This is a genomic window from Mucilaginibacter flavidus (genome assembly GCF_024055575.1).
GTDB lineage: Bacteria > Bacteroidota > Bacteroidia > Sphingobacteriales > Sphingobacteriaceae > Mucilaginibacter > Mucilaginibacter flavidus.
Genome location: NZ_JAMXOE010000026.1, coordinates 1 through 57,671 on the forward strand (window position 1 = coordinate 1; position 57,671 = coordinate 57,671).

At 43.3% G+C, this 57,671-nt stretch carries 48 protein-coding genes, 1 other RNA gene and 1 pseudogene (1 of these 50 running past the window's edge); 28 read left to right on the top strand and 22 right to left on the bottom strand.

The genetic code is table 11. The annotated features are described in order from the left end of the window. Positions 1 to 949 (bottom strand): group II intron reverse transcriptase/maturase (ltrA, locus tag NAF19_RS25655; RefSeq protein WP_252793224.1); only part of this gene is annotated, 949 nt, incomplete at its 3' end. Positions 950 to 1,685: 736 nt separating this feature from the next. Continuing rightward, positions 1,686 to 2,126 carry an Hsp20/alpha crystallin family protein gene (locus tag NAF19_RS25660; RefSeq protein WP_252793225.1) on the bottom strand — a complete coding sequence of 147 codons (441 nt, stop codon included), beginning with the start codon at positions 2,124 to 2,126 and terminating at the stop codon, positions 1,686 to 1,688. A gap of 134 nt (positions 2,127 to 2,260) precedes the next feature. Between NAF19_RS25660 and NAF19_RS25665 the strand changes: the two genes are divergently transcribed. Then, on the top strand, positions 2,261 to 2,707 hold the full coding sequence (locus NAF19_RS25665) for an acyl-CoA thioesterase (protein ID WP_252793226.1): 447 nt from the start codon (positions 2,261 to 2,263) through the stop codon (positions 2,705 to 2,707). A gap of 173 nt (positions 2,708 to 2,880) precedes the next feature. On the opposite strand, the gene NAF19_RS25670 is transcribed toward NAF19_RS25665, so the two are convergent. The 4 genes from NAF19_RS25670 to folB form a co-directional block, all read right to left on the bottom strand. Continuing rightward, a complete protein-coding gene (locus NAF19_RS25670; RefSeq protein ID WP_252793227.1) occupies positions 2,881 to 4,893 on the bottom strand; it encodes an FAD-dependent oxidoreductase in 2,013 nt (670 codons plus the stop codon). A 34-nt stretch (positions 4,894 to 4,927) separates the two neighbouring features. Continuing rightward, positions 4,928 to 5,560, bottom strand: coding sequence for an MgtC/SapB family protein (locus NAF19_RS25675; RefSeq protein WP_252793228.1), 633 nt, complete (start codon positions 5,558 to 5,560; stop codon positions 4,928 to 4,930). A gap of 125 nt (positions 5,561 to 5,685) precedes the next feature. Then, on the bottom strand, positions 5,686 to 7,092 hold the full coding sequence (locus NAF19_RS25680; RefSeq protein ID WP_252793229.1) for an FAD-binding oxidoreductase: 1,407 nt from the start codon (positions 7,090 to 7,092) through the stop codon (positions 5,686 to 5,688). Next, positions 7,089 to 7,439 (bottom strand): dihydroneopterin aldolase, encoded by a 351-nt coding sequence (gene folB, locus NAF19_RS25685; RefSeq protein ID WP_252793230.1) that lies wholly within the window; start codon positions 7,437 to 7,439, stop codon positions 7,089 to 7,091. Before folB ends, NAF19_RS25680 begins: the two co-directional genes overlap by 4 nt. 353 nt (positions 7,440 to 7,792) lie before the next feature. On the opposite strand from folB, the gene NAF19_RS25690 reads away from it, so the two are divergent. Together NAF19_RS25690 and NAF19_RS25695 are read left to right on the top strand one after the other, a co-directional pair. Further along, positions 7,793 to 8,974, top strand: coding sequence for an acyl-CoA dehydrogenase family protein (locus NAF19_RS25690; protein WP_252793231.1), 1,182 nt, complete (start codon positions 7,793 to 7,795; stop codon positions 8,972 to 8,974). Between the two features lie 93 nt (positions 8,975 to 9,067). Beyond that, positions 9,068 to 11,206, top strand: a complete 2,139-nt coding sequence (locus NAF19_RS25695) for a tetratricopeptide repeat-containing sensor histidine kinase (RefSeq protein WP_252793232.1) — start codon at positions 9,068 to 9,070, stop codon at positions 11,204 to 11,206. A gap of 15 nt (positions 11,207 to 11,221) precedes the next feature. Here NAF19_RS25695 and NAF19_RS25700 read toward each other — a convergent pair whose 3' ends face one another. Next, the gene (locus NAF19_RS25700) at positions 11,222 to 12,580 is read right to left on the bottom strand and encodes a GH1 family beta-glucosidase (protein ID WP_252793233.1); all 1,359 of its coding nucleotides are present in this window, start codon (positions 12,578 to 12,580) and stop codon (positions 11,222 to 11,224) included. Between the two features lie 293 nt (positions 12,581 to 12,873). On the opposite strand from NAF19_RS25700, the gene NAF19_RS25705 reads away from it, so the two are divergent. The 9 genes from NAF19_RS25705 to NAF19_RS25745 all read left to right on the top strand — a co-directional run bounded on the left by NAF19_RS25705 (position 12,874) and on the right by NAF19_RS25745 (position 21,647). Beyond that, complete coding sequence (locus NAF19_RS25705) at positions 12,874 to 13,344, top strand: DinB family protein (protein ID WP_252793234.1); 471 nt, start codon at positions 12,874 to 12,876, stop codon at positions 13,342 to 13,344. Positions 13,345 to 13,389: 45 nt separating this feature from the next. Further along, a complete protein-coding gene (locus NAF19_RS25710) occupies positions 13,390 to 13,797 on the top strand; it encodes a hypothetical protein (protein WP_252793235.1) in 408 nt (135 codons plus the stop codon). After that, complete coding sequence (locus tag NAF19_RS25715; RefSeq protein WP_252793236.1) at positions 13,794 to 14,447, top strand: SCO family protein; 654 nt, start codon at positions 13,794 to 13,796, stop codon at positions 14,445 to 14,447. The genes NAF19_RS25710 and NAF19_RS25715 overlap by 4 nt, the downstream gene beginning before the upstream one ends. Beyond that, positions 14,444 to 14,860, top strand: coding sequence for a c-type cytochrome (locus NAF19_RS25720; protein ID WP_252793237.1), 417 nt, complete (start codon positions 14,444 to 14,446; stop codon positions 14,858 to 14,860). Before NAF19_RS25715 ends, NAF19_RS25720 begins: the two co-directional genes overlap by 4 nt. 32 nt (positions 14,861 to 14,892) lie before the next feature. After that, positions 14,893 to 15,351 (top strand): hypothetical protein, encoded by a 459-nt coding sequence (locus tag NAF19_RS25725; protein WP_252793238.1) that lies wholly within the window; start codon positions 14,893 to 14,895, stop codon positions 15,349 to 15,351. A 20-nt stretch (positions 15,352 to 15,371) separates the two neighbouring features. Beyond that, positions 15,372 to 15,767, top strand: an RNA gene (gene rnpB / locus NAF19_RS25730) — RNase P RNA component class A. 316 nt (positions 15,768 to 16,083) lie between these two features. Then, complete coding sequence (locus NAF19_RS25735) at positions 16,084 to 17,460, top strand: sigma-54-dependent transcriptional regulator (RefSeq protein ID WP_252793239.1); 1,377 nt, start codon at positions 16,084 to 16,086, stop codon at positions 17,458 to 17,460. 209 nt (positions 17,461 to 17,669) lie between these two features. Further along, positions 17,670 to 18,839: an acyltransferase family protein gene (locus tag NAF19_RS25740; RefSeq protein ID WP_252793240.1), complete on the top strand. Its 1,170-nt coding sequence runs from the start codon at positions 17,670 to 17,672 to the stop codon at positions 18,837 to 18,839. Positions 18,840 to 19,118: 279 nt separating this feature from the next. Continuing rightward, positions 19,119 to 21,647, top strand: a complete 2,529-nt coding sequence (locus NAF19_RS25745; protein ID WP_252793241.1) for a glycosyl hydrolase — start codon at positions 19,119 to 19,121, stop codon at positions 21,645 to 21,647. Positions 21,648 to 21,904: 257 nt separating this feature from the next. On the opposite strand, the gene NAF19_RS25750 is transcribed toward NAF19_RS25745, so the two are convergent. From NAF19_RS25750 to NAF19_RS25765, 4 genes are all read right to left on the bottom strand, one after another. Then, positions 21,905 to 23,128: a dicarboxylate/amino acid:cation symporter gene (locus NAF19_RS25750; RefSeq protein ID WP_252793242.1), complete on the bottom strand. Its 1,224-nt coding sequence runs from the start codon at positions 23,126 to 23,128 to the stop codon at positions 21,905 to 21,907. Positions 23,129 to 23,192: 64 nt separating this feature from the next. Beyond that, on the bottom strand, positions 23,193 to 24,152 hold the full coding sequence (locus tag NAF19_RS25755) for an MBOAT family protein (RefSeq protein ID WP_252793243.1): 960 nt from the start codon (positions 24,150 to 24,152) through the stop codon (positions 23,193 to 23,195). A gap of 1 nt (position 24,153) precedes the next feature. Beyond that, positions 24,154 to 24,588, bottom strand: a complete 435-nt coding sequence (locus NAF19_RS25760; protein ID WP_252793244.1) for a hypothetical protein — start codon at positions 24,586 to 24,588, stop codon at positions 24,154 to 24,156. Between the two features lie 391 nt (positions 24,589 to 24,979). Beyond that, positions 24,980 to 26,113 carry a family 20 glycosylhydrolase gene (locus tag NAF19_RS25765; RefSeq protein ID WP_252793245.1) on the bottom strand — a complete coding sequence of 378 codons (1,134 nt, stop codon included), beginning with the start codon at positions 26,111 to 26,113 and terminating at the stop codon, positions 24,980 to 24,982. A gap of 144 nt (positions 26,114 to 26,257) precedes the next feature. Here NAF19_RS25765 and NAF19_RS25770 point away from each other — a divergent pair, with 144 nt between their 5' ends. The 3 genes from NAF19_RS25770 to NAF19_RS25780 all read left to right on the top strand — a co-directional run bounded on the left by NAF19_RS25770 (position 26,258) and on the right by NAF19_RS25780 (position 28,789). Then, the gene (locus NAF19_RS25770; protein ID WP_252793246.1) at positions 26,258 to 27,820 is read left to right on the top strand and encodes a M20/M25/M40 family metallo-hydrolase; all 1,563 of its coding nucleotides are present in this window, start codon (positions 26,258 to 26,260) and stop codon (positions 27,818 to 27,820) included. A gap of 177 nt (positions 27,821 to 27,997) precedes the next feature. After that, positions 27,998 to 28,198, top strand: a complete 201-nt coding sequence (locus NAF19_RS25775) for a hypothetical protein (protein WP_252793247.1) — start codon at positions 27,998 to 28,000, stop codon at positions 28,196 to 28,198. A 213-nt stretch (positions 28,199 to 28,411) separates the two neighbouring features. Then, complete coding sequence (locus NAF19_RS25780) at positions 28,412 to 28,789, top strand: LiaF domain-containing protein (RefSeq protein WP_252793248.1); 378 nt, start codon at positions 28,412 to 28,414, stop codon at positions 28,787 to 28,789. Here NAF19_RS25780 and NAF19_RS25785 read toward each other — a convergent pair whose 3' ends face one another. Further along, entirely contained in the window at positions 28,790 to 31,216 is a 2,427-nt protein-coding gene (locus tag NAF19_RS25785; protein ID WP_252793249.1) for a TonB dependent receptor, read from the bottom strand. 177 nt (positions 31,217 to 31,393) lie between these two features. Continuing rightward, positions 31,394 to 32,928 (bottom strand): annotated as a pseudogene (locus NAF19_RS30860) (MFS transporter). Positions 32,929 to 33,189: 261 nt separating this feature from the next. Here NAF19_RS30860 and NAF19_RS25800 point away from each other — a divergent pair. The 3 genes from NAF19_RS25800 (at position 33,190) to NAF19_RS25810 (ending at position 35,236) form a co-directional block, all read left to right on the top strand. Next, complete coding sequence (locus NAF19_RS25800) at positions 33,190 to 33,900, top strand: DUF92 domain-containing protein (protein WP_252793252.1); 711 nt, start codon at positions 33,190 to 33,192, stop codon at positions 33,898 to 33,900. Between the two features lie 128 nt (positions 33,901 to 34,028). Next, positions 34,029 to 34,220 (top strand): cold-shock protein, encoded by a 192-nt coding sequence (locus NAF19_RS25805; RefSeq protein WP_252793253.1) that lies wholly within the window; start codon positions 34,029 to 34,031, stop codon positions 34,218 to 34,220. 158 nt (positions 34,221 to 34,378) lie between these two features. After that, entirely contained in the window at positions 34,379 to 35,236 is an 858-nt protein-coding gene (locus NAF19_RS25810; protein WP_252793254.1) for a sigma-70 family RNA polymerase sigma factor, read from the top strand. A gap of 87 nt (positions 35,237 to 35,323) precedes the next feature. Here NAF19_RS25810 and NAF19_RS25815 read toward each other — a convergent pair whose 3' ends face one another. Next, positions 35,324 to 35,485: a hypothetical protein gene (locus NAF19_RS25815; protein ID WP_252793255.1), complete on the bottom strand. Its 162-nt coding sequence runs from the start codon at positions 35,483 to 35,485 to the stop codon at positions 35,324 to 35,326. A 589-nt stretch (positions 35,486 to 36,074) separates the two neighbouring features. Here NAF19_RS25815 and NAF19_RS25820 point away from each other — a divergent pair. The 4 genes from NAF19_RS25820 to NAF19_RS25835 all read left to right on the top strand — a co-directional run bounded on the left by NAF19_RS25820 (position 36,075) and on the right by NAF19_RS25835 (position 40,240). Beyond that, on the top strand, positions 36,075 to 36,272 hold the full coding sequence (locus tag NAF19_RS25820; RefSeq protein ID WP_252793256.1) for a hypothetical protein: 198 nt from the start codon (positions 36,075 to 36,077) through the stop codon (positions 36,270 to 36,272). Positions 36,273 to 36,425: 153 nt separating this feature from the next. After that, positions 36,426 to 37,034, top strand: a complete 609-nt coding sequence (locus tag NAF19_RS25825; RefSeq protein ID WP_252793257.1) for a DUF2238 domain-containing protein — start codon at positions 36,426 to 36,428, stop codon at positions 37,032 to 37,034. A gap of 40 nt (positions 37,035 to 37,074) precedes the next feature. Next, positions 37,075 to 38,577 (top strand): cryptochrome/photolyase family protein, encoded by a 1,503-nt coding sequence (locus NAF19_RS25830; RefSeq protein ID WP_252793258.1) that lies wholly within the window; start codon positions 37,075 to 37,077, stop codon positions 38,575 to 38,577. Between the two features lie 103 nt (positions 38,578 to 38,680). Beyond that, complete coding sequence (locus NAF19_RS25835; protein ID WP_252793259.1) at positions 38,681 to 40,240, top strand: M20/M25/M40 family metallo-hydrolase; 1,560 nt, start codon at positions 38,681 to 38,683, stop codon at positions 40,238 to 40,240. 76 nt (positions 40,241 to 40,316) lie between these two features. On the opposite strand, the gene NAF19_RS25840 is transcribed toward NAF19_RS25835, so the two are convergent. Next, positions 40,317 to 40,862: a YciE/YciF ferroxidase family protein gene (locus NAF19_RS25840; RefSeq protein ID WP_252793260.1), complete on the bottom strand. Its 546-nt coding sequence runs from the start codon at positions 40,860 to 40,862 to the stop codon at positions 40,317 to 40,319. A gap of 248 nt (positions 40,863 to 41,110) precedes the next feature. On the opposite strand from NAF19_RS25840, the gene NAF19_RS25845 reads away from it, so the two are divergent. Next, complete coding sequence (locus NAF19_RS25845) at positions 41,111 to 41,830, top strand: DUF4397 domain-containing protein (RefSeq protein ID WP_252793261.1); 720 nt, start codon at positions 41,111 to 41,113, stop codon at positions 41,828 to 41,830. A gap of 64 nt (positions 41,831 to 41,894) precedes the next feature. Here NAF19_RS25845 and NAF19_RS25850 read toward each other — a convergent pair whose 3' ends face one another. Beyond that, the gene (locus NAF19_RS25850) at positions 41,895 to 42,929 is read right to left on the bottom strand and encodes an acyltransferase (protein ID WP_252793262.1); all 1,035 of its coding nucleotides are present in this window, start codon (positions 42,927 to 42,929) and stop codon (positions 41,895 to 41,897) included. A 162-nt stretch (positions 42,930 to 43,091) separates the two neighbouring features. On the opposite strand from NAF19_RS25850, the gene NAF19_RS25855 reads away from it, so the two are divergent. Then, positions 43,092 to 45,902: a S9 family peptidase gene (locus NAF19_RS25855; RefSeq protein ID WP_252793263.1), complete on the top strand. Its 2,811-nt coding sequence runs from the start codon at positions 43,092 to 43,094 to the stop codon at positions 45,900 to 45,902. Positions 45,903 to 46,098: 196 nt separating this feature from the next. Here NAF19_RS25855 and NAF19_RS25860 read toward each other — a convergent pair whose 3' ends face one another. Further along, the gene (locus NAF19_RS25860) at positions 46,099 to 46,671 is read right to left on the bottom strand and encodes an NADPH-dependent FMN reductase (protein ID WP_252793264.1); all 573 of its coding nucleotides are present in this window, start codon (positions 46,669 to 46,671) and stop codon (positions 46,099 to 46,101) included. A gap of 193 nt (positions 46,672 to 46,864) precedes the next feature. On the opposite strand from NAF19_RS25860, the gene NAF19_RS25865 reads away from it, so the two are divergent. Further along, complete coding sequence (locus tag NAF19_RS25865) at positions 46,865 to 47,512, top strand: flavodoxin family protein (RefSeq protein WP_252793265.1); 648 nt, start codon at positions 46,865 to 46,867, stop codon at positions 47,510 to 47,512. Between the two features lie 157 nt (positions 47,513 to 47,669). Here the strand turns inward: NAF19_RS25865 and NAF19_RS25870 are convergent, their stop codons facing one another. After that, a complete protein-coding gene (locus NAF19_RS25870; RefSeq protein WP_252793266.1) occupies positions 47,670 to 47,930 on the bottom strand; it encodes a GNAT family N-acetyltransferase in 261 nt (86 codons plus the stop codon). Between the two features lie 148 nt (positions 47,931 to 48,078). Further along, positions 48,079 to 48,246, bottom strand: coding sequence for a hypothetical protein (locus NAF19_RS25875; protein WP_252793267.1), 168 nt, complete (start codon positions 48,244 to 48,246; stop codon positions 48,079 to 48,081). Between the two features lie 192 nt (positions 48,247 to 48,438). Between NAF19_RS25875 and NAF19_RS25880 the strand changes: the two genes are divergently transcribed. Then, positions 48,439 to 48,951, top strand: a complete 513-nt coding sequence (locus NAF19_RS25880; protein WP_252793268.1) for an SHOCT domain-containing protein — start codon at positions 48,439 to 48,441, stop codon at positions 48,949 to 48,951. A 46-nt stretch (positions 48,952 to 48,997) separates the two neighbouring features. Here the strand turns inward: NAF19_RS25880 and NAF19_RS25885 are convergent, their stop codons facing one another. Next, positions 48,998 to 49,357: a nuclear transport factor 2 family protein gene (locus NAF19_RS25885; protein ID WP_252793269.1), complete on the bottom strand. Its 360-nt coding sequence runs from the start codon at positions 49,355 to 49,357 to the stop codon at positions 48,998 to 49,000. A 130-nt stretch (positions 49,358 to 49,487) separates the two neighbouring features. After that, on the bottom strand, positions 49,488 to 52,340 hold the full coding sequence (locus NAF19_RS25890) for a T9SS type B sorting domain-containing protein (RefSeq protein WP_252793270.1): 2,853 nt from the start codon (positions 52,338 to 52,340) through the stop codon (positions 49,488 to 49,490). A 415-nt stretch (positions 52,341 to 52,755) separates the two neighbouring features. Between NAF19_RS25890 and NAF19_RS25895 the strand changes: the two genes are divergently transcribed. Together NAF19_RS25895 and NAF19_RS25900 are read left to right on the top strand one after the other, a co-directional pair. Further along, positions 52,756 to 56,823 carry a cadherin-like beta sandwich domain-containing protein gene (locus NAF19_RS25895; RefSeq protein WP_252793271.1) on the top strand — a complete coding sequence of 1,356 codons (4,068 nt, stop codon included), beginning with the start codon at positions 52,756 to 52,758 and terminating at the stop codon, positions 56,821 to 56,823. 207 nt (positions 56,824 to 57,030) lie between these two features. Next, positions 57,031 to 57,399, top strand: a complete 369-nt coding sequence (locus tag NAF19_RS25900) for a hypothetical protein (protein ID WP_252793272.1) — start codon at positions 57,031 to 57,033, stop codon at positions 57,397 to 57,399. 143 nt (positions 57,400 to 57,542) lie between these two features. Here NAF19_RS25900 and NAF19_RS25905 read toward each other — a convergent pair whose 3' ends face one another. Continuing rightward, positions 57,543 to 57,671, bottom strand: partial view of a hypothetical protein gene (locus NAF19_RS25905; RefSeq protein ID WP_252793273.1) — the end only. 663 nt of this gene lie beyond the right edge of the window; the window shows 129 of its 792 coding nt (coding positions 664–792); its start codon lies beyond the right edge, outside the window; it ends in the stop codon at positions 57,543 to 57,545.

The window sequence follows — 57,671 nt, forward strand, 5'->3', positions numbered from 1 at the left end:
GCATCATCCGGTCTTCCATTGCATAGGGTTTGCTCCGGCAGGTTATCTGCCGGATTTTGTTCTTGTAAGCCGCAATGCTTTTACGGTGTACCGAAATCCCCTTTTCACCCCTCTTGTGGTAGAAAGTAAAGCCTAACAACTTACTCAGCCACGGACGTGTTACCGAACTCTTCTCCATATTAACCTTCAACTTTAGTTCCTTTTCTATAAAAGTCCGGATACTTTCCATCACACGTTCGCCTGCTCGTTTGCTTTTGACGTAGATACTAACATCATCGGTATAGCGAACAAACCGGTGACCTCTTTGCTCCAGTTCCTTGTCCAGCTTATCAAGAATAATATTGGATAGTAGTGGGCTTAGCGGACCTCCCTGGGGTACCCCCTGTTTACTGGGACTTAGAATACCTTCTTCCTGAATCTCTGCGCGCAGGATCTTATGGATGAGTTTTAGTACACGCTTATCCTGTATCTTCCGACTCAATTCATTCATCAGGTAATCATGGTTAACACGATCGAAGAACTGGGCCAGATCAAGGTCGACTACATGGCTGTAGCCTGCATTAATGTACTCCTTTGCCTTTTGCAGGGCTTGATGTGCATTCTTTTCTGAACGGAAACCATAGCTGTTTTCCGAAAAGGCGGCATCATACATCTTGTTTAGCTCCTGAGATATGGCCTGTTGGATCAACCTGTCCATATATGTAGGAATACCTAATTTTCGTTCGCCACCGTTGGCCTTGGGGATCTTTACACGTTTTACAGCCTGCGGCTGATACGTCCCGGTTTCTAGCTTAGTCCTGACCAATTCCCATTCGGCTTTAAGCTGGCCGGGAAAATTTGCCGCTTCTATGCCATCTACTCCGCCTGCACCCTTGTTTCCCACAACCTGTTTGTAGGCTGACCGCATGTTTGATTGGCTGATGATCGATTCCAGTAGCTTCTTCTGCACTTTTTTTTTCTTCTGTTTCCTCGTTTCCTTCCTTCTTTCAAGTCATCGTTCAGCGCTCCCTGTTACCTTTCTGCTTCCAGCATATCCATATACAGGCGAGTTCTCCATCCGGAGACTTCTGCTTTCTTTACGATGATCCCATTGCCAGAGCTACTCCTCGGACATTTAATGTTCAGCCCTTCCCCGTTTTTTTTAGGTACTATGGCTTCTGCTGACTTCTGCTAAACAAACTTTGCATCACTGCAGGCTCTTGCTCCTTCGGGACGCGCTTCTCCCTCCGTCCACCATTTAGCAGATCTCCCCGGGTAAGAACGCAAACTTTCTCTCCATATACCTGTCAGATATACAGCACCATGTTTCGGATAGTTTTGGGCTTTGTCTTGTTATGCAGACTCACCCACATGGAACTGCCTCAATCTGCTTCCTGTTCGTCAGGCCAGAGATTTACCGCCGGCTTCCTTCAGATTCGCAGTCACCCACGACACCCTTGCCTTGAGTTAACGCTTCCCACTATCAAGGCGCGTTCGGGACTCGCACCCTATAGCTTGCGCCCGTGCCGGGCGCACATGAAAAAAGACCGTCCCCTTTCGGAAACGGCCTTTATCAAACTAAACCAACTATTATGAAAACACTCTTTTTATTTTAGAATCCAGCTTGGGGAAGTCTTACTTCGACTTTGCATCCAGTATTCTAATCCTTGTCACCAGTCTTTTCAGACTCCCCTTCTTCCGGATAATTATTTTACAGCTATTTCGCGTGACTGAATTTTAGCTTCTTCTTTTTTGGCTACGTTCAGCTTTAATATACCGTCAACATATTCTGCTTCAATTTTTGCAGCATCAGCAGTTTCTGGTAAAGTGAATGAGCGGGTGAAAGAATTGTAGCTGTATTCGCGTTTGCTGAATTTTTTACCTTCTTCAACGTTTTCAACCTTTTTATCGGCCGATACGCTTAATACGTTTTTGTCAAGGCTGATTTTAAAATCTTCTTTCTTCAAGCCTGGGGCAGCCAATTCAATTTGGAATTCGTTTTCGGTTTCTGCAATGTTAACAGCAGGAACGCGGCTTGACAATTTGTCGCTTAAAAACGAGTCGTTTAAAATTGAATCAAATACGTCGCTAAAAAATGGGTTAACGCCGTGGTTCTTTTGTCCGTTTGCAAATTTTACTAATGTCATGATTATATTCTCCTAAGTTTTTCTTTTAATATATTTGCTGAAGGTTAATCAACTGTTGTACCAACGCAAAAAAACGAGCACAAGCAGACATTATGTCAGCTAAGTTGCAAAACCTACAGACAAAATGACATTTTATGAGTGAAAAAATATCCGATTATAAGTTTAGAACACCTATAGCCCTTCGTTTTTCAGATATCGATGCGGTGGGTCACGTAAACAATGCTATATACCTTACCTATTTTGAAGCAGCCCGTTTTGCCTACTGGAAGGAAATTACCGATTGGAATTTACGAAAAGATGGCGTTATTGTCGGCCGATCGGAGGTTAATTACCTGAAGCCAATTACGCTTGAAGATGAAATTTACTGTTACGTTCGCACTACCCGTATTGGCAACAGCAGTTTTGATATGATGTATTTGCTGGTACGGATAACGCCAAATGGAGAGGAAATTTGCACAACTGGTAAAACGGTTTGTATAAGTTACGATTACACCCGGAATAAATCCGTCCCGATTCCCGATAGAGAAAGAGAAAAGATGATTGCCCATGATGAGCCGCGTTTAATCACAAACACCAACTAATGTTATAATTAACTTATGCGCCGGCTTTTTAGTTTCCTTACAGTTACGGCGTTACTTTTAGCAGCATGTAACCATCACAAGAGAATAAAGCCATCCACATCAAATTAATTTTAATCACATACAGCTACAGAGCAGCAATCCGCGTAGGGTAAAACTAGTTGGCGGGTTACAAATCAGTGCCGAACCGGGACAAATAACGCTGCATCAGCAAGTACTTTTCCCGTAGCATTTTTTCCAGTTGCAATCAACGAGCCTTCTGTCCCTGGCGAAAAGTGATACACGCCTAATTTAACCCACTCTCCAGCTGTTTGCCCTTTAATGTTTATTTTATTTGTATCGATATTAACCTCGGCATCCCAGGCGACATTTTTTATTTGGATGTTGATATTTGACGAGCCGCCCGCTTGTTTTGAAACATAGAAATACACCACATAGTCGCCTTCTCTTTTTATACCAGGAGAAAACTTGACAAAATCAGTGGGCTTAGCTAAGCTGTCGCTTCGATAAGCAGATAGGCCGTAATTTCCCCCGGAGTCGTAAATTCTTTTCCAATTCCCGCTAGTTGTTACATGGATGGTGTCGCTGTCATCAACCAAGACTTCGGGTGTACTTCCGTCGGCCAAGGGATTTTCTTTTAAAACAGATTGTATTTTCTGCACCGTTACTTGCTGGATGCCTGTGTTATTATCAATAGCAATGCACGCAGCAACTGACGCTGATTGTGCCAGCATCATAAAAACAGGCTCCATCCGGATAGAGCCATAGGCAATGTGGCTTGCCGACAAACACACCGGAACCAATAAATTACTACATTCCGTTGCTTTGGGAACAAGGCTGCGATATGATATAGGATAAGGACCAAAGCCGCCAACCTGCACATCACCTTCATTTTTTACCATGCCATTTACCACAATTCGTTCGGCATTATGCGAGTCCATGGTATAAGCAGCCATACCTATGCCATCGTTTACAACTTCCTTGCCCTGGCAATTCGCCTGCGTCATCACATATTCGCCAACCATCCGCCTCGCTTCCCGCACATACATTTGACTGGTAAAATGCCCGGTGGTTAAAAATTCATCTTTCGGATAGCCATACTGCAGCATTTGAGTTCGGATTTTCAAAGGAATACGCGGGTCGTGCCCTACAAAATAAAAAAGGCCCTTTATGTAGTTTTCATGTGCCTTAAAAATGGCAGAACGTTCGGTATAACCTGCTTCAGGGTAATTCCAGTTCATACCGATCATGTCCGTTGAGAACGGGCCGTTGTTGTTAATGTCGGTTTTCTCATTCGGCATTTCGCTTACGGTCATAAAATCACGAATATTCTTAAATGACTTTTTTTCAATTAAACGGACCAACAATTCGTATCGTTCCGACTTGTAATCATCGGGCATCGTAATGGGGATACGATTTTTGGAATTTTTTGTGAGGCAAACCCGAATATTATAAGTTTGCACCATTTTATTGCCGGCGCCGTCAGGCAGTAACTTATTGTTGCTTATGCCCCATAGCAAGCCGCTTGCTGGGTTACCCGGGATTTTATACGGACTGATGCTATCCGGAAACTGGTGTTTTTCCCTAAACTGGCTTCCGTTATAAGTTTCGTTATACTGCTTATTGTCTTCCCTTCCTACGATATAAGAGACACCTGCTTTCGCCATCAAATCGCCTTCATAGCTGCAATCGATAAATTGCTTGCCGTTAATGACTTTATTGGTTGATTTGCTGGGTGCGAGTGCATTTTCCAGTGTAATAGTTCTTATTTTCAGCCCGGCCTTGCCGACACCTGTAATCCGGTAGCTGAACAACACCTGTACATCAGCCCTTTTTAAATAAGACAAAAATATATTCTCGGCAACATGCGGCTCAAATATCCATTGTTCAAAAGCCCCGTAATATTCACCTACTTTACGGTAAAAATTAAGTGACAGGCCATTTATGGCATATTTATTTCCGATGTCAGTATAACCTAAGCCCCCCGTTGTCAATCCGCCTATACACGTGCCGGGTTCAATCAATAAAACTGATTTGCCCATTTGCTTAGCCGTATACGCCGCAATAACACCTGCCGAAGTACCGCCATACACTACCACATCGAAACTATGAACTGCGTCCGCAGCAACCAGGTTATCAGCCAGTAACAGCAGTAATAAACTTAGCTTAAATATTCTAAATATCTTCATTACGTCCCTGCAGTTAATTTTAAACATCTACTGTTTAAAACGACTTCACTTTTTCCATTTGGAGCAGTTTATCATCAAGCTGGTTAATATACTGGCGATGCCCGGTAACCAATATGGCTGCCTGCAAGCAGCCGTCTTTTTTTGAGATATGAACACGCCTTGATTTTAGCTTAAGCGTAGTTACTATGCCCTCAATGGTATCAAGATTTTCGTATTTAGCGTCGGCAAAAACTATAGTAAAAAGCTTATCGCGGTGAATCTTGTCGATATACCTTTCGAGCAGGTTGAAAAACAATAGCACCATCAACGTAATAATAGTACATATCAACGCCAAAGTATAGTTGCCTGAACCGGCAGCCATTCCTATTGCTGCAGATATCCAAATAACCGAGGCTGTAGTTAACCCGCTAACAGTGAAGCTGTCTTTAAAAATTACACCCGCACCAATAAAACCAATACCGGTAACAATGTTAATGTTAGCACCAACGCCGGCACGCTGCGCTACCATTGTATAAATAGCGGAACCAAGACAAATTAATATAATGGTGCGAAAGCCGGCAGTTTTATTTTTATACTGCCGCTCCAAACCCAGCAAACCACCGCAAATAACCGCTATGGCTATTTTGATGAGGTCGTGATCAGTTATGTTAAATTCCAATGCCGACATGACACGATTAAAGGATTAAATTGATTTACAGGATTGTAATGTACGATTTTCTAACACGAGTAAAGAGATAAAACGATTAACTTGAAGGATATCGAATTGCAAAATCTTGTGAATCCTGCAAATCTTTAAATCGTGTTAAAGATTTTTCCCGGGTTTAATATACCATTTTTATCAAACACCTGCTTTATGCCCCGCCATAGGGCGAAATGTACTTCTCTGTATTTTATGGGCATAAATTCCTTTTGTACCAACCCTATCCCGTGTTCGCCGGATAGTGTTCCTCCTAAGGCGACAGTTAATTCAAATATTTCACGAATACCATCCTTCAATTTGGTGTTCCAGTCTTCATCGCTCATCTTCCCTTTAATGATATTTACGTGTACGTTCCCATCACCTGCATGGCCATAACACACTGATTCAAAACCATATTTATTGCCTGCTTGTTTTATCCCTTTAATTAGCTGTGGCAAGCTGGCTCGCGGCACAACGCAGTCTTCCTCTTTATAAATAGAGTTTGATTTTACCGATACAGCCATCGTTCGCCTCATACGCCAGATTTCTTCTTTCTGGGCAGATGTATCGGCAAACAACACTTCCGTACAGCCGAACTCTTCCAGTACATGGTTTATTTTTTCGCAATCGGCAAAAATCACATCCTGGTTGGTGCCGTCAACTTCAATCAGTAAAAAGGCTTCAACGCCGTCCTTTAAATCAAACGCCAGGCCGTCATTTTCATTAACCCACTCCACTCCTCTTCGCTCCATAAATTCCAACGCCGATGGCACTACCCCTGCCCTAAAGATACCCGACACAGCGGCGCACCCAGCCTCGTTACTACTAAACGAGGCCAGCAGCAAAGCATCTAAAGTTGGCCGTGGAATAAGCTTTACGACAATTTTGGTAATAATACCCAACGTCCCTTCTGAGCCTATCATCAATTGGGTAAGATTATAACCCGATGCATATTTTAATGTATTGGCGCCCGTCCAGATAATTTCGCCGGAGGGTAGTACCACCTCAAGGTTTAGAACATATTCGCGTATAGTACCATATTTAACAACCCGGGGCCCGCCGGAGCCATGCGACACATTGCCGCCTATAAAACAACTGCCCTTACTGGCTGGATCTACAGGGTATAAAAGACCTTTTTGCGCCACCAAATCCATAAAAACTTCGGTAATTACGCCAGGTTCAACTGTCGCCTGCAGATTTTGCTCGTCAATTTGCAGTACCTTGTTAAAGCGTTCCATTGAAATTAACAAACCACCCAAAATTGCCAATGCCCCGCCGCTTAAGCCTGTACCTGCCCCGCGTGGGGTAACCGGGATTAAGTTTTCATTACACAACTTCATCAATGCCGAAACTTCCCCGGGCGATTTTGGCCGGGCAACAACTTCCGGGTAAAAACGTAAATCCTCGGTTTCGTCGTGGCTGTATTTTTCAAGTTCGCCATGCCCGGTTATAACATCAGCATCGCCGATAATAGCTTTAATTTCAGCAAGGATCCCTTTGGATATTTTATTGAACGTCATACAGTTATAACTATATTTGAATATTCGACTCTGCCTCTCATCGGCGGGTTTAATTTTTTAATAGATACGCGAATAGTATCAGCAAATGAAAATTGTCGCTTTATTTCGTCTGCAATTGATTGTGCAACAGTTTCGATCAATTTGGTAGTTCTTTTCATTTGCTCCCCGGTGATCGCGTAAACCCGTTCATAATCAACGGTATTGCTTATCTTGTCTGCTTTAATATCGCCAGGTGGCGTAAAACTTACATCAACGTCAACAATAAATTTACAGCCAAGTTTTTGTTCTTCGGGATAAAAGCCATGAAAAGCAAAAAACTCGGCGCCATGCAGGGAAATGGTTATCATGTTTCAAAAGTAGCAGATTTTGTTGGTTTAAAAGCTGGTTTAAAAGTTGGTTTAATCAAGAAAATGCATCATCATGAACTTCCCGAGGCACAAATGGCTATTTATGTGGGCTGATAGTTTGCCCTAATCCACATCGTATCCTAATGCACCATCAGATGAAAGCAGTGGTTTAATAATTTTAGCATTAATGTAGAAATATTTTTAGGTAGACATTTTCATCAAAAACCATGTTTAAACTATTTAAACATACTTTTTGATATAAAGTGGCTTCTGGTATCTAAAAACAGCATTTTTGGATTAAATAAGTCCACTTTAAATGATATATCTTTGCCCACCAATTTTACACTAAGCATATGTCTAAAAAAGATATCTACGAATCGCCTGATTATTATTTAGCTGATGAATTACTCTCCGAAGAGCATAAACTGATACGTGCCAGCGTGCGCGATTGGGTTAAAAAAGAAGTAAGCCCTATTATTGAAGATTACGCGCAGCGTGCCGAATTCCCCAAACACCTGATAAAAGGTCTTGGCGAAATAGGCGCCTTCGGCCCTACAATACCTGTTGAGTATGGCGGCGCCGGGCTTGATTACATGGCCTATGGCATCATCATGCAGGAAATTGAGCGCGGCGATTCAGGTATCCGTTCGACTGCATCGGTACAGGGCTCGTTGGTTATGTACCCTATCTACGCATATGGATCAGAAGAACAAAAACAAAAATACCTACCCAAATTAGCCACCGGTGAATTAATGGGCTGTTTTGGCCTAACTGAACCCGACCAGGGTTCTGATCCGGGTGGTATGACTACCAACTTTAAAGATGCCGGTGACCATTACGTTTTAAACGGCGCTAAAATGTGGATATCAAACTCACCGTTTGCCGATATTGCCATTGTGTGGGCTAAAAATGAAGCCGGCAAAATACACGGCTTAATTGTTGAGCGTGGCATGGAGGGCTTTACCACACCCGAAACACATAATAAATGGTCGTTAAGGGCATCATCAACCGGCGAACTGGTTTTTGATAACGTTAAAGTACCAAAAGAAAACCTGTTGCCTAACGTTTCTGGCTTAAAAGGGCCACTTGGCTGCCTTAACCAGGCACGTTACGGTATAGCCTGGGGTGCCCTGGGCGCAGCCATGGATTGTTATGATACCGCCTTGCGTTATTCAAAAGAACGCAAGCAATTTGGTAAAGCTATAGGCGGGTTCCAGTTGCAGCAAAAAAAGCTGGCTGAAATGATTACGGAAATAACAAAAGGTCAATTATTGGTTTGGCGTTTAGGTACTCTAAAGAACGAGAATAGAGCCACCCCTGCTCAAATATCAATGAGTAAACGTAATAGTGTAGAAACTGCATTAAATATCGCCCGCGATGCCCGCCAGATGCTCGGTGGCATGGGCATTACCGGTGAGTATCCAATAATGCGGCACATGATGAACCTTGAATCGGTAGTTACATACGAGGGAACACATGACATACATTTACTTATAACCGGCATGGATGTAACCGGATTGGAGGCTTTTAAATAAAAGGCAACCTTAATCTAAAAAAAACCGTTTAACCGCAAGTAAATCTCACCCCTTTTGGGAGCGAGGTGTATATTTGTACTTACATATTGGTTAATGGTGCCCTTACCTGTAATTAATAAAAACTCTCTGATTAACAAGTTATTACTTGTACCGGCTATTTTTTGCCTGCTATTTTCCTGTACCAAAAAAGATGCTGATACGGGCGACTACTCTGAGCTGTTCAAAGCATTTACCGCCGAGCTGGCAAAACCCATACACCATCACACACTTGAGCAGGAGCAGACGTTCATAGATTCTGCTTATCGCGAAATCAAAAATCCATTTGTTAACGATATCTTCCGTTATTACGGCTTAAAATTTTTATACTATAAAAAAGGCATCAATCAACCTAAAAAAGCTTTAGTATATGCCGACAGCATGCTGATGATGGCAAAAAAAAGTGTTAACAGCAAGCAATACGTTAGCAACTACGCCGAGGCAAACTTTGCGAAAGGCGATGCCTACTTTAGTCTTTCACAATATAGCCTTGCCTACCAGTGTTATTACCAGGGTTATTTTATGGGTAAAAACAACCTAAAGAATGAAATACTGGCTGAATACACCTATCGCATGGGTATGGTGATGTTTAAACAGACCCATTATCCAGAGGCTGCTAAATATTTTAAAGAAAGCTACAGGCTAAGTCTATCTTACAAAGAAAGTTTCACATCTTTTTACCAGCGCCAGGAATTGCTTGATAATGTAGGCGAAAGCTTTAAAAACAATGGCAATTTAGATAGCGCCGCTGTCTATTTTAACAAAACGCTTGAATATATTGATGCAAACAGTGGCAAATATACCGGCCCCGGTCAAACAAGGCTTATTAATGTGGCGCGCGCGGTTACTTTTGGCAACCAGGGCGAAATTGCGATGCTAACAGGCCAACACGAGCAAGCTGCCCTACTATTAAAAAAGAGCATCGATATAAATCTTAAGAAATCGAACGATTTTATGAATGCCCAAATGGTCGAAATAAACCTGGGCAAATTATACTTCAGCAATCGGCAATATCAGCCATTTACAGCTTTATTAGCCGATTTGCGCAGGCAGCTCGATACCGTAAAAAACGAAGAAGCTGAAACCAGCTGGTATTTACTGATGAGTAAATACTATGTACAAACCGGCGATTTTTCAAAGGCCTTTGCACACCTTGAAAAATACAACTCGTTAAAGGATTCTATAACTAAACGGGCAAGTTCGTTAAAAGAGACTGATGTAAACCAGCAACAGGCCAACTACGATAAACAATACCAGATTGAAAACCTGAAGGACAACAATAAAGTTCAGTTGATTTACATATACCTGGCCGTTATTTGTGCTGTAATGGCAACTATAATTGTAGCGCTGGTGTATCGTAACTGGAAAAAATCAAAAAATGACATAAGGATTGTACGGCATTTGAACACCCAAATAAGCAAGCAAAAAAACGATCTGGAAGTTACGCTGGATGAACTAAAACAAAGCAGCCAGGAAAAAGACCGCATATTGCGTACAGTAGCACACGATTTAAGAAACCCAATTGGAGGCATAGCATCGTTAACGCAGGTGATGATGGATGATGAGTTTAATGATGAACAGAAGGAGCTTATTACACTGATAAAAGAAACTTCAAACAATTCGCTGGAACTGATAAACGAAATACTGGAAGTTACGAACAGTGGCACCAGCCAGCTAAACAAAGAGCTGGTCGACATTAATTCGTTGCTAAGTAAAAGTGTTGAACTATTACGTTTTAAAGCCGCTGAAAAAGGTCAGAAGATTAAACTCGAGCAGCTTGAACAGCCCGAGGAGCTGCTGATAAGCCGCGAAAAAATATGGCGGGTTATAGGCAATTTAATTAGTAATGCCATTAAATTCAGTGCAGCGGGCGAAACCATTGTTGTTAAAGCTATCGTCCATAAAAATGAGTTAAAAATATCGGTACAAGATTCGGGCATTGGCATACCTGCGAACGTGCAGGACAAGGTTTTCAACATGTTTACCGAAGCTAAGCGCCCCGGCACCGTGGGCGAAAAATCGTTTGGGCTTGGCCTGTCAATAAGCAAGCAGATTATTGAAAACCACGATGGTAAAATTTGGTTTGAAAGCGATGGTAAAACGGGCACCACGTTTTATATTAGCCTGCCAAGGCAAAAGCAAAGCAAAGCATCGGTTGCACAAAACACAGGCAATGGTGTTGAAACCTACGCATAAGGTTGTCAAAAACAACTAATTCCCGCTCAAAAAATCAGCATACCAATAGCCGGATCCTTTTATAATACGCTGCTGGGTTTCAAAATCTACATATATCAATCCAAAACGGGGGTGATACCCTTCTGCCCATTCAAAATTGTCGGTTAAAGTCCAGATAAAATAGCCGCTTACCTTTAAACCTTCATTTTTTGCTTTTAAAACCTGGGTAAGGTATTGTTGCAGGTAGGCTACCCGTTGGGGATCGTCTACCTTACCGTCGGTTACATTGTCGGGGAAAGCAGCACCATTTTCTGTTATGTAGATTTTTTTTATTTGCGGATAGCCATTAAACTGCTTAAGCATCTGGTATATCGATGGCGGATAAACTTCCCACTTCATATCCGTTAAAGGCACTCCCCTCTTTTCTGCTTTCACCAGCGATGCACCAACGTAAGGAGTAAAAAATGAATTTTTAACAATTTCACGGGTGTAGTTTTGTACCCCTATAAAATCAAAATCGAACTTCATCAGTTCCTCATCGCCGGGGAGCTTATACTTTTCAATGCCTTTTAATGCGGCAACCTCGATTGGGTAACCAAGCCCCAATACCGGCTCAATAAACAAGCGATTAAGCAACGCGTCTACCCGTTTGGCAGCAGCAACATCTTTCGGCTTATCAGTGTGTGGCTCGATGTAGGAGCAGGAAAATGTTGTACCTATTTCGGCGCCGGGTACCAGTTCACGCAACACCTTCCCTCCCGCAGCCATACATAAAACTGCATGATGTATTGCGGGTAAAAAGTTTTTAAGCCCGGTACGGCCGGGAGCATGTATCCCCAAAAAATAACCTGCGCCGGTAAACACTCCCGGCTCATTCATTACCATCCAGTGTTTTACGCGGTCGCCAAAATTTTGGGCACAAACAGTTGCAAAGTTGGTAAACCAGTCAACAATTTCGCGATTTGTCCAGCCGCCTTTTGCTTCCAGGGTTTGTGGCAAATCCCAATGATAAATGGTAAACCAGGGTTCAACCCTCTGTTCAATACAGTAATTAATAACACGGTTATAAAAATCGATACCGGCCTGGTTTATTTCTCCTGAACCGTTGGGCAATATACGGGGCCATGAAATTGAAAACCTGAAACAGGGAATGTTTAGTTGTTTAACAATGTCGATATCCTGCTTGTATTCGTTATAAAAGTCGCAGGATGTGTGCGGCAGATCGCCGTTTAATATTTTTCCTTTTTTAGCAGAAAATACGTCCCAAATGGATTGCCCTTTGCCGTGCGCGTCAAACGCACCCTCAATCTGTAAAGCAGCAGCAGAAACGCCCCAGACAAAATCATCCCCAAAAACCTGTTTGTTTATATGTATATCCTGCGAAGTGCTTCCCATTAACTAACTATTGTAAAGCCAAATTGTGCAATACAATTAAATAAAAGAAATTTTTGGATAAATAGTTTAGTGAATAAAAGAAGATTTCATACTTCTTAATATCATCCACTCACGCAAATTGGTAAAAAGCTTCGAAAATTTTATTATCAGTTTCATAACAAGCGTATTTATTTACAACTAAGGTAGGCAACCAGTATGTAGCAGGTATATTATTAGTATTATGTTATTGTTAACTGGTAATAGCATTGTAAACCAATTTGTTTTACTGTTTACTATATTTTTATTTTTGCAGGATGAAAGCCTATTTTAACCGCCTGTTTCAATTCGATGCGTATGCCAACCAAATTATTTTAGATGCCATTATTAAGGCTGGCGAGCCCGAAAAAGCAGCACAATTAATGGCCCATATTTTGGCCGCGCAGCAAATATGGCTTAACCGTTGTTTAGGATTACCACAGGCGGCAGTTGAATTATGGATCGGCCCCGGTGCAAAAGCAACTGGGTTCGCCGAAAAGATACAAGAAAATCACTCAGCGTGGATAATATGCCTGAACGGCTTTACCGATACCGATTTCGACAACACAATATACTACCAAAATCTTCGTGGCGATAAATGGGAGAGCAAGCTGGTTGATATTTTAGCACATGTAATTAACCATGGCACCCATCACCGCGCGCAAATTGGCCAGCAACTGAAGTTTAATGGCGCCGAAACACTGCCAAATACAGATTATATTGCTTACATCCGACAAATAAATAGTTAACCTATGTTGTGTGTTGCTTATTTTTGGCCGCATAAAACCTATAAAATGAAAAAACTGTTCTTAATATTACTTACTGGCTCTTTACTTTACAGTTGCTCAAACCAGAAGGTCGAAAAAAAAGCCATTATGGAAGATGTAATGAAAGTGCATGAAAAAGTAATGGAGGTTGAAGGGCAGGTAATTGCCAACCGCATGAAATTGGATACCTTGATAACCCAAAACAAAATATCGGCAAAAGACTCGGCCAAGACGCTGGTAAAAAAAATGAGCGCTGCCGAAGATGCTATGGAAGACTGGATGCACAAATTTGATTACGAGCAGAAAGGAAAATCGGACGACGCCGTTATAACGTATATGAACGCTCAAAAAAAGCTGATAATGGCCATCGATTCGCAACTGAACACAGCAGTAAAAGAATCAAACATCTACCTAAAAACGGTCAAAATAAAATGAAGAACACAGGTTACATAATTGCACTTATCTTACTGGGCTGCGGATGCAAGTTTAATGATAGTACTACAAAAACATTACCTATTTACGGCAACAAGGAACCTGTTACCAAAACAGTAAACGGCAAGCAGGTAACCGATACCGTTTACCAAACCATACCCGCATTTAAGTTTGTAAACCAGTATGGTGACACTATCACCGAAAAAAGTCTCGAAGGTAAAATATACGTGGCCGATTTCTTTTTTACCACCTGCCCTACCATCTGCCCCGTTATGCACCGCAATATGCTGCCGGTTTACAACGAATTTAAAAACAACCCCGATTTCAGGATACTGTCGCATAGTATCGATCCTAAATATGATACAGTACCAGTGCTAAAAAAATATGCTGATAAAATGGGCATCGCTGGTAACACCTGGTGGTTGCTGCACGGTAACAAGGACGCCACATACACCATTGCAAAAAGCTATTTGGTGGCTGTACAGGAAAAGAATGCACAGGAAAATTATACGCACGACGGCTTTTTTATACTGATTGATAAGCAAAAACGAATACGCGGCACCTACCAGGGTACAGACCCTGCTGAAGTAGAAAAGATGACTGCCGATATCAAAATCCTGATGGCCGAACCCGGCCAAAAAGCGGCAAAATGAAAATATGGCTTATCATTTCTGCTTTCATGGCTATGCTCGTTATCACAGCTTCGTGCCAAAACGACGGGCAGATTGAATTTAATCGTTTCTACTCCAATGGAAGTGTAGTCTACCAGGCGCATTGCCAAAACTGCCACGGAGCTAAAGGTGAAGGTTTGCAGGGGCTTATCCCGTCACTTAGCGATTCCACCTACTTAAAAAACAATAAAAACACGCTTGCGTGTCAGCTCAACGGCGGTTTAAAAGGAAAAATAACGATTTTAAATAAGGAATTTGAAGGCGAAATGCCCGCCAGTAAGCTCTCCCCCCTTGAAATTGCGCAGGTGCTTACCTATGTTACCAATTCTTTCGGCAATAAACTGGGCACTGTAAATACCGACCGGGTAAATACTGATTTGGCTAAATGTAAATAATTATCGCTACTTTAATCGTCTTCAATTAGCAAATGGCGAATTTCTTTAATCCAATTTCGTTAACAAGGGTATTTGAGTTAAAAACTCCAATACAGGCAGTTACCACTCATATTTCGCGTACCACGCCAACCGGTTTTTCCGTTACCCGGTTGTCCAACTTCGAATTTATCTTTCTCTCTGACCTTTCGTTAGGCACCTTAATTAAAAACGGCAAACCACCTGCGGTTAACGGCATACAAACCCGGGTGGTACTTACCCAGGTCGGCAAAAATACAGCAGTTACTTTTACAACTAAACGACGGTTTGAGCTAATTTTGACATTAGGAGCCTGGGGATTATTTACCATATTTCAATTGGTTGGCAAACAGTCCATACCTATCTGGATTACCACCGTATTTTTTCCAGGCTTGTTGATCTTTTTCTTTCTGCTCTACCGGATACAGGAGAACATGCTGCAAAACAAGGCCGAGGCGTATTTAAAACAGGTTTAATTAAAATCTGCTACCTTTGCTGTGCAAAACGTTCTATCGCTGGTCGCTTTCGGGTGGCCGGAGGAAAGTCCGGGCAACACAGAGCATCCTGCTTCCTAACGGGAAGGCGCCGGCAGCCGGCGACAGCAAGTGCCACAGAAAATATACCGCCTTGATTCGTTGGGGTAAGGGTGAAAACGTGAGGTAAGAGCTCACGGCTTTTCCGGGCGACCGGGATTGCGGTAAACCTCAGGAGTTGAAAAACCAAATAGGTCCCGGACGCGGAGCTGCTCGCTTCCTAATCCGCCTGTTGCAAAACAGGTGATTTGCCGGGATGGGTAGGTTGATTGAACCTGCAAGCAATTGCAGGGCCAGATTAATGATAGAAACCATTAGCAATAGTGGAACAGAACCCGGCTTACAGGTTTGCTGCTGATACACCCCTTCCGGTAACGGGAGGGGTTATTTTTTTAACACGATTTAAGGATTAAAAAGATTTACAGGATTTTGAAAGGAGGAGATTTGGCAACTTTTAAAAAGTTGTCAGATCTAAGCTCGGTGTAGTATCGCCGCGTTTGTCCTTCGGACTTCCCTTCTTTCGGTCTTTCGGACTTTTCTGACGTTTCCGACTCAAATCAACTTTTTCAACCTTACAAAAACCATTCGTTCAAAAATGTGTTTGGTTTTCTATACATTTACATATATTCGTAACATCTTACCACAAAAACGAAAAACAAAAACTATTGATGACCAATGGCTAAAATTTTAATAATTGACGACGAACGTTCGATACGCAGTACACTGCGGGAAATACTTGAATATGAAGACTATGTAGTTGAAGATGTTGACAACGGCATTGACGGGCTCGAACTGATACGTAAAAATGACTACGACCTGGTGCTGTGCGACATCAAAATGAACCGCATGGACGGCATGGAAGTACTTACTGAAGGTCTTTCAATTAAACCCGACCTGCCGTTCATTATGATATCGGGGCATGGTACGGTTGAAACAGCAATAGAAGCCAGCAAAAAAGGGGCGTTCGATTTTATTTCCAAACCGCCCGACCTCAACCGCCTGCTGATTACTGTACGCAACGCGTTAGACCGCGGAAGTTTAGTAACAGAAGCTAAAGTATTAAAAAGAAGGGTATCAAAAGTCCGCGCTATTTTGGGCGAATCGCAGGCCATAAAAAAAATAAAGGAAACCATTGAGCGCGTTGCCCCTACCGATGCGAGAGTGCTGGTTACCGGTGCTAACGGCAGCGGTAAAGAACTGGTTGCGCGCTGGCTGCACGAAAAGTCAAACCGGTCAAATGCGCCCCTAATTGAGGTTAACTGTGCTGCTATACCATCTGAATTAATTGAAAGTGAACTATTTGGCCACGAAAAAGGTTCTTTTACATCTGCCATAAAACAACGTATAGGCAAATTTGAATCAGCCAATGGCGGCACACTCTTTTTAGACGAGATCGGCGACATGAGCCCATCAACTCAGGCTAAAGTGCTGCGTGCCCTGCAGGAAAATAAAATAACCCGGGTTGGCGGCGAAAAGGAGATTGATGTGGATGTACGAGTGGTTGCTGCGACAAATAAGGATTTGTTAAAGGAAATTGATGCAGGTAATTTCCGTATGGACCTTTACCACCGGCTAAGCGTTATCCTGATACACGTACCGCCGCTTACCGACCGCAAGGATGACATTCCATTATTAACACAAAGCTTCCTGGATGAAATCTGCAACGATTATGGTATGCCGGTTAAAAAGATATCGGAAGCCGCCCTGGAAGCGCTTAAGGCACTGCCTTGGACGGGCAACATCCGCGAGCTGCGTAACATGATTGAGCGTTTGATTATTTTAAGCGACAGGACGATTACCGACAGCGATGTTAAAATATTTGCTAATCCTTCATCACCTGCCGTAGTATCCAATGGCAACGCAGCACCTCAGACAGATTTCGACCAGTTTACCAATTTCCAGGAATATAAAGACTTTGCTGAACGCGAGTATATTAAGTTCAAACTGGAAAAAAATAACTGGAACGTATCAAAAACTGCCGACGATATCGATATCCAGCGTAGTCACCTATACAGCAAAATTGAGAAATTTGGGTTAAAAAGAGGGGAATAGGTTAGTTTAAAGGTTGATTGAGTTGGATTAAGTTGATTAGGTTTCATACCAGAAACCAACGCTATCAACCTAATCCAACTATATCAACTTGGTAAACTCTAACCGAACTTACTCAACCTAATCCAACTCAATCAACATATTCAACCAATTTTTTGCTTTTCTCCCAAAAAAAACTACCTTTCGGTTACTAACCCAATTATTTAAACCGAATGGCTCATTCAGTAACCACACAACAACCAGCAGACGATTTTGACGCTGCCCCTACCCGCTTATTCTCATTAGACGCCCTTCGGGGTTTTGACATGTTTTGGATTATGGGTGCCGACGAAATTTGGTACACCATGAAAACTGCTACCCACGGCCAATCGGCGTTTTGGAATGCCATGGCAAACCAATTCACCCATCCTGATTGGAACGGCTTCCATGCCTACGACCTAATTTTCCCGTTGTTTTTATTCATGGCTGGCGTGTCGACACCATTTTCGGTTGGCCGCGAACTGGAGAAAGGTAAATCGCGTGAGCAGCTGCTTTGGAGAGTTATAAAACGTGGTTTTATCCTGGTACTTTTAGGAATCATTGCTAATAATGGCCTTCAAATAAGGCCTATTGCCGAAATCAGGTTCGGGAGCGTGCTTGGGCGCATCGGCCTGGCCTATATGTTTGCCAACATCATTTACCTGTATGCACGGGAATATGCACTGATATTCTGGTTCTTTTTCTTTATCATAGGGTACTATCTGCTGCTTAAATTTACGGCCGCACCAGGTTTTCACATCGGCGACCTGACGCCACAGGGAAACTTTGCTTCATACATAGACCGACTAGTGTTGCCAGGTCATTTATACGTACCGTATCCCGATGGCCGGCCAAATATGCATGATCCGGAAGGACTTTGTTCAACCATACCGGCAATAAGCACAGGCCTGCTTGGTATAATGGCAGGCTTAACGTTAAAAAGTAAAAAGCTGTCTCAAATGGCAAAAACCTCGCGGCTGGCGATCGCCGGTGTCGTATTTATACTTGTTGCTTTAATTTGGAATTTCGATTTCCCCATCAATAAAAATCTTTGGTCAAGTTCGTTTGTGATGATGGTTGGTGGGATAAGCTTGTTGTTGATGTCGTTATTCTATTTTATCATCGATGTAAAAGGCTATAAAAAATGGACATTTTTTTTCCGGGTGATAGGCATGAACTCTATCCTGATATACATGTCGGGCCACTTTATAAACTGGAATTACACCAACGACGGCTTTTTTAAATGGCTGGGCCAGCTAGCCGGCGAGCCTTATGGAGCTGTGCTAATGGCGATAACGTTTGTGTTGATTAAATGGGTATTTTTGTATTATTTGTATGAGAAGAAAACGTTTTTGAGAGTGTAAATTAAGTCAACAGTCTCGAGTCCAAAGTCTTAAGTCAAAACAAAAAACAGAGTTCGACTTAAGACTTTAGACTTTATACTAAACCCTATTGCTTTGCGAGATACCTCAGCCCTTCCGAAAACTAATTCTCCCGCTTAAACAAATCAGCAACAAAGGTTGGGCAGCTGTCAAAGTCTTTGTATTGAATTTTAAAGTTATGGGTCAGCGAATGATAATACATAAAACAATTCCTTATTAGCGTATTAATGGTTATATATGCAATACCCTTAGTAAAACATCATGAATTTGCAAAAAACTGCTGCAGCACTCCCCTTATTGCTATGTATCGCTTTTACCGCAATAGCTCAGCCCAATAAAAAGAATGTTGTAAAACCACCCGCAAATAGCCCCGAACAACTTTTTTTACATCCGCCGGAATCGGCAAAGCCAGGCGTTTTGTGGATGTGGATGGGCGCCAATGTGAGCAAAGCAGGGATCACCAAAGACCTGGAAGCTTTAAAGGAAGAAGGCTTTAACAACACTACCATGCTAGGCCTTGCCGATGTAACCAATCCATGGGGCGCCCCAATAGATAAAGATCCTACACCCGAGGTGATTGCCTGGACAGAACCCTGGTGGGCATTGGTGAAACACGCTGCTAATGAGTCGAAACGATTGGGGATGACCATGGGCTTGTTCAACGGTGCGGGCTATGCCACCAGCGGCGGTGTTTGGATAACACCCGAACTTTCAATGCAGCAGCTGAGCTGGTCGCAGAAAAGGATTAGCGGCAACAGTGGCAAACAAAAAATAGAGTTGGACAGACCAAAAGTCGACCCGCGCTCCAATGCCCGGTTCCCGACTTACAACGCCAAAAATGGCAAAATAGAAATGCCCGAAATACCGGAGCGTAAAACCTATTATAAAGACATTGCAGTGTTGGCCATGCCGGCAAAAGATACTGTTTTTAAAAGTTCTATCATCGACCTCACCCCATTGATGACGCCCGATGGCAAACTTGAGTGGGATGCACCCGAAGGCAACTGGGTAATTTATCGCTTTGGCCATACCACCATGGGTGCAGCCGTACAGCCCGCGCAATGGCAGGCCGCAGGTTTTGAATGTGATAAAATGAGCCCCAAAGCCGTTGAATTTCACATGGACCATGTGATTGGCGAAATTAAAAGACATCTTGGCCCACTTGTGGGCAATACTGTTGACCATGTTTATTTCGACAGTTACGAAGAAAACGATGCCACCTGGACGCCAAAAATGCGCGAAGAGTTCGCAGCGCGCCGGGGTTATGACATATTGCCTTACCTGGCGACATTTGCCGGCCGAACCGTAGAAGGCCGGGAACAAACCGATCGTTTCAGGAATGATTTTAATAACACGGTGCAGGACCTTTACCGCGATGTGTATTATATTACTATCGCCAAAAAACTTAAAGCTGCCGGCTTGAATTTTCAATCGGAGCCCTATGGCGGCCCATGGCGGTCTGACGAAGTAGTGCCGCTGGTTTCGAATGTGATGGGTGAGTTCTGGACCCATGATGGTACTTTTGCGCCTTACGAACTGGATGGAGTGATTGCCTCTTTAAGGAGATCGAACCAAAATATATTGGCAGCTGAGGCCTTTACCGGCCAGCCTGCCGATAGTAAGTGGAGCGAAACACCTGCATGGTTAAAGCCGGTTGGCGATGAGGCCTTTTGCGCCGGTGTTAATAAAATAATAATACACCGTTTTGTTCAACAGCCCTGGGACGATAAATACAAGCCGGGCAACGCAATGGGCCAATGGGGCACACATTTCGACCGTACCCAAACCTGGTGGAAGCCTGCAAAGGCTATGGTTAATTACCTGCAACGCTGCTCTGCCATGCTGCAATGGGGGCATTATGTACCAAACACTTTGGACGATTTTGGTGTGAGACTGGGTAACATGAATATCGTTTTGAAAGAAATCCACCGAAAAGAAAACAACACCGACGTTTATTTTGTGGCCAACACTTCGCATTACCCAGGCAATGCCGATTGCACTTTTAACGTAGCAGGCTTGCAGCCAGAATTGTGGGACCCGGTTGCCGGAACAATGCGCGATTTAAATGAATTCACCCAAAAAGATGGCAAAACCAGTATCACCTTAAAATTCGACGATGCACAAAGCTTTTTTATAGTTTTCAGGAAACCGTTTGTGAAGCTGGGTTTTATCCAAAAGGCAAATTTTACTGCAAGCAAACCGGTGCTTAGCCTGGATGGCCCGTGGATAGTTAAATTCGATGCGGCCTGGGGCGGGCCGGCCACCGCTGTAAAATTTGACGAACTGACCGACTGGGCTGCAAATGCAGACAAGGGGATTAAATATTACAGCGGTACTGCCGTTTACTCCAAAACGTTCAATATCCCTAAAGACGAACTCGCAAAACTTAACCATACCGTATACATTAACCTGGGCACGGTTAATTGTATTGCCAGGGTATTTATAAACAATAAGGATGCAGGCGTGGTATGGACTGCGCCGTGGCGAATTGCTATCCCAACTACAATGCTGGGAACTGCAAACGAAATAAAAATTGAAGTCACAAACGTTTGGGCAAACAGGCTTATCGGTGACGAGCAGGAACCGGCAGATATGAAATGGCTGCCCAATATGTATATGTACAACAGCGGCCAGTATCTTAAAGAATTCCCTGATTGGTTTTTGAAAAATGAACCCCGTCCCTCAAAAGGAAGATATTGTTTTACCACCTGGAATTATTTTGACAGTAAATCGAAGTTGTCGCCTTCGGGATTACTGGGGCCGGTGAAGATTGAGGAAGATGCGTTTTAAGACATTTTTTTTGTAGAGACGCAATACTTGCGTCTCCCCACGTACAGGGTGATCGGCACTTTTCAGAGACAACATCTCGCAAAAGCGTTCCATTTTCACAACGGAACACCCCGAACGGTATGGAACATGCTGATTATCAGAATATTTGAGTTTTATCAGAACATAAGTGACTGATAATCAATCATTACAGAGTTTAAGCTCTTCAGATACATTTCTGTAATTTGTTAATAATCAGAATGTTTCACATTTTGAGTTAATTAAGCAGTTTCTCCCGCCACCCAACTTTCTTTATCAGCAAACCGGTTAATCATCATTGCGGCGACAGTATCACCAGTGGCATTTAGCAAGGTAGCAACCGGGTCGATCAATGTGCCGATGATAATGGCCGGCGGCAGTGCTTCAGGTGGAAAACCATAGGCCGAAATAAACAACAACTCGCCAACATAACCGCCGTTGGGTATGCCGCCCTCAACAATACTCACCAGTACCGTCATGCCCAACGCAAGCAGGATAACATCAGGACTGTTGAAACTCTTGCCGAACATGGCGAATACAGCCGCCATTTTCAAGATAGAGGAAATGCTAGAACCATCTTTATGTAAAGTGCCGCCTAAGGGGATGGTTATGCCGGCAATTATATCAGATACGCCCATCTTTTTCGCTCCATCGAGATTGGCCGGAATAGTTGCTATACTGCTGCAGGTACCCACCGCCGTAGCCGACGGAATGATGTTATTGCGCCAATATTTTTTTACGCCTTTAACTCCGCCAGCGATAAAGGCATAAATGCTAAAAAATACTGCGTAGTAAAAAATGCTTACTCCATAGCCAATACCCATTGTATGTGCGTAAGTACCAAACAGCGAAGGTCCGAAAACTGCAACCTGGTAAGCAAAATATGCACCTAAACCAATTGGCCCAAGCTTCATGATAAGCACAAATACGTTTTTAAATACTTCGTTACCGGAGTTTAGAAACCGGCGAAAGTCGGTGCCTTTCTCGCCTGCATTTAAGGTGCCGAAGCCTATTAAAATGGCGAATATGATCATGGCCAGCATGTTTTTGCGCGATAGCAGCTGGTAAAATTCGCCGGTGGTGAATAGTTGAGTTATTTGGTCGCCCGAAAGCGCTTTATCGGTATGTGTTGATGCAGCACCGACGATGGCCTGTTGATGAACCGGAAAAATAGTCACCGCCACAATGGTCACCAGGGCCGCAACAAGCACCGTACCCAAAAACACCAGCGTCATAATAATCATTATGCGGTTTAGCTTTTGGTTACCGTGAAGGTTAGCGATGGCTGATGCAATGGCGAAAAATACTAAAGGGATAACGGCAACAAACAGCAGGTTTAAAAATATATCGCCGATAGGCTTAAGCACTTCGGCTTGCTTACCGAGCAGGATACCTGCAAGGCTACCGATGAGGATGCCGCCTATCAGCAAAAACATGCCGCTATAATTTTTTACCCAATTAGCCATACGATGGTTTTGGGTGGTAAGATAGTTATATTATTAAAAAATGTTAAGCGCTATATTATTGTTATTATAAACCTGACAAAGGCCATACAATCTGTTTGATAAACTGTGTATGAAACAGCAATGGCGCGGGCGCAACCATCCAGAAGAAAACCCAGGCATGAGCCACCATTTTATTCTTTAAAAACTTGACGTTGCGACCCGCCAGGGCTTTTTCAACCAAAACCAATAAACCCTGGATAATGAAATACAAAAGCGGCAAGCCATAACCATGGTTTACCGGAACACTCAAAGCAAGCTCATGCAGCAAGCCTGAAAATATAAAGGCCAGCATTAATGCTATTGCCGGACCTGTCTTTTTACGCAAGGGGCGGAAAATGGCAATTGATGTCATTTCGGTAAAGGCTAAATTCCAGCGTTTGCTCCAAAATTCAGCGAGGCTTAAAGCATGCGCAGGTTGTTTGAACAAGAAATAAGTATTGACACCTGATAACCTCCATGAGCCGGCGCTAACGCTTAACAAACCAAAATGTAAGATCAAGCTTAGACCGACGAGCAACATTATGCTAACAATAGTATAAGTCAGATCCTGGTTAAAATGAAAAGAAACAATTAAATGGGCTAACAGGATGAGCACCCCTCCCATTGCCATTCGACTAACTCCAAACCTGATCATCGCCCAGGCGTTGGGAAGCGCCTTTGCGCCAAGTGTTTCAAAAGGTTCGGCCCGCATACCTGCCCAGCCTGTGGCAAAAACAAACCATTGTTTAAAAGTAAGCTTGAGCTTTTTGCCTTTATAACTTTCTGCTACCGCGATAACTTTCATAGCGGTAAATGTCAGCGCAATTAGCGATAGCATCCGGGCAATAGGATAATCGCGCAGAAAGATAAGATAAACGGCAAAAATACTAACGACCAGTAATAGCCAGCTCTGCCAAATCACCCCCCGCTTAATTAACGCGTAGCCAACGAAAGCTACTGCTAAATTTATCAGCCCGAAATAAACAATATGCAGTATAAGTTCCATGCTAGTTTTGATGAAGATTAAAATAAAACGCAAGACCGTAAACCGCACTGAGCGAAATAAATAATAATACTAAAACTACTTCGGCCAGCTTGTTCAATTTTCCCGCGGGAAAGTTAGACCTGTCGAAATAAAAGAATTGGATTAAAACCCGTGACACCCAATAAGCGGCGATAAATCCGTTAATAATTATTGCAAGGTTTGAGCCGTTGGTTAGCTCCCTGTAATCGAACATAGAAAGTAAGCCGAAACAAAGGTTTATGACGAGAATATAAGCGGCATACGTCCAAAACATCTGTTTAATTAATGGCTGAACTTTGGCTAACTCCCCTTTCCAGCCGAGCACCTTTGGGATGAAAAAGCTACCAGCTACCAAGCCTGTTTGTGCCAGGCCTGCCAGGCGAATAAGTTGTTGGATAACAGTTTGGTCGGGTTCCATATATCGATTAGGCTAAATCAGGACACAAATGTAATAAATATATTGAACTTTCAATATTTATTGAAATAATAATTCATTATTAAGTATGTGGATCTCACGGGTATAATAAATTTATATATTCGGAATATCGCCATTTCCGTCGTTTTAGCGCAGGCCGTTGACCTGCGCTGACAGATTGAACCCCTTCAGGGTTAGTAATTAGCGCAATGTAGATACTTTTTGGCTTGCTTGAAATTTACGCTATTGAATAATAGTGACCCTGAAAGGGTCAAACCCACCAGCGATGGGCAACGCCCATCGCGAAACCGCCAAAATCATTTTCTATACCATTTTCGCATACGTCGGCTGACAGATAAAAGATAGCATCCATTCGTCGCAAAATGCAAACTAACTATTTTATTGCCGGCGCTTGCTGCTCCAATTGCCCCATCTTATCAAACATAATCTTAAACGTATTCCACGGCGTATTGTCACCGCCCTGCGGGTTTGCAACGCGACCATAATATCCATCCAAAAACTGGCTCGGCGACGACCATATGGTTTCAGCCATCCCATAAAAACGTGGTTTAAGTTCTTTGCCCGATGCGGCCCTTGCCCTGTAATAGTTTTCCACCTGGCTCAGTGCTACCTGCGGACGATTCCAGGCGCAGGTTACTACGCGCAGGCCCTTCATTGCGAAGTAAACGGCGGTTTGGTTGTCGCGGTCGTACTGCCAGTCGCAAATCACCACATCGCGGGGGATTAAGTCTATCGCTTTATAGGTGTCATTGTAACTGGCGGCCCACTCCCCTATGCCGGTTGTGCGGCCGTCAATCAGGCGGTCGCCCCAAATCCATAGTTCGCGGCCTTTTTCGGCAAGATGGTCGCGGATGGTTTGCACTTCGTTGGCAAACAGCACCGCTTTATCCCGACCGGCGCAGCGCGGGCATTTATCATCATCCAAATAAAATACTTCATCCATACCAGCATGGAAGGCATTAGCTTCAAATGCATCCAGAACCTCGTCAATTACCTCGAAAACAACCTTATGAACACCTGGGTGCAGCGGACAATAGCTTTTGCAGTACAAACCATCGGCATTTGGCCATTTATATTCCGCAGCCGTAGCAGGCATTTTTACCCATGGAGTTTCATCAAACTCGGGGTAAACCTTCAGCAAACTGCCTAATTTAGCCGCCCATGATTGGTGCCCCAAAAGGTTTACCTGCGGTATTATGCTGATGTTATTCTTTTTACACGCTTCAACTATCTTCTTAACGTCACTTTTTGAAAGGGCGACGGAATCCCGCAATTCGGGGTGGCTTTTAAACTGGTAGTTATAATCTACACGCATTATTAATGTATTTATCTTGAGCGGTGCCAGTTCTTCATTTATAAACTTCACAAAATCGGCTACACCGTTTGGTCGTGGGGCCGCTATGGCAAAGCCTTTTACACTGTAAAGGCTATCGGTACCGGTTTTGGCAAATAGGCTGAAAGCAAACAAGTTTGTTAATAACAGCAATAGATATTTAGGATTTTTCATTGGATTGAAGGCTTAAAACTTACAGGAAACTAAGGTAAAAGTAAATACTTCGTTTTGATGGTGTAAAGCCCTAATTTTAGGGTCTGTAGTGTAAAAATAGTATAACAAAACTATTACATAGCAGCATTTTAATATCTTAGAATTATGAAAAATGCTAACCACCACCCTATCCAAACTATTTGGCAAAAAGTAATACCTGTTGCTTTAGGCGTTGCTCTCTGCAGCAGTATGGCATCGGCACAAAATAAGCCTGTTATCGACAGCATCATGGCCGAAGAAACCAATCATTCGCAGCTTGAGCTGCTGGCCCACCAGTTATTTGATGGTATTGGCCCGCGGCTTGTGGGCACTCCGCAAATGAAACAGGCAAACGACTGGGCGGTTGCCAAATACAAAACCTGGGGTATAGATGCCCACAACGAAAAGTGGGGCGAATGGCGCGGCTGGGAACGCGGCGTATCGCATATCGACATGGTGTCGCCCCGCGTAAAATCGCTGGAAGGAACGCAACTGGCGTGGAGCCCGGGAATGGGTAAAAAGACCGTTACCGCAGAGGTAATAATACTTCCTGACGTGACCGACTCAGTAGCCTTTCAGCAATGGCTGCCAAATGCCAAAGGTAAATTTGTTATGATATCTGTTTGTCAGCCAACAGGTCGCCCGGATGATAACTGGAAAGAGTTTGCTACACCAACCTCTTTCGACAAAATGAAAAAAGACCGCACGGCGCTTACTGACGCATGGAAAAACCGCATCAAAAAAACAGGATTTACCACTCGTACCCTGCCTGTAGCACTCGAAAATGCCGGCGCTGTGGGTATAATCACCAATAACTGGTCGGCAGGATTTGGGGTAGATAAGATATTTAGCGCCTATACTAAAATTGTGCCTACAGTTGATGTGGCGCTTGAAGATTATGGCATGATTTACCGTTTGGCCGAATCGGGCGATAAACCGATGATCAGCGTGCACACCGAATCGAAGGAACTGGGTGTGGTGCCGACGTTTAATACCATTGCCGAAATAAAAGGCACCGAAAAGCCGGACGAATACGTTATGCTTAGCGCCCACTTCGACTCATGGGATGGCGGCACCGGCGCTACCGATAACGGCACCGGAACGCTGACGATGATGGAAGCGATGCGTCTTTTAAAGAAATATTACCCGCACCCTAAACGCACTATATTAGTCGGCCACTGGGGCAGCGAGGAAGAAGGCCTGAACGGCTCGCGTGCTTTTGTGGAAGATCATCCCGAAATTGTAAAGAACCTGCAGGCATTGTTTAACCAGGATAACGGCACTGGTCGCGTGGTAAATCTTGGCGGCGCGGGCTATGTTGATTCCAAAGACTACCTTGGCCGCTGGCTTGCTGCCGTGCCCGATACCTTAAAAAATCGAATTAAAACTAACTTCCCCGGCTCACCGGGCGGTGGAGGCTCCGACTTTGCATCGTTTGATGCTGTTGGCGCACCAGGTTTTTCGCTGGGTTCACTTAACTGGTCGTACGGCGCGTATACCTGGCATACTAACCGCGACACTTACGATAAAATTGTTTTTGACGACCTGCGCAGCAACGCCATGCTTGCAGCAATAATGGCCTACATGGCGAGCGAAGACCCAGAAAAAACAAAAAATATAAAAGTTGAAGGGGTGAAATGGCCTACGCCGGTGAAAGCGACGAGGAGAGGCGGGTTGGATAATAAATAAACGAATTAATGTCTACGGAAGCCTTTCAACGAAAGTTGGAAGGCTTTTATATTACCGGCCAGCGAAATCCGCCGATTAAAAACCGTAATTCACCGACTTGTGATTGTTCCCCGCAGATTTCCCTTTCAACTTGCGCGATAGGCGGCCTATTTTTGATTTTTATTAAATAACAGCGCCATGAATAAGCAGACAACAACAGTTATCACCAATGGCGGTAACTCTATCGATACAAACAGCAACAAAAGCAATATAAAAAGCGAATCGCCATCGGTTGGCGCTAAAATCCGCCATTTAAAAACCAACGATACTAAGTTAAACACCTGGAATTGGCGCATAGAAACCGATACCGCCGAACTGTTTATCGGCATGTTTGGGTAATCCATTCAAATGCCGGTAACGCATGCCGCAAGCCGCCTGTTGAGCGGCTTTTTTGTTGCCTGTATTTTGACCCGTAACGCCGGCCAAAACTACATTTGTCTGTTCGCCGACACAAAACCATAATTTACCGACATCTTACCTCCGTCGGCAAGGTTTACCTTCTCATCCTTAGCCGCTTGTGTTAGTTTTGGTTAACATTAAAATTTAACAATCATGAACACTCACTCAGCATACGCATTCGCCAACCCGGACGATTATATAAATACCACAACCGTTTTTGGTGGCGTTAAAAAAACCATCCTTTCAAAAGATTTTCGCGGCGGACAGGTAGGCCAGCTTTTTGGCAACACCGAACTCGACTTTACCCACGCCGACCTTGCCGGCGTAGCCATCCTTGATATTCAGCAGGGATTTGGCGAGGTTAAAATAAGAGTACCCAACGACTGTTGGATTGAAACAGATACTACCCAGGTTTTTGCAACTGTTGAAGACAAACGTACTCACGTACAGGAAAGCTTTAACTCCAATAAAATTTTGGTGCTGCGAGGGCCTTCAGTTTTTGGAGTGATTGAGATATTGAGCGGCGAGTAATTACCCGCCTGTCCCTACCCTCTCCATTTCTTCGGTGGCGCTGCCGTCTGTTCGTTTGGCGGTTTTGTAGGTTTTGCCAAAACGGTAAGTAAATGACACCGTATACACCCGGCTGTCGCGGTGAATAATAAAATATTCAGTCGCGTTAGGGAACGAAGTAAAGCCTTCCATTGCATTGGTGTGGAAAATATCGCGGGCGGTGAACCTCAAAGTGCCCTTCCTATTCAGTACTGGCCTGGAAATACCTGCCGATAGCTGGCCTGTTGGGTACAAAAGTTCCTGCACATCGTTCCTGGCTTTGGTGGTGTAAAAACCTGAGATTTCGGCCGTGTAGGTTTTACCCAACTTAAACTGGTTATTGGCGCTCATATTAAGCTGATTAATATTGCTGGTAAAATCGTTCCCGTTAAACCCTTTCAACCGTTTGTAAGTGTATGTTGCCTGCGTGGTGACCGACCACCAATCAGTTGGAGATAAATTCAATGCCATGGACAAGCCAATAGTATAAGTTTTACCCACATTACCCTGCGAATACAGTAATATGCCCTTAGCCGTATCGGCCAAAAACAACTGCGAAAAATAGTTTTTAATGGTGCTGTATAATATTGATGTGGTGAGTAATTGTTTGTACTGATGCGTCAGTTCCAGGTTCCAGCTGTATTGCGGCAGCAGATATGCATTTCCGGTTTGATAGGTGTATTTATTAATAATGAAGTAAAACGGGTTAAGATTTTGAAACACCGGCCTGTCAATGCGGCGACTGGCAGTAAGGGTAAAACTATTTGCCGTATCGGCCTGGTAACTGATGTAGCCACTTGGGAAAAACTGGCCGTAGTTGCGTGAAAAAGCTGAGTCTTTTTGAATTGCATTACCCAACTGGTGCGCTCTGTAGCCTGTATGTTCGTACCGAACGCCAGCCTGTATAGTTACCTTATCCAGTTTTTTCTCAATCGAACTGTATACTGCGCTGATGTTTTCGTGGTATAAAAAGTGATTGCTTTTGGTGTTATCATCAACCCACTGGCCGCCAACCAGGTTTTGATACGCTGCCAGGTTATCAGTATTGCTTTGTGATGATTTTACGCCCGCCTCGAAAGTGCTGCTTTTATCAACCTTTAAGGTGTAATCAACCTTGCCGGAGGCGATGTCTATAGTCGTCGGGATGTCGCTGTGCGATTCTTCGGTATAACCGCCGGGGGCCAAAAGGTGGTTTGTAAAATCCTGTAGACTGCTTATACTATAATGCAGGTAATCGAAATCTGCAGCTAAATCCTGTGAATCGGATATCGTGTGTCTCAAATTTAAATTAGCAGAACCGTTTTTAAAGCGGTTGGTGTTGTTGTTACCTGTAAAAATGGCTGAGTCAACGGCCCCGGCAGGGTTAAGCCAACTCGCAGTAGCCGTGTTATTTCCTGAGCGGTGTATGAGCGTGCCACCTAGCACAAAACCGATAGTTGTTTTTGGGCCGATGTAATAATCGAGCCCGGTTTTCACCGTGTTGTTAACAAATGTGCCTTTAAAATATGAGGGTTGCTTCAGCTGAGAGGTAAGATTGCCGTTTTCATCATAATATTTTCGCAGGGCATACAGGTCCGTTAAGTACTGAACAATGTTGACGTTGTAATTAAAAAAGGTGTTTATTTTGCCTACCCGGTAATTCAATACCAGGCTATTGGTGTTTTTAGGGTAAACACCCTCGCCAACGCTGGTGGTAAACGAGCCGTTAAAACCCTGCATTTTATTCTTCTTTGTTTTGATGTTGATGATACCTGCATTGCCGCTCGCATCGTAACGCGCTGTTGGGTTGGCAATCAATTCTATTTGAGATACCTGGGTTGAGCTCATGCTGCTCAGCAAATTATTCAGATCAGCGCCCGACAGATAAGTTGGTTTACCGTCAATGGTAATTAATACGCCTGTTTTGCCCTGCAAAGCGATCCCGCCATTTTTGTCGACCGTTACACCGGGCGATTTCTCCAGAACTTCCAGCACCGTGATTCCGGCATTGGTTACCGATGCATCAACATTTACAATCACCTTGCCTTTTTGATGTTCAATTGTCGCGGCATGCGCAGTTACATCTACCTGCTGCAAAACGGTATTCAGCGGTTGTAATTTTACGGTATCAATATTTTCCGAGGGTAGGTTGTAAGTCCGGGTAGTTTGCGGCCTATAACCCGTGTAAGTAACTATAAAAGCATAGGCTCCGGCTTTTACGTTTTCGAACAGCGCTTTACCATTGCTGTTACTAACCACAGTTTTTACAGGTTTGGCATTGTTCAGTAATTTCACCGTGGCCCCGTCAACCGGTTGCGATTTTTCGTTTAAAATAACAAGGGATACATAACCGGTTGCCGGCTGGCACCACGCGCCTAATGATAACAACGATAAAAAAAGCAAACAAAAAACCTTTTGGAGAGTTGGCATCAAATTGTGTTAGTTAACATTAATTTTCATGTGGATAGCAGCCTCAAAATATAGCTGCAAAGTATAACTATCGATGGTTTTTTAATATGTAAATATCACCTTTCGGAAGAGGCCTAAGTCTTGAGTCGACAGTCTTAAGTCAAAAAAAAACGGCAATTTAGACTTTGGACTTAAGACTCAGGACTTTCGACTATCACTCCTAATAAAAACCGCTCCCATCAATGCACCCAAAAACGCCAACCCTGCCGACGTAAGCATTATTTTGGCATAAGCACTGACGAAACTCTCGTGGAACATTTTCTTCATAGTCTGTTCGTCGGTAGTGATGCCATAGGGCACGTGTGCATCCCCAAGATTTGACGACTGGGCCATAATCTCCTGCTTTTGCTGGTAATTAAGGTTCACATCTTTTAACCTCGGCTGCAGCGCGCCACTAAAAAACAAAACGGCCAACGCACCAAAAATCGCGTTAGCAAACACACCGGCAATACGCGAAACAGCATTATTTACGCCCGATGCGGTGCCGGAAAAATGGTCACTTACCGACCCCATTACTGCGGCGGTCAAAGCCGCCACCGTGAACGACATGCCCAGGCCGAAGATGATAATACCCGGGAAAAAGGTTGTCCAGTAATCACCGGGGCCAGCGGTTTGCTTAATAAAAGAAAGCAACAGCAAACCGACGCCTGCTGCAGCCGGGCCGCAAATCAAAAGCAGCCGCGGGCCAAATTTATCGGCAAGGCCGCCGGCAAAACGGGCCAGGCTGATCATCATGATTGTAAACGGCAAAAAAGTAAGCCCGCTTTGCAACTGGGTGTAACCCTGCACCTGCACCATATTTAACGACATAAACAGCATGCCCGCCCCTAACCCCGCATATAAAAACAAGGTCAACAGGTTGGCGCCGCTAAAGGTGGCGTTGGCAAAAAGGTGCAAAGGCATCATGGGATGCTTGCTTGTTTTTTCGATAATTATAAAGGATATCAAAAACGAAATACCGGCTGTTAATGCGGTATACACCTGCCAGTTACCCCAGCCAACGGCCGGAACACGCAAAAAACCAAAGGTCACCAATGCCAATCCAAAAGCAATAGCCACAGCACCCGGAAAATCAAGCGACTGATCAACACCTTCATCTTTAGTTTCGTTTACTTTAAACCAAAGCATTGTCAAAGCCGCAACGCCTATGGGGATATTGATAAAAAAATATATCGCCACAACCCAGCATCGGCCAATGCACCGCCCAATACGGGGCCGCCCATAGTTACTACCGTGGTAAATGCCGACCATGTACCAATTGCTTTGCCCCGTTCATTCGGGTTGATGGAGGATGAAATAAGAGAAAGACTGCCGGGAATCATCAATGCGCCGCCTATTCCCTGTAATATCCTGAACGCAATTAAATAAGTAACACCCGGCGCAATACCGCACAAAGCCGAGCCGCAGATAAAAATAAAAATACCAGCCATAAATATCTTTTTCCGGCCCAGCTTATCCCCTAGCGAACCGCCTATCAGTATCAATGATGCCAGCATCAGCAGGTAAGCATTCAATATCCAAAACAAATCGGCTCCCGAGGCTTGCAGGCTATTTTGCAGCGCAGGTAAAACCACGTTTAGCGCCGTGCCATCTATAAATGCCATCGAGGAAGCGAGTATGGCTGAGACCATTATCCATTTACCGGCAGTACTGTGGAGCGCTACTGTTGCCATAATGCGTTTTTATTGAATTTAATAAAGTGTTAATTTATAGAAATTAATTTGTGGCTGGTATTTTTAATAATTAACGCCTGTTGAATAAATTGTTTTTTAAAATGAAGTTGCATACGTTAAATCCGGCTGTGTCAATTGCAAACTACCTAAAACAGCGCCATTTGGTAAAGGGATAATGGAGCTGCATAACGAGGTAAAAGGTTAATTTAAGCAGAGATGTGATGCCCTCGTGTCTCTACGGCGGTTTATTATATTTGCCCCATGTTTTCTGCGAATTACCTGGTTTATATTTTTCTTTTAATGGGTGTGGTGCTCAGTATTATTACCCGAAAGCTTACCATCCCCGCCGCCCTGCTTGGCGGACTAACCGGTTTTTTAGTTTATACCGGCGACGGATACACCGGCCTGGCCTTACTGGTTTTATTTTTTGTGCTAGGCTCGGGTGCAACAAGCATTGGGTTAAAAAAGAAACAGCAACTGGGTCTTGCCGAAGCCGATAAAGGCCGCCGCACAGCAGCACAGGTAATGGCCAACGGCGGTGTTGCAGCAATACTGGGCGGCCTGGCTTGGTATTACCCGACGCACGCACCGATATTACAATTAATGATGGCCGGCAGCCTTGCATCTGCAAATGCCGATACGCTATCGTCTGAACTCGGCACCATACTGGGGCAGAGGTTTTATAACATCATCACTTTAAAAAAAGACATCCGTGGGCTGAATGGCGTAATAAGTCTTGAAGGTACCCTTGCCGGAATTGCGGGAGCGATGATAATTGCGACTGTTTATTCCATCGGGCATGGCTGGAATATGGAGTTTTTATGGGTTGTTTTGGCCGGAATTATCGGTAACCTGGCCGATTCATTGCTTGGCGCAACTGCCGAACGCAGGCATTTAATTGGCAATAACGTGGTTAATTTTTTAACCACCGCTATCGGCGCAGGCGTTTGCCTGTTGATTTTAAAGACCTAAAAGCTAATTTATTAGCTATAAAACGCGTTTTTATATCACTCCAAAGCAATTAATATGAAACAAGATGCATTAATATCAGTTTTATGGATTATTATGGCTACATTTGCATCTATTTAACAATCAATATAATGCAAGAAGGAACAGTAAAATTTTTTAATGAAGAAAAGGGTTTTGGATTCATCACCCCAAGCAACGGCGGCAAAGAAGTCTTCGTTCACTCATCAGGACTAATCGACCGCATCCGCGAAAACGATACAGTTCAGTACGAAGTTGAAGAAGGCAGGAAAGGCCCGAACGCAGTAAGAGTAAAAATAGCTTAACAATCTATATAATTATTCGCGAAGCATTTTCCGTAAAAATCGGGAAATGCTTTTTATTTTTCCTTGCTGTTAATCAACAGCACATTTTTCTCTTAAGGAACGATTAATACAATCATCCATTACCGCAGTCTTTTAGCGGCCTAATTCTTTTTTTTTCTATGAGACAGCTCAAGATAACCCAGTCCATAACTAACCGCGAAACCCAATCGTTAGATAAATATTTAACGGAAATTGGTAAGGTCGATCTTATCTCTGCACAGGAAGAAGTTATCCTGGCACAAAAAATACGTGATGGCGACCAGGCAGCATTGGAACGTTTAACTAAAGCAAATTTACGTTTCGTGGTATCGGTAGCTAAGCAATACCAAAACCAGGGCATCACCCTGGGCGATTTAATTAACGAGGGCAACCTTGGTTTAATTAAGGCAGCAAAACGTTTTGACGAAACCAAAGGCTTTAAATTTATATCATATGCCGTTTGGTGGATACGTCAGTCTATCATATCGGCTATATCTGACCAATCGCGTTCGGTGCGTTTGCCGCTTAACCAAATTGGAACGCTAAGCAAAATAAGGAAAGTACAATCGCAGTTAGAGCAGGAGTTTGAGCGCGACCCTACGCCGGAAGAACTTGCCGAAACACTGGAAACCACCGTTGAAAAAATTGCCGATTCATTAAGAAACTCAGGCAGGCAGCTATCTATCGATGCACCTTTTCAACAGGGCGAAGAAGGCACATTGCTAGACGTTATGCAAAATAACGAACCGGGTACCGACAGTTCGCTGATACACGATTCGCTTGCTACCGAGCTAAACCGCTCGTTATCAAAATTAGGCGAGCGTGACCGCGAAGTGCTGGTATTGTTTTACGGCTTAGGCAACAACCATACCCACACGCTCGAAGAAATTGGCGAAAAATTTATCCTTACCCGCGAGCGGGTTCGCCAGATAAAGGATAAAGCTTTGCAGCGGATCAAGCAATCATCTCGCAGCGGAGCATTGCAATCGTATTTGTAGGCAAAATTTTGTGAATAATATTTACCAAAGCCTGTGAATTCACAGGCTTTTTTTATTTTACTGACTACAATGTTTTTTCAAGTAATTTCAACTTAACCGACCGGTAGTAGCCTTAAGTGCCACACTAATTGAAGGCACAGCAAGATATATCACCGTGGTATCCATTGATATCAATAACGTAGGCAGGGCCAGCACGGCGAGGGCTATCCACTCTTTGGTTCCGGCTTTGGCTGATTGGTTGGTTTGCATCTATCAAAAGTACCATCTGCAATGTAATAACACGCGGTGAGAGTGTGCCGACATGGGGCGGCGATAGTGCCAATAAAATTGCAATAAACTTCGTACCTTTATTCACGAAATGAATATTACCCGGAACAATTATCAACGCTTATTTTCGAAATGGCTGCTTGCGGCGGTATTGATATTAAGCTTTTTTACCTTTTCGGGGCATGGTATCAGGCAACAACCAAAATTTGCCGCGCAAAAAACCGAATTAGTTAGGGCGAATGAAAGTAATGCGGTAAGAACAATTACTTTCAGCAGGGCTTTAAAGCAAATACCATTAGGTCTTAGGCCCTCTGCTATTTTTTCTGCTCGAGTAATTAGCCTTGCCCAAATTCATGGCGTGCTGGCAAAAACGCGGTTTATAAATTGCCAATATCGCACTAGACCGCCTGCCGTCTTTTTTTACCAGCATAAAACCATCCCCAATAATAACGGCGACGAACCCATCGCGTTAGCATAATACCACCCTCTTTGCCGCTAAACGCGGCACAATCAATTTATTTCATTACAGATGCCCGTTAACATACGGCACATTTTTAATATTCGGTATATTATGAAACATTTCAAAAAGGTGTTAAGGCTTTGCGCTTTAAGTCTTTTTTTGGCGCTTGCCTTAGCAGGCATGAGCATATTTGGGGTTCCTCCCACGCTAAACAGAGACAGGAAAATATTTGCAGATAAAGAATGGGTTATGGAGCAAAACGAAAAAACCAATTCGGAAGAGAGCGGGGCGGAAAAATTAAAGTTTTAAATATTTACTCATTTTAATCCCTGAGATAGCGCAGAAGGCACAAAGAGGTAGAAAAAATCTTTGTAGACTCTGTGCGTTCTCAGTGCCGTCTGTGGCTATTTTTTACCTCCACGGTTGTCATTCTATGTTAATTTTAATCTCCATATTTATAAGATGAAAAAATACTATATCCTTATCACCCTGTTTTTTATTGGGCTAATCGGTTCGGCAATTGCGCCGCACGATTATTTTACCTGGATACTGGAAGTTTTCCCGGCTATTATTGGTTTTGTTATCCTTGCCCTAACTTTTAAGGGGTTCAGGTTTAGTTATTTAACTTACTGTTTTATACTCATACATTGTTTTATTCTATTCGTAGGCGGGCATTATACTTACGCCCAGGTTCCATTATTTAACTGGGTTAAAGACGTTTTCCATCAAAGCCGCAATAATTATGATAAGCTTGGCCACTTTGCCCAGGGCTTTATTCCCGCCATGATAGTTCGCGAGATTTACATCCGGAAAAACATTATTCAAAAAAAATCGTGGATGCCATTTTTAACGGTGGTAGTTTGTATGGCCATCAGCATGTGTTATGAATTTTTGGAATGGTTTGTTTCGATTGCTTCCGGTTCGTCGGGCGATTCGTTTTTAGGTACCCAGGGCGATGTTTGGGACACGCAATCAGATATGCTTTTTGCAACTATCGGCGCTATTTGCATGGTTGTTTTTATGTCGAAATTGCAGGATAAAAATATAAACCTTTTAACAAAAACAATTTAGTCGGAAAAACAAATGGCTTATACACTACCAATTTTATAACATGGATTTAAATGGTGCTACGTTAGTATTCCCTCATCAATTATTTAAACAGCATCCCGCAGTAAATCCCGACCGCCCCGTTTACCTGGTGGAGGAAACTTTATTTTTCAATCAATATAATTTCAACAAGAAAAAGTTGATGCTGCATCGTGCCTCGATGAAATGGTACGCGCGTTACCTATCTGAAAAAAACATAGTTGTAAATTATATCGATGCAAGCAGCAATCTGTCTGACGTCAGGTTGTTACTGCATGACCTCTCGCGTAAGGGTATAAATCAAATATTTTACGCTGATGCTGCCGATAACTGGCTAAACAGCCGGATACTCCGGGAATGTAAAAAGCTAAAAATAGACGTTAGAACGTATAAATCGCCTAACTTTTTAAACGCCGCCGGGGAGGTTGCCGGATTTTTCGATGAACAAAAAACTTATTTCCAGACAGATTTTTACAAAAACCAGCGTAAGCTGCGGAAAATACTTTTGGAAGGAGCTGAACAGCCTGTTGGCGGCAAGTGGACTTATGATGTCGATAATCGCCTTAAATTTCCGAAAAACGGTGCGGTGCCTTTACTTGAAGTGCCCGCTGACAACGAATTTACTATCGCGGCTAAGACATGGGTCGATAAAAACTTCCCAAACAATTACGGTGCCACCACATCGCCATTCGGCAATATTGGCGGATTTTATCCAACAAATTTTGCCGACGCAGAAAAATGGCTTGAGGATTTTTTAAGCCACCGACTGGCTAACTTCGGCATTTATGAAGACGCAATGGTTGCCAACGAAAGTTTCCTGTACCATTCCATACTTACACCAATGCTTAATATCGGGCTACTTAACCCGCAGCAAATAATCGACAAAGCGTTGCAGGCAGCCTCAGATAATGAAATACCGCTTAATTCGTTGGAAGGCTTCATCAGGCAGGTATTAGGCTGGCGCGAATTTGTACATATTGTGTATGAACGGGAAGGAAGTAAACAGCGCACTAAGAGTTTTTGGAAATTTACACGCAAAATTCCAAAAATGTTTTGGACCGGAACAACCGGCATATCGCCTGTGGATACAGTAATAAAAAAAGTACTGGCAACTGGCTATTCCCATCACATTGAACGCCTGATGGTTATGGGGAATTTTATGCTACTGTGTGAATTTGACCCAGACGATGTTTACCGCTGGTTTATGGAAATGTATATTGATGCCTACGATTGGGTGATGGTACCCAACGTTTATGGGATGACCCAATTTGCTGATGGCGGGCTTATGATGACCAAACCATACATTAGCGGCAGCAATTACCTGATGAAAATGGGCGATTGGAAAAAGGGCCCCTGGCAGGATACCTGGGACGGTTTGTTCTGGCGGTTTATGCATGTTCACCGCAATTTTTTTTTACAAAACCCACGCCTTGGTATGCTCATCAAAACTTTTGATAAAATGCCTGCAGATAAAAAAAATACGCATTTAAATAATGCTGAACGGTTTTTGACACTTCTAAATAAATGATGGCTTTTTTGTTGATCAAAAGCCTTTTCCAAATAAAGTTGTAGTTACAAAGGCAATATCATAGTTTTAGCTATAATTAAACTGACCCATTAATAAATCAGACATGAAACACAATTACTTCAAAACCATTTTTGCGGCGCTTATGCTGGCAAGCGTAAGCCTTTACGCCCAACAGGAAGCTGTTGACACCGCCGCATTCGGCAAAATCAGGCGGGCCGAGATGTCAAACTCGCATATTCCGTCTATCGCTCACTATATTACTGACGTTTCGGGACCGAGGCTAACCAATTCGCCAGGTTACAAGCGCGCAGGCATGTGGGCCGTGGAAACCATGAAAAAATGGGGCATGACAAATGCTGCCATGGAGCCTTGGGGCGATTTTGGCAAAGGCTGGGAAATACAGGATTTCAGCATATCATTTAAAGCGCCTTATTCACAATCGATAATTGCTTATCCTGAGCCATGGAGTGGCAACACTAATGGCGAGATACATGGCGAGGTGGTGGTACTACCAGCTGCAAATGCTATGGATACCGCTTATATTATCAAACACGCTGCTGATTTTAAGGGAAAATTTGTTTTGATAGCAGGCGGCGCGCCAAGCTACGAGCAGGATTATAAACCTTCATCAGAGCGCCTGGCTGATACAGCCCTGGCTAACATGAAGGATACCTACATGCTGAGCAGGGAAATGCTGGAAGGCTTTATAAAATATTTTAATACTATTGCCCGGGTGCCGATACTTATCCAGCAATCGGGCGCATTGGCAATTTTGACCACCGGCGGCGAAAACCGTAACGGGACCGTTTTTGTACAGGGCCTTATCGGTTACAAAACCAACAGCGAAAAAAGCGTGGTAAAGGTTGCTATATCATCCGAAGATGCGCAACGCATTAAACGCTTACTGGCATCTGGCCAAAAGGTTGAACTAAACTTGAATGTAAAAGCAAAGTTTAACGATTCAGACATAAAAGGTTATAATGTAGTAGGCGAAATCCAGGGAACTGATCCAAAGCTTAAATCGCAACTGGTGATGCTGGGCGGCCATATGGACGCCTGGGCTTCGTCAACCGGCGCAACTGATAACGGTGCGGGCTGTATTGTAATGCTTGAGGCTGTCCGCCTGCTTGATTCGTTGGGTTTAAAACCAAAACGCACTATCCGAATAGCATTATGGGGTGGCGAAGAACAGGGTTTGCTGGGCTCATACGGCTACGTAAAAAACCATTACCGTGGCACCGACATGGTTTTAAAACCTGAGGCTGCAAAAGTATCGGCGTATTTCAACCTTGACAATGGTACCGGTAAAATCCGCGGTATTTTCGCACAGGGTAATACTGCCATTGCTCCAATTTTCCAGGAATGGTTTAAACCGTTTGCCGATCTCGGCGCCAGCACCGTTACCTTGAAAAACACCGGCTCAACCGACCATCTTTCGTTCGATTGGGCAGGTATTCCGGGGTTCCAGTTCATCCAGGATCCGATAGATTACGAAACCCGCACACACCATAGCAATATGGACAACTACGACCACCTTAAAATAGAAGACCTTAAACAAGCTGCTGTAATTGTAGCATCATTTGTTTACCAGGCAAGTATGCGGCCTGATATGTTGCCGCGCAAAGCTCCTGAGAAAGGAACATTTGTGTTTGATGGATTATAATATCAGCTTGCGATAGCAAATAAAAAGCCGCCTTGCAATAACTGCAGGCGGCTTTTTGTTTATTTAGTTTGTTTTGTTATTCTGCAGCAGCAGCTTCGTTCACCATGCTTTCTGCAGCCTGGGTTAAAGCTTCGTCTGTGGCTTTTTCGTTATCAAGGGTTTGTTGTAACAGGTCAGCCACTTTGGTATGACCCATAGTTTGTGCAAACGTGCGTAATGACCCGTATGTTGCAATTTCATAATGTTCAACTTTTTGAGCTGCTAATATCAAGCCGGCATCGCGGGTATGGGTACCTTTGTCCGTGTCTTCGATAATACTGGTAGCTTCAGCAAGCAGGCCTTCCATGGCATCACATTTTTTCGCTACGGCTTTTTCGTCAAGCAGTGCAAATACCTGCTCCAGCGTTTCAACATGTGTTTGTGTTTCCTGGGTGTGTTTTTCAAAAGCTGCAGCTAAATCGCTGCTGGTTGCGGCTTTTTGCATTTTAGGCAGGGCCTTTACAAGGTGTTTCTCGGCCCAGTAAATGTCTTTAAGTTCGTCAACAAAGAATTTGTGAAATTCTGAGTCATCCATTTTACCGGTTAAACCGGCAGGTTTTGTGTTTGCTGTTTTAGTAGCCATGTTTTTTAGTTTTAAATAGATGTATGTGTAAATTAAGCAACCAGAATAATAATTCTTTGTTTTAACTTTTAATATATTTTATTTCTAATTAACTTACTTCACTCATATACTATACAACTACATTAACTCAAACCAGCATAGAGTGCTTTGTTTTTTTTAACAAAAACCGTTAGTTTTTAAAATATCACTGTATCGTTATGCGTTTTTTATTCGTAATGTGTAGTATAAATTATTTGTAACTATTAATTATGAAAAACTTTAAAAACACTTCGAAAAGATTAGTGGCGGGGCTTTTTGCTGTTTGCTTATTATCGTTAACGCTATCATCCTGTCTGAAAGACCATAGCACAGTACCTGCGACCCCAGTGGCATTGCTAAGTGTTATACAGGACTCACCAGGCCAGACACCGTTGGATTTCACACTTGATGGTATGCGCGTAAACGCCAACCAGATAGTGTATGGCGGTGGACTTGACTACTTCAGGGCCTATGTGGGTAACAGGACAGCAGCTTTCACGCGGTCGGGAACAGGAAGCACTATTTTTAGCGATACTTTAACCCTCAAACAAAACTTTGCCTATACACTTTGCCTTGTAGGCAAATCGGCTACCCCAGGTTTCCTTGTTTTAACCGATGCCATCACTCAGCCTGCATCAGGCAGCGCTAACTTAAGGTTTGTAAATCTTAGCCCGGATGCCCCCGCAGTTGATCTTGCAGTAAAAGACGGTGCTGTACTGGTAGCAAATAAAGGCTTTAAAGGATTTTCAAATTTTTCACCAATAGTGGGCAAAACTTACACATTTGAAATAAGGCAGGCAGGCACAAACACTGTGTTGACTACATTAACCAACGTAAGCATTAACAGCGGTTATGTTTACACCATTTACCTGCGTGGACTTGCAGGTGCTACCGATGCTACCAAATTGACTGCTGATTTAATTACAAACGCTTACCCAAGCTTAAACTAATATTAACTACCTAAAGTTCACTTTAAGAGACCCTCCCGGAAAAGGCGGGTCTCTTTTTTGCAGGCTAATTTACACCCGTTAAATATCGGCCAAAAGGTAATAGCTTAATTACGCGTAAAATCAATATCGACATCAATAATACCGCTAAAACAGTAACCGGCACACCCCATACAGGAGATGTTCTTGCTATATTCATATTTGTTCTTTCCAAAAACAATACTAATAGTGGATGAATCAGGTATATTCCAAAGCTATAGTCAGAAATTAGTTGCACAATTGACGTAACAGAATTTGACACAGGCATACGAACGTGTTTAACAAAAACAAAAACTCCGGCAGCCATCATGGCCACATTTACGCTGGCGTATTCATAAAAAATAGCATTGAGAGCTCCGGTATGTACCGACCAAAAATAAGTGCCCAAAAAAGTAATTAAAAACCCGGCAAAAAAAATCGCAGCAGCATAAGTCTTTACCCGTTTTGTGTTAAATGTTTGTATGGTTAAATAATGACCTAAAATAAAATACCCGATGTAACCGGGGAAATTAATGAATAGCGATGTAATCCCCATTTTGTTTAGAATGGGCGCATTTAACAACAGCCCCGCCAACCATAAAATTAAATAATATGATATATCGGCGGGCAATGCGTGTTTTATCCATTTGCTAATAATTGGCGTTGCCAGGTAAATGCCGATAAGCACGTATACAAACCACAGGTGGAAATAAGCGCCATTGATAGCAGACAATACAATTAATTTGAAAATTTGCCCGCTTCCAAGTAAACCCTGGTCAATTATATTAAACAGTATAAAAACCGCTGTCCAAAATGCAAACGACGGAATGATTCTTGTCGCCCTTTTTCGGAGAAACTCACCGGTTGAATAAGTTTTGGGTAAAATCAAACTTCCGGAAACCATAATAAATATTGGCACAGAACATCTTGATATTGAATCGTAAAAATTTCCCGTCCACCAGTTTATATCCGGGTTAATGGAAAAATTACTTATTGCGCTGCTGCAATGGATGGTAACTACTAAAATGATGGCTAATGCCCTTAAAAAGTCGGGCCAAAATAAATGGGATCGCTTACTTTCCAAATCAGATCTTATCACATGGTGAATGTACAAAAGAAATGTTAACCGAAAAGTTTATCATCCTCGCAGCATTGTAGATTAATTAAGTGGTGAGTGTAACAATTTTGATCCGATATTAAATAAACAGTTAAAATTTCGTCATATTTAGTTAGTTAATAACCAGCTATGAAGAAATTTTTACTTCCTGTATTTATCCTGTTTGCATTCTATAACGCTTTCGCACAAAATACCGCTAAAAAACCGCTCGACCATTCGGTTTATGATGCCTGGCAGAGCATAGATAACGAGCATATCAGCAACGATGGTAAATGGATTATTTATGTAATTAAGCCACAACAAGGCGATGCCAATCTTGTGATAACCGATGCCAAAAACAGCAGCAAATTCAAGGTACCAAGGGCAGACACTGCCCGCCTGACATTCGACTCAAAGTTTGCTGTTTGCCTTATAAAACCTTTCTATAAGGACATCCGCCAGGCAAAAATAAAAAAGAAAAAACCTGCCGAATTCCCAAAAGATACGCTGGGCATAATTACGCTGGGTAAAAATACCGTCGAAAAAGTGCCGGCTATCCGCTCGTTTAAAATAGCCGAGAAAGCCCCGGTAGTTGCCTACCTATCCCCTGCCGATACTGTAAGGAAACCAGCCGCGGCCGATACCTCGAAAAAAGCTATTGCTACAACCATAGCCCCGCCGACACGTGAAGGTGCAGAATTATCGGTAAAACAATTGCTTACCGGCAAAACCCGCGTGTTTGAATATGTTACAGAATACCAGCTTAGTAAAAACGGCAAACTACTGGCTTTCGCGGTAACAGCGCCTAAAAAGCCGAAAGACGTTAAATCGGGCATGTATTTATATGATATTGATAAGGATAGCCTGAAAATAATAAGTATCGGCAGGGGCAACTATCGCAACCTGGCTTTTGATGATGCCGGTAAGCAACTGGCGTTTACGGCCGAAAAAAATCCTGAGAAAGCGCCTGTTAAACCATTTAAACTTTATTATTATAACACAACCAAAGATACTGCCGATATTTCAGCAGGGCCAAATTCATTAGGCATGCCTGAGAAATGGGCCGCCAGTGGCGATGGCAATGTATTTTTCAGTAAAAGTGGAAATGCGCTTTATTTCGGCACTACCCCAATCCCAAAACCAATTGATACCACGATAGTTGATTTTGAGGTTGCCAAGCTGGATATATGGAATTACAAAGACGACTACCTGCAACCTCAGCAATTAAAAAACCTGCAGCGGGAGCTGCGGCGGAGCTATACTGCCATCATCCGTCCGAATGTTGGCGATAAAGAAGCCGTAATGCTGGGTGATTTGAGCATGCGTGATATTTTGGTGCCCGATAACAATGATGCCGGCTTTGTTTTGGGCCTTACAGACACCGGAGCGCGGGTGCAAAGCCAGTGGGAAGGCGGCTCGGGCCAGGAGGCATATCTTATAAATACCCGAACCGGCGGCCGGGTACGTATAAACCACAGGTTGAAAGCACGTTACAGTATTTCGCCGGATGGAAAATATGTAGTGTGGTTTGATAACAAAGACCAAAACTGGCACAGTTATTCTATCGCGACAGCAAAAAAAACAAATTTAACGCAGGCCACCGGCGTAAAAATGGGTGAAGAAGAAAATGACGTTCCTGACGACCCATCTCCTTACGGATTATCTGCATGGGAAGAACATGATAAAAACGTCTTGATTTACGACCGCTACGATATTTGGAGCATTAACCCTGAAACCGGCAGCGCCGTAAGTTTAACAAACGGATTGGGTCGCAAAAACAAAATTATCTTCCGTTATAACAGTGCCGATCCGGAGCAGAAGTTTATCCCCTCAAAACATATACTTTGGTTAATTGCACAGGATGAGCGCACCAAACAATGGGGCTACTATAAAAAGGAACTTGGCAGCCCGGCTGAGCCGGAGAAAATAGTTATGGCATCCAATGGCTACAGCAGCCTTCAAAAAGCCAAAAATTCTCCGGCGTTTATTTATACGAAATTTAGCTACCAGCAGTCGCCTGATCTGTATGTTTCTTCAGACTTGAAAAAGGAGATCCGGCTTAGCTCCATTAACCCGCAACAGGCAGAATACAACTGGGGTACAGCAGAATTAGTGGAATGGACCACCCCAAAAGGTTTTCATTCAAAAGGAATATTGTACAAGCCTGAAAATTTCGACCCGGCAAAAAAATACCCGATGATAGCTTATTTTTATGAGAAGCTGTCGGAAGGTTTGTATAGCTACATCCCCCCGGCTCCTACGCCATCGCGCTTGCCGATATCGTTTTTCGTTAGCAACGGGTATTTGGTTTTTGCGCCCGACATCAGCTATCAAACCGGTCATCCCGGTGCATCGGCAGTGGAATTTGTGAATTCTGGGGTCGAAGCGTTGAAAAAAAATTCGTGGGTTGATGGTACACACATCGGCATACAGGGCCAAAGCTGGGGCGGTTACCAGGTAGCTTATTTGATTACGCAAACCAATATGTATGCAGCTGCATGGGCCGGCGCACCAGTTGCAAACATGACGTCAGCCTATGGCGGTATTCGTTGGGAAAGCGGCGTAAACCGCCAGTTTCAGTATGAAAAAACACAAAGTCGTATTGGCGCTACCTTGTGGGAAAAGCCGGATCTCTATATAGAAAACTCGCCTCTATTTCAATTACCAAAGGTAAAAACGCCTGTAATGATTATGTCGAATGATGCGGATGGCGCTGTGCCATGGTACCAGGGTATTGAGATGTTTACCGCATTACGCAGGTTGGGAAAGCCTGTTTGGTTATTGCAATACAACGGCGAAGCGCACAACCTTGTACAACGGCAAAACCGCAAGGATATCTCTATCCGTGAACAACAATTCTTCGACCACTTTTTAAAAGGCACCCCCATCCCGGTTTGGATGGATAAGGGCGTACCGACCATTGACAAAGGAAGAGATTGGGGATTTGAGTTGGAGAAGTAGACTTTTGGTTCATATTTGATGGTTCATAGTTCACAGCCTGGGAAATAGTAGCCGTAGCAGTGTTTAGTAGCAGTCATAATTAAAGATACTGCCGATGGCTATCTTACTGATTCTAATCACTGCCACTGATTTTCAGACTGTCTACCGCCACCGTAGCTACCATGAACTATGAACCATCAACCATGAACCCCTCAACTTATTTATCTTCCTTTATCGCTTTCAAGCCTTTTGTCCAGCGGGTTAGTTGGTTAAGCATGAGGGTTGATGCGGTGTTCAATTTTTCATCGGGTACAAACTGGTTTTCATCGTTGATGTACTGATGTACCACGGGAATGTTTACCATTTCGTGAATTGCGATAGTTTTCAACGAAAGCAAGTCGGATTTTAAACTCATTACCGCCCGTACACCTGCAAAGGCGCCTGCACTGTAGCTAACAATGCCAGCCGGCTTGTAAGCCCATTCGTGTACCAAATATTCAAGTGCGTTTTTTAATGATGCGGGATAACTGTAATCATATTCTGCGGTTACAAAAACAAAGGCATCGGCTTCTTCAATTTTTGAGCTCCATTGTTTGGTATGTTCGTGTTCATATTGGCGCATAGTTGGATGCACTGCCTCGTTCATTAACGGCAGGTTGATTTCGCCAAGGTCGAGAAACTCTACTTCAAAACCACCGTGGGCCTGTGCTGCTTCGGTTATCCATTTTGCAATTATCGGACCTTTACGTCCGGGCCTTACAGTTGATGATATTATTTTCAGCTTATACATTGTTGTTTGATTTAATGTCACAACAAAAATATACATGTTTAAACACACAGTATTATTATCTTCTGAAACGTGACATAAGGCATACAACAAACGGTATTATTTGCATTAGGATTACAATTGAATCGAAATAATATCTAACAATTTGCGCTACAGATTGTTAAACTTAAAGTTGAATAATTTAATCAGCAAAATAATGAAAGCTCTAATAATCAATTGTACTTTAAAACCATCGCCCGAATTTTCTAACACGGGGGCGCTCATAAAAAAAGCTGAACAGCAATTAAAAGATAACGGCGTACAAACTGAAGTTATTAGGTTAGTGGATTATGACGTAAGGCCAGGCACCGATTCCGACATGGGTAAAGGCGACCAATGGCCCGTTATTCTTGAAAAGATAAAAAAATGCAATATCTTAATTATCGGCACCCCTATTTGGATGGGGCACCTGGCGTCGACCACCCAACGGATGATTGAGCGATTGGATGCTATTTTTCATGACGATAAGTTTGCCGACGAAAAAACCGGCCAGTATTTTACCTATAATAAGGTTGCCGGATGCCTGATAACGGGCAACGAGGATGGCGCCCATGCTTGTGCGGCGCAGATATTATGGGCAGTGCAGGAACTTGGTTTTACTGTTCCGCCAAATGTAAATGCTTATTGGGTTGGTATGGCCGGCGGCGGCGAAGACTACGTTGAAGGCGGAGGCGAGAAATATTATTATACAAATTATACCCTGCGCTGGATGATGGCTAACCTTACTTACTTTGCAAAACTGCTGAAAGCCAACCCGATTGATAGCAACTTGAAACAACTGAGTGAACTAGCCAAACACGATTAAAGGATTTATAAGATTTCCACGATGAATGGCGAGGTAAAGTAACAAACGTCAAATCTTTGTCGGTGGATGGATACGAGGCGACAATCCTGTTTTTTATCAACCAGTACATAGTTTGTTCATAAGGATTTTGGCCAGTCGGAGTATTTTTCAAATACATCTATTTTCCGGCGTATTTCGCTGCCAGCTTTTTCAAGTCGCGCCAGCCATAGCTACCATGAAATTCACCGTGGTCGCCGTAAATCTTTTCGGCGCCCATTGCTTCATGGAAATAGCCGGACGGATTTGTGGATTCGCCAAATAAAACCATCGAGGTGATGCCCTTATCTAAAAAACGTCGGGCTACTTCGCAAAACAATTTGGTGCCCAATCCGAGGCGCTGGTAATCGCGCAGTAGATATATCTTATTTAAGTCCAGCAAAACCGGATAACTGTTAACTCCAAAACCACCAAAAGCATGCCCCGGGTTAGCAGGAAACGGGTGAGTTTATGTTTGTCATCTAATTTATTGTCATACAAAAATGCGCTGGTACCGGCCAGGAAAACAAACGCAGGCACACAAAAGTGGGTTACCCAACGCGTAAAAATATGCCTGGCTCAGGCCCGCCTGCCGGCATGCCCGAGTAAACACGCACATGGTCAATAGCCATCAGCACCATAACGGCGCCGCGCAGCAGGTCAACAGCTTGTATCCTGTTTAATGATGGCTTATTTTGTGATGTAAAAGCGGTTGCCATTGGTTGTATTTACTTGATTAACAGTTACATTTTGGCAATAAATTTAATTAAAATACCAATAATTGTTTGTAAAAATAAAATACAAAAAGGTTTCTAAATGTGTTAAACAGGTGTGAGTGTAAACATTTTGCCCCCCGGCTTGTTTGACATGTATCCTAGCTGTTCATATTAGCCAAACCTAAACACCATAAAATGAAAAAATTACTTTTAATATTCATAAGCATTTTGCCTGCTACGGCATTTTGCCAAAGCCTGAAAGAATTTAAGGCCCCCAACGGGAAAACCTATCATATAGGCGATACCGTTAAGGTGGGTATGGGCTCGATGCCCGAAGGTAACTTTAAGTATGTACAAGTAACGCCACTACCATTTTTCCCGCCGAGACCCAACGGTAATAATTTTAGCGCACGCAAGGATTTTGCCATGAGCACCGCAGTTATCCGGAAAATTAAAATGGCCTCGCAGATGTCGGGCAGCGATAAGGTAATGTTTACAGTAAAAGCAGGCGGTATTGGCACTTACGACATATGGATAGTTGAAGCAATTGCTGCCTGCGAGGTGACGCCCTGCAGCGGTACAGCCCCGGGCGCAGTTTCACATACCAGTGTAGCCGATGAGATATTGAAGCTAAAAAAACTACTCGATTCCGGCGCTATCACCAAAGCGGAATATGACGCGCAAAAGAAGAAATTGCTTGACGAATAAAGATGCGAAGAGGCGCCCCGATTGCCCCGGGGCGCCTCTTCGTCAATTACATATTGTAGAAAAATTGCTCGGCAACAATTTTTCCATCTTTCACTTCATAAACGGCTATTTCCTGCATAGGCATCCTTCCGCCCTCTTTATAGGTAACATCCATATGCATCGAAACGGTGAAAAAATTACCGATAACAATAGGATCTGAAACTTCACCGCTATGAATTTCTTCCACAGTACTATACCAATATTGATTTTTACCAAGCACAGCTTCTTTGCCTTCAGCAAGTTCCATAGGCGACCCTTTTGCTTCGTGGCTTACTATATTATCGTCATACAATTCATTAATGGCATCAATGTTTTTGCCTTCGCGACAAAGCGATACCAACCTGTCGGCTACTTGTTGTGTGTTCATAAATAAAGGTTTTAATTTTTATTAAAGCTAAAAATTATAAGCAACCTTACATTGGGTCAGTGTTTTAAATTTTTGTTAATTCATTACGTTAGCGGCACGGCCTGCGGGAACGATAGTATTTTATGATAGGTTAATAAATTATAGTCACCGACCCACTAAGCATTTGCTTGTCGCGGGCGCTTATAATGTAGTAGTATACACCTGCCGGCAGCTTCTTCCCTTTGTAAGTACCATCCCATGGAGTGGGATATCCTACGCTTTGAAAAAGCGGGCTACCATACCTGTCATATATCTTCACCGTTACCGAAAGGTCGTTCTCAAGGCCCGAAATAACCCAGTTGTCATTGATGCCATCGCCATTGGGTGTAAACGTGTTTGGTATATGAATATCCTTGCAATGGCTTGTTATAGTTATAGTTTGTGAAGCTTTACAGCCATTATTATCGGTAACTGTTAATGTAACCTGTCCCAAGGCATTAGTTGAAAAACTTGAGCTTCCCGGCTGCCCGTTCCATTCATATTTAACAAAACCAACCGCGGCCGTAAGGGTTATAGTTTCATTAGTAAACTGGCAAAGCGTGGCATCCGGAACAGCTAATACCGGGTTGTGAAAGAATTCCACATCTGATTGTTTGGTAACCATACAACCTCCGGGAGTTGTCACCGTGGCAGAGTAAACTCCTGATTGTTTAACGTCTATTTCGTCGGTCGCGTCATTGGTCGACCATTTAATAGTCCCGCCGGAATAAGATGCTTTTAATTTCACCGTTTCACCATCACACAATGTAGTATTTACTACCTGTTGGATAGTTATATCAGGCGGGCTATCGAATTTCAAATTAAATTGGTCTGAAGGCTGGCTGCACGATGTAAGGTTGCTGCTGACGCTGGCCGTGTAATTTCCCGGTTGGGTGGCAGTAATGGAGGTTTTGTTTTTGTTGTTGCTTAGTATGTTTCCATCCTGGAACCAGTTTATCGTGTAAGTGCCGTCATTGGTGAAATTAATTGATAATGCCGCATCATCGCCAATACAGTAGGCCGGCTTATCAGCAGTAATTACCGGTTTTGCCAACGCAATAAAATCAACCTGTACATCCTGCGATGCAACCCAATCGCCTGAACAAGACGTTACCTCAACCCGGTATTTGCCCGGTTGATTAACAGACAAATCTGCCGAACTATTACCATTTAGAACCCCATTGGTATACCAGCGGTATTGATAGGGCTGCCAGTTAATAATGTTTGAAGCATCAATCGGTACACTTGCAGATAGTTTTGCGTTATCACCAACACAATAAGCTTGCTTATCGGATTTAATAACCGGCTGCGGTACTTTTATAAAGTCAATCTCCACCTCTTTCGACGCCACCCAGTCGCCTGAACACGCGCTAACCTCCACCTTATATTTGCCGTTTTCGGTAATATCAAGCGACGGCGTTGCGTTGTCGTTAAGCACGCCATCCTTATACCACCTGTACTGGTAATTGGCATTGTCCTCCGTTTTTAAATTCGCCGTCGAGCCATCGCAGTAGCTTAGCTTATCCGGGTAATTAAATGTAAAAACCGGTGCAGCAATTTGTGTAACCTTTAAGTGATTGGTTTCAAAGTGAACATTTGTACAAGGGTCGTACAAAATGGCGTTGTAATCGCCGGTTTCTTTTATGTCGAGGAATTTATTGCTTTCGTTCGGAATTTCCTGACCGTTTTTGTACCATTGAACTACATTACCCATGTAACCGGGCATAATAGCCTTTGCAGATACATTTGAACACACCTGCAATTCACTGGCATCATAGTTCTCCCCGTCAAATTGAATAGCCTTCAACTTTTTCGAACCATTTATATAAGGTGCGTAGTCAGGCTTTAGTAAATAAAGCCCATCAGCCGCAGCCACCCAAATTCCGTCTTCGCATGGCGTATCGGTATACGATAATGCATTTACACAAATATCGTTTATGGCTTTATTACCTAATTCAGCATATTTAAAAAAGGTGTAAGCGCTGCTATTGTCATACGACATACCTTGATATTTGGAATTAGAAAAATATAAGCCCTGCGAAGAGCCCACCAATAAATTTTCTTTGATTACTGCTTCACCAAAACTGTATAGCCCGTAGATCGACGCTATTTTGCTGATATTTACCCCCTTTAAATAGTGTTGATAGCCAAATATGGGTGAATAAGAGTTGTCCCAATTATTCCCAAATAACCCCTCTTCGGTGGCCCAAAACTGAAAGCCTTTTACTACAAACAAGTATACAGGGTCATAAGCATCGCCTGCAATGTAATATGCCGATTTAATACTATTGCCAAAACCTTTTCCCCCGGTCCATAATTCGCCCGAAAAAATAGTGATGCTCATCAGCTCAATAGCCGAAGTATGGTTAAGTGTATCTGCGTAACATCTGCAATATTCACCATCTGCCAACATTTCAGTACGGTACGTTGTTGTGTATAGCCGGCTTGGTGCATCGTTGGGCACCGGCAAAAAAACATGCGTTTTTACATTGAACCGGGCAATACCATGATTAGTGGCGATAAGCAAAATATTATCACTTTGCACGAAACCGCTGATCCTGCCAATATGGTCTAAACCTAAAGAGTTAATAATACCCGGAATTTCGTGATTACTTCCTATCAGGGTTGCAGTCCCTGTAACACATTGAACAATGTAGGTGCTGCTGGTGGCAATGTAAACGCTATCCTTATTTGTGCCCGCAATATCAATAAAATGATAGCCGCCATACCCGGCAAAAGAGCCGCTGAAATCATCAACCTGCTTCGTAATACTGTTTATCCTGTAAACCTGGTTGTTTTGCGCCAGCACCCACAGGTAAGGGTCATGGTAATCGCGTTTTACCTTGATGATGTTTTTCCCGGCCAAAAACGTCGCATTCAGGTGTAAATCCATATCCTGCTGACAGTAAGCCGCATAGCTAAAAAAAACAAATACAAATACCAACAGCTGTCGTAAGGGGTACATTGAAAAGGGTTTGGCGTACGAAAAGTAGTATAAATATTTGAATTTACAGTTGTTAATAACAATTGTAAATGTATGTTACGCGAACCAAATTGCGTACTTTTTTTTAATGCTTTGTGGCGATTAGTTAGTAAGTAGTTGAACTCTCATTGTACCCATGCAATTTTATCCCCCTAATGGACTACTTGTTATGGTAAGCATTTTATTTAAATATTGCCCACAGCGCGGACAATATCAATCTTAAATATGCTGTGTGCAGATAAAACCGTAATATGCCACATTCCGTGTCAAGCAAAAAATATCACCTTTTTGGGGTATTTTTTACGATAGTTAATATGCGTAGTTTTAATGTTAATTAACGGTATATAATTAAAACTTAAAGCCACGCACTAATAATTTCGACAAGCCTTTACCAGCAATGCAAAATAATATTACAACAAAATTAAAGTTTGGCGTTTTGCTGTGCTTTAATCTATTCATCGGCCTTTCGTCACGGGCACAGCAGCCAGTTATAGCCACGCATCCCCGCGTAATGTTAAATGGCACTGTGAAAGCAGCATTACTGGTGAAAAAGAATAACAATGATGCCGACTGGCTGGCAACCCTTGCCGATGCCAATAAATACTTACCCGGGCAGGTTATCCCCTGGAATACCGTTTCGGCGGCCGACGCTCAATATTATGGTACCGCCAACATTTTTTATTCGTATTGCGGCAGCAGCTGGCAGGATGCTACAATGGCTTTAGGGTTGGCGCACCAGTTAACTAAAACTAACAATGCAGGAGCCAATCCCACGTCTTATTCCAATAAATTGTTACAACTTGCCGATGTAATTATCCAGGCTTATGCTACTTATCCGCCAAATGCAAGCGGGGGGCCAAACATTTTTCAATATAACAGCTCGTATGCAACGCGCCACGTGGGGAAAACTATTGCTGTTATTTATGACTGGTGCTATGACGAGCTCGGTGCTACCCGTAAAGCAGCCTTGCTTAATGTGATGAAGAACTGGTTCACCTACATGAGTTCGACACCTTTTAGTGTAAATCAGTTGCAGGACGGCCCAACCGGTAACTACTTTGCCGGTCAGTTAATTTGCGCTGGTTATATGGGTTACGCTATTGCTGGTGACGACCCGCTTTCGCAAAAAATGATTGACTTTGCGCGGCAACGAATTATAGGTACTCCTGGCAGCCTTAACCCTAACACCCAAACCTCGGGCGAAACCGCTTATAACTATTTTACCCAGGCGGTTAAAGGTGGTCTGCCATCAGGTGCATCACAATCATATTTAGGGCCGCACAGTTATGTTGCTGCCCCACAAAAAGACGGCATACCAAACCAGGGCTGGAGTTATGGCGGCGAAACAACACAATTCCTTACTGATTTTATAACGACAATTAAGACCGCAACCGGCGAAGACTTACTGCAAACTGATGTCGATTTAAAAGCATTTTTCGCTAAAACATCTACAGCACTGGTGCACGCAACTTTCCCGAACCATTTTCAATTGGACAACAGTAATGATAACGGTTCGTTTGTGGGCAGCGTAATGTCGTATGCATTGCCGTTGCGTCTTACCGCACTGCTGGAAGGCACGCCGGAAGGTGCAAATGTTGAATATTTTTATAAAAACCTGGTAAAACCGGTCAATTTGCTTTCGGGTAATAAAGGCTATCCTGCTTTAAACTGGGAAAAGTTTTATTACTCAAAAACAAGGGCGTCGACTGTTATAAATTTCAAACCTTATTACCCGGCCACTGCCACCAACGTTTACAATGCAGTACCAATTAACAGCGGGATGCATAAATTTTATATGCGAAAAGACTGGAGCGCCGGTTCGACATGGGCGTCAGTGATGATGGGTATCGGGACGTATGACCAACATAACCACAACCATGCAGGTCATTTTAAAATAGTACGCGGCGACAGCCATGACGGCGACGATCACCTGTTAGTCGGCGCAAATGAAGTGTCAAAATCTGGTGGAAACGGTATCGACGGGCCAACTAACTATTCCTACTCAAACAGCTTTAGCAACACGCTTTTTGTGAACGACTATAATGACTACGATACCCAATATCCAAACTTTGCCAATACAGTTGGCAATCAAAATTCATTCGGGTATGATGCTCCTACAAATGAAGAACAAAATGATAATTTTTCTTATTTCCGCGCCGACTTAACAAGTGCTTACCTGGTAAGCTATTCAAACCCGGATACTACTAAGCGCACGGTTAGGTATTATTACCGCTCGTTTTTATACCTGCGCAATTCGGATATTTTTGTGGTGTACGATAAATTTATGGCCAAAAACAGTACAAATGCGGCCGGTCAATATAAAAAGCATCTGCGCTGGCATTTTTTGCAGCCACCCGTGGTAAACGGCAGTAATATTACGGCTACGCAGGACAATTCAAAACTTTATATACATACAGTACTGCCCGCCACTGTTGATGTTGTTACGGTAAACGAAAACACCAACCCCGATAACACTTTTGGCAGCGGTTACAACTACGCATTTAACACCAATACTTGGCGTACCGAGGTTAATACCACTGGTAACCCGCTACGCGAAGACATAGTTACCGTACTACAGCCCGGTGCAAAAACAACGTCGGTCGAGATGGTTACCACCGCCATAAAAACCACGCAGAATAACATGGAAGGCAGTATTGTCAAGGCAAACGGCAATGATGAGCTGGTATTATTTAATAACAATATTGCCAAATACCCGGCACCGGTAACCCTTGCCTCCTACCCTTTTACGGGCCCTATAACTACCAATCATACTTTATGTGGCTTAGCCCCGGGCCAAAACTACATAGTAGCCTACAGCGCAGTTGTAGTTACAGTAACCAAGGCAGCAGCCGGAACCCACCAGGCTTCACCCTCAGGCGTGTTAACATTTACGCTGCAGGGAATGGTACTTTCGAACAACGCCAATCTTTCAAATTTAACCCTTAGCAGCGGCGTATTAACCCCGGTTTTTTCGCCGGGCACCGTTGCCTATACCGCTACCGTGAGTAATGCTACTGCCACTATTAAAATAACTCCGTTTACAAGCGATGCTGCCGCGTCTGTAAAAGTAAACGGCACGGCGGTAGCCTCAGGGGCCGCGACAGCAAATTTACCGTTGGTCGTTGGTGCCAATGTTATTAATGCGGTAGTTACGGCCCAGGACGGTACAACGATCAAAACTTACAAGCTAACGGTAACCAGGGCAAAATCAAATAACGCGGCACTAAGCTCCATAAAGCTTAGCCCGCTTTCAACATTAACAAGCACATCAGGGCCTGCCAGTGTAAATTATGTAACATCGGTAGCGCCGGGCATCACCAGCGTGACAGTGACACCAACCGTTCAAGTAGCAGGTGCAACAATAAAAGTGAACGGTGTGACCGTGGCCAGCGGGGCAGCATCAGGCCCAATAGCCCTAAATGCAGGCCCTACAGTTGTTAATTTGGTGGTTACTGCGCAGGATGGGGTGACCCAAAAAACATATACCATTACCGTTAACCGTACCGGCTCAAGCAACCCGGCCCTCAGCGCCATAAAACTTAACCCAACCGCAATATTGACAAGAACAACGGGGCCGTCAAATTCAAATTATTTCACCTCGGTTTCGCCAGGCACAACCAGTGTAAAAATAACGCCAACTGCACAGGATGCAGGTACCATCATAACGGTGAATGGCGCAACTACAGCAAGTGGTGTTGCATCTACTCCGATAACGCTTAATGCCGGCCCTACTGTTATTGATATTATTGCAACCGCGCAGGATGGAGTAACTAAGAAAACCTACAGCGTCACCGTAAACCGCACCGGTTCTACCAACGCTGCCTTAAGCAGCATAAAACTCAGCCCGGCTGCGGTGTTAACAACCATAGCAGGCCCGGCCAATACAAATTACAGTGCTTCGGTACCAGCAGGCACGGCAAGCGTAAAAGTAATAGCAACGGTTCAGGATGCAGAGGCAACCATTGTAATAAATGCAGCCACCGTTGCAAGTGGCGTGGCATCGGCGCCAATACCTTTAAACGCAACGCCAACCGTTATAAACATAACGGTAACCGCACCAGATGGCATTAATAAAAAGACTTACGCCATTAACGTTAGTGTTGCAGCACCTATCATAATAATTGCCGGCAACATCACTAAACATAATTTAGCAGGTATAGATATGCTGGAAGCGGAAAATGAAGGCATAAAAGTCCACCCGGGCCTGTCGCCCAACGGGGATGGAGTTAACGATTACCTTCAAATTGATGGACTGGAAGTTTATAAAGACAATAAGCTAACCATAATGGCGCGCAACGGACAGGTTATTTACGAAGTAAATGGCTACAACAATGATACAAAACGGTTTGATGGGCTTGGTAAAAACGGAAGATTACAATCGCCAGGTACGTATTTATATGTCTTAGAATATAAGGCGGATGGGGTTGTGAAACGTAAAACCGGGTATATTTTGATGAAATATTGATTTGCCTTCTAAGCTATTGCACAATGGAATGTTAAATCATATTTTTGATTCATGTCACCAAACATTCGTTTAAAAGTTGGCCAGGGCCAAATTAGCGGATATATCTCCATTTTTTTAGCTGTGTTGGTATTACTGGGCATTTTATTCTTTCGGTATCCCGAGCGTTTAACCGCACCCTAATTCAGGGGAATTTATACTGCGCCGAGTATGCAAATACTGATGGCTGCCGGGATAATACTGTCTTTCTTTTTTGCGATGCTAAGCTTATTGCTTAGCAAAAAAATAAAGCTGGCGTTAATAGGTTGTGGTATTAGCGGCCTGGCTATATTGCTGGGCGCCTTAACTGTTAAAGGGCGCGGCGTTAGCGCGGCAAACTGGCATATCGGACGCGACTGGATGCTACTCGCCCTGCTTTTAATGACGGCTATTTTTATCCCGCTGGAGCTGTTTTTTCCAAGAAACAAATCACAGACAAAGTTCCATAAAGAGTGGCGTACCGATTTGATATACTTTGTTATCAGCCATTTATTTATACGTTTTTTTGGTATCGTCCACCTTCAAGTGTCCACATTATAACACTCTATTTTGTTAGCGTCAACGCTAATGAAACCTGTGCAATTGCTTCGCAAGCGTAGACGCTTACCAATTCTATATCTCCGAAAAAACAAGGCCCTCGCCGATTAACAACGAAGGCCTTGTTATATGAATATCTGCCGATTTTAGATAGGGGTCACTACACCTGTTATAAGGTCAACATCATATGCTTGTCCGTTTATTGTTATAATAGCTTTGTGGTTACCTTTATATTCAATGGTCCCTATATATTCCCATTTGCCAAAGGCGTTACG

Bases quoted from the DNA above. Each gene is read 5' to 3' on its own strand.
- NAF19_RS25660 (WP_252793225.1), bottom strand. From the start codon at position 2,126: ATGACATTAGTAAAATTTGCAAACGGACAAAAGAACCACGGCGTTAAC.
- NAF19_RS25665 (WP_252793226.1), top strand. From the start codon at position 2,261: ATGAGTGAAAAAATATCCGATTATAAGTTTAGAACACCTATAGCCCTT.
- NAF19_RS25670 (WP_252793227.1), bottom strand. From the start codon at position 4,893: ATGAAGATATTTAGAATATTTAAGCTAAGTTTATTACTGCTGTTACTG.
- NAF19_RS25675 (WP_252793228.1), bottom strand. From the start codon at position 5,560: ATGTCGGCATTGGAATTTAACATAACTGATCACGACCTCATCAAAATA.
- NAF19_RS25680 (WP_252793229.1), bottom strand. From the start codon at position 7,092: ATGACGTTCAATAAAATATCCAAAGGGATCCTTGCTGAAATTAAAGCT.
- folB (WP_252793230.1), bottom strand. From the start codon at position 7,439: ATGATAACCATTTCCCTGCATGGCGCCGAGTTTTTTGCTTTTCATGGC.
- NAF19_RS25690 (WP_252793231.1), top strand. From the start codon at position 7,793: ATGTCTAAAAAAGATATCTACGAATCGCCTGATTATTATTTAGCTGAT.
- NAF19_RS25695 (WP_252793232.1), top strand. From the start codon at position 9,068: ATGGTGCCCTTACCTGTAATTAATAAAAACTCTCTGATTAACAAGTTA.
- NAF19_RS25700 (WP_252793233.1), bottom strand. From the start codon at position 12,580: ATGGGAAGCACTTCGCAGGATATACATATAAACAAACAGGTTTTTGGG.
- NAF19_RS25705 (WP_252793234.1), top strand. From the start codon at position 12,874: ATGAAAGCCTATTTTAACCGCCTGTTTCAATTCGATGCGTATGCCAAC.
- NAF19_RS25710 (WP_252793235.1), top strand. From the start codon at position 13,390: ATGAAAAAACTGTTCTTAATATTACTTACTGGCTCTTTACTTTACAGT.
- NAF19_RS25715 (WP_252793236.1), top strand. From the start codon at position 13,794: ATGAAGAACACAGGTTACATAATTGCACTTATCTTACTGGGCTGCGGA.
- NAF19_RS25720 (WP_252793237.1), top strand. From the start codon at position 14,444: ATGAAAATATGGCTTATCATTTCTGCTTTCATGGCTATGCTCGTTATC.
- NAF19_RS25725 (WP_252793238.1), top strand. From the start codon at position 14,893: ATGGCGAATTTCTTTAATCCAATTTCGTTAACAAGGGTATTTGAGTTA.
- NAF19_RS25735 (WP_252793239.1), top strand. From the start codon at position 16,084: ATGGCTAAAATTTTAATAATTGACGACGAACGTTCGATACGCAGTACA.
- NAF19_RS25740 (WP_252793240.1), top strand. From the start codon at position 17,670: ATGGCTCATTCAGTAACCACACAACAACCAGCAGACGATTTTGACGCT.
- NAF19_RS25745 (WP_252793241.1), top strand. From the start codon at position 19,119: ATGAATTTGCAAAAAACTGCTGCAGCACTCCCCTTATTGCTATGTATC.
- NAF19_RS25750 (WP_252793242.1), bottom strand. From the start codon at position 23,128: ATGGCTAATTGGGTAAAAAATTATAGCGGCATGTTTTTGCTGATAGGC.
- NAF19_RS25755 (WP_252793243.1), bottom strand. From the start codon at position 24,152: ATGGAACTTATACTGCATATTGTTTATTTCGGGCTGATAAATTTAGCA.
- NAF19_RS25760 (WP_252793244.1), bottom strand. From the start codon at position 24,588: ATGGAACCCGACCAAACTGTTATCCAACAACTTATTCGCCTGGCAGGC.
- NAF19_RS25765 (WP_252793245.1), bottom strand. From the start codon at position 26,113: ATGAAAAATCCTAAATATCTATTGCTGTTATTAACAAACTTGTTTGCT.
- NAF19_RS25770 (WP_252793246.1), top strand. From the start codon at position 26,258: ATGAAAAATGCTAACCACCACCCTATCCAAACTATTTGGCAAAAAGTA.
- NAF19_RS25775 (WP_252793247.1), top strand. From the start codon at position 27,998: ATGAATAAGCAGACAACAACAGTTATCACCAATGGCGGTAACTCTATC.
- NAF19_RS25780 (WP_252793248.1), top strand. From the start codon at position 28,412: ATGAACACTCACTCAGCATACGCATTCGCCAACCCGGACGATTATATA.
- NAF19_RS25785 (WP_252793249.1), bottom strand. From the start codon at position 31,216: ATGCCAACTCTCCAAAAGGTTTTTTGTTTGCTTTTTTTATCGTTGTTA.
- NAF19_RS25800 (WP_252793252.1), top strand. From the start codon at position 33,190: ATGTTTTCTGCGAATTACCTGGTTTATATTTTTCTTTTAATGGGTGTG.
- NAF19_RS25805 (WP_252793253.1), top strand. From the start codon at position 34,029: ATGCAAGAAGGAACAGTAAAATTTTTTAATGAAGAAAAGGGTTTTGGA.
- NAF19_RS25810 (WP_252793254.1), top strand. From the start codon at position 34,379: ATGAGACAGCTCAAGATAACCCAGTCCATAACTAACCGCGAAACCCAA.
- NAF19_RS25815 (WP_252793255.1), bottom strand. From the start codon at position 35,485: ATGCAAACCAACCAATCAGCCAAAGCCGGAACCAAAGAGTGGATAGCC.
- NAF19_RS25820 (WP_252793256.1), top strand. From the start codon at position 36,075: ATGAAACATTTCAAAAAGGTGTTAAGGCTTTGCGCTTTAAGTCTTTTT.
- NAF19_RS25825 (WP_252793257.1), top strand. From the start codon at position 36,426: ATGAAAAAATACTATATCCTTATCACCCTGTTTTTTATTGGGCTAATC.
- NAF19_RS25830 (WP_252793258.1), top strand. From the start codon at position 37,075: ATGGATTTAAATGGTGCTACGTTAGTATTCCCTCATCAATTATTTAAA.
- NAF19_RS25835 (WP_252793259.1), top strand. From the start codon at position 38,681: ATGAAACACAATTACTTCAAAACCATTTTTGCGGCGCTTATGCTGGCA.
- NAF19_RS25840 (WP_252793260.1), bottom strand. From the start codon at position 40,862: ATGGCTACTAAAACAGCAAACACAAAACCTGCCGGTTTAACCGGTAAA.
- NAF19_RS25845 (WP_252793261.1), top strand. From the start codon at position 41,111: ATGAAAAACTTTAAAAACACTTCGAAAAGATTAGTGGCGGGGCTTTTT.
- NAF19_RS25855 (WP_252793263.1), top strand. From the start codon at position 43,092: ATGAAGAAATTTTTACTTCCTGTATTTATCCTGTTTGCATTCTATAAC.
- NAF19_RS25860 (WP_252793264.1), bottom strand. From the start codon at position 46,671: ATGTATAAGCTGAAAATAATATCATCAACTGTAAGGCCCGGACGTAAA.
- NAF19_RS25865 (WP_252793265.1), top strand. From the start codon at position 46,865: ATGAAAGCTCTAATAATCAATTGTACTTTAAAACCATCGCCCGAATTT.
- NAF19_RS25875 (WP_252793267.1), bottom strand. From the start codon at position 48,246: ATGGCAACCGCTTTTACATCACAAAATAAGCCATCATTAAACAGGATA.
- NAF19_RS25880 (WP_252793268.1), top strand. From the start codon at position 48,439: ATGAAAAAATTACTTTTAATATTCATAAGCATTTTGCCTGCTACGGCA.
- NAF19_RS25885 (WP_252793269.1), bottom strand. From the start codon at position 49,357: ATGAACACACAACAAGTAGCCGACAGGTTGGTATCGCTTTGTCGCGAA.
- NAF19_RS25890 (WP_252793270.1), bottom strand. From the start codon at position 52,340: ATGTACCCCTTACGACAGCTGTTGGTATTTGTATTTGTTTTTTTTAGC.
- NAF19_RS25895 (WP_252793271.1), top strand. From the start codon at position 52,756: ATGCAAAATAATATTACAACAAAATTAAAGTTTGGCGTTTTGCTGTGC.
- NAF19_RS25900 (WP_252793272.1), top strand. From the start codon at position 57,031: ATGCAAATACTGATGGCTGCCGGGATAATACTGTCTTTCTTTTTTGCG.